General features: G+C 46.2%; 37 protein-coding genes and 1 pseudogene. 26 read left to right on the plus strand and 12 right to left on the minus strand.

Features of this window, described 5'->3' with window-relative positions:
- Positions 1-117: 117 nt before the first annotated feature.
- Positions 118-1,287, plus strand: a pseudogene (locus QZ938_RS18775) (RNA-guided endonuclease InsQ/TnpB family protein); the annotation flags it as partial.
- A gap of 26 nt (positions 1,288-1,313) precedes the next feature.
- Positions 1,314-2,141: an alpha/beta hydrolase gene (locus QZ938_RS18780; protein WP_293352808.1), complete on the plus strand. Its 828-nt coding sequence runs from the start codon at positions 1,314-1,316 to the stop codon at positions 2,139-2,141.
- 69 nt (positions 2,142-2,210) lie between these two features.
- On the opposite strand, the gene QZ938_RS18785 is transcribed toward QZ938_RS18780, so the two are convergent.
- Complete coding sequence (locus QZ938_RS18785; protein ID WP_293352806.1) at positions 2,211-2,735, minus strand: dual specificity protein phosphatase family protein; 525 nt, start codon at positions 2,733-2,735, stop codon at positions 2,211-2,213.
- 389 nt (positions 2,736-3,124) lie between these two features.
- Here QZ938_RS18785 and QZ938_RS18790 point away from each other — a divergent pair, with 389 nt between their 5' ends.
- The 6 genes from QZ938_RS18790 (at position 3,125) to QZ938_RS18815 (ending at position 9,474) form a co-directional block, all read left to right on the plus strand.
- The gene (locus tag QZ938_RS18790) at positions 3,125-4,348 is read left to right on the plus strand and encodes a calcium-binding protein (protein ID WP_293145578.1); all 1,224 of its coding nucleotides are present in this window, start codon (positions 3,125-3,127) and stop codon (positions 4,346-4,348) included.
- A gap of 871 nt (positions 4,349-5,219) precedes the next feature.
- Entirely contained in the window at positions 5,220-5,354 is a 135-nt protein-coding gene (locus QZ938_RS18795; RefSeq protein ID WP_293145581.1) for a hypothetical protein, read from the plus strand.
- 87 nt (positions 5,355-5,441) lie between these two features.
- A complete protein-coding gene (locus QZ938_RS18800) occupies positions 5,442-6,161 on the plus strand; it encodes a calcium-binding protein (protein WP_293352804.1) in 720 nt (239 codons plus the stop codon).
- A gap of 384 nt (positions 6,162-6,545) precedes the next feature.
- On the plus strand, positions 6,546-6,788 hold the full coding sequence (locus QZ938_RS18805) for a helix-turn-helix domain-containing protein (RefSeq protein WP_293145588.1): 243 nt from the start codon (positions 6,546-6,548) through the stop codon (positions 6,786-6,788).
- Positions 6,782-8,110 (plus strand): type II toxin-antitoxin system HipA family toxin, encoded by a 1,329-nt coding sequence (locus tag QZ938_RS18810; protein WP_293145591.1) that lies wholly within the window; start codon positions 6,782-6,784, stop codon positions 8,108-8,110. Before QZ938_RS18805 ends, QZ938_RS18810 begins: the two co-directional genes overlap by 7 nt.
- Before the next feature lie 578 nt (positions 8,111-8,688).
- Positions 8,689-9,474, plus strand: coding sequence for a calcium-binding protein (locus tag QZ938_RS18815; protein ID WP_293352802.1), 786 nt, complete (start codon positions 8,689-8,691; stop codon positions 9,472-9,474).
- Between the two features lie 206 nt (positions 9,475-9,680).
- Here the strand turns inward: QZ938_RS18815 and QZ938_RS18820 are convergent, their stop codons facing one another.
- On the minus strand, positions 9,681-13,274 hold the full coding sequence (locus QZ938_RS18820; RefSeq protein ID WP_293352800.1) for an NACHT domain-containing protein: 3,594 nt from the start codon (positions 13,272-13,274) through the stop codon (positions 9,681-9,683).
- A gap of 471 nt (positions 13,275-13,745) precedes the next feature.
- On the opposite strand from QZ938_RS18820, the gene QZ938_RS18825 reads away from it, so the two are divergent.
- The 4 genes from QZ938_RS18825 (at position 13,746) to QZ938_RS18840 (ending at position 16,362) form a co-directional block, all read left to right on the plus strand.
- Complete coding sequence (locus QZ938_RS18825; protein ID WP_293352798.1) at positions 13,746-14,885, plus strand: helix-turn-helix transcriptional regulator; 1,140 nt, start codon at positions 13,746-13,748, stop codon at positions 14,883-14,885.
- Between the two features lie 133 nt (positions 14,886-15,018).
- Entirely contained in the window at positions 15,019-15,201 is a 183-nt protein-coding gene (locus tag QZ938_RS18830; RefSeq protein WP_293145603.1) for a hypothetical protein, read from the plus strand.
- Complete coding sequence (locus QZ938_RS18835) at positions 15,198-15,986, plus strand: HipA family kinase (protein ID WP_293145606.1); 789 nt, start codon at positions 15,198-15,200, stop codon at positions 15,984-15,986. Before QZ938_RS18830 ends, QZ938_RS18835 begins: the two co-directional genes overlap by 4 nt.
- Positions 15,964-16,362: a DUF3037 domain-containing protein gene (locus QZ938_RS18840; protein WP_293145608.1), complete on the plus strand. Its 399-nt coding sequence runs from the start codon at positions 15,964-15,966 to the stop codon at positions 16,360-16,362. The genes QZ938_RS18835 and QZ938_RS18840 overlap by 23 nt, the downstream gene beginning before the upstream one ends.
- 745 nt (positions 16,363-17,107) lie before the next feature.
- Here the strand turns inward: QZ938_RS18840 and QZ938_RS18845 are convergent.
- Positions 17,108-17,512 (minus strand): DUF4188 domain-containing protein, encoded by a 405-nt coding sequence (locus QZ938_RS18845; RefSeq protein ID WP_293145611.1) that lies wholly within the window; start codon positions 17,510-17,512, stop codon positions 17,108-17,110.
- A gap of 122 nt (positions 17,513-17,634) precedes the next feature.
- Here QZ938_RS18845 and QZ938_RS18850 point away from each other — a divergent pair, with 122 nt between their 5' ends.
- The 3 genes from QZ938_RS18850 (at position 17,635) to QZ938_RS18860 (ending at position 21,699) form a co-directional block, all read left to right on the plus strand.
- Positions 17,635-18,177: a PadR family transcriptional regulator gene (locus tag QZ938_RS18850; protein ID WP_293352796.1), complete on the plus strand. Its 543-nt coding sequence runs from the start codon at positions 17,635-17,637 to the stop codon at positions 18,175-18,177.
- Positions 18,178-18,785: 608 nt separating this feature from the next.
- Positions 18,786-19,736: an ABC transporter ATP-binding protein gene (locus tag QZ938_RS18855; RefSeq protein ID WP_293352794.1), complete on the plus strand. Its 951-nt coding sequence runs from the start codon at positions 18,786-18,788 to the stop codon at positions 19,734-19,736.
- A 289-nt stretch (positions 19,737-20,025) separates the two neighbouring features.
- On the plus strand, positions 20,026-21,699 hold the full coding sequence (locus QZ938_RS18860) for a hypothetical protein (RefSeq protein WP_293352792.1): 1,674 nt from the start codon (positions 20,026-20,028) through the stop codon (positions 21,697-21,699).
- 549 nt (positions 21,700-22,248) lie between these two features.
- On the opposite strand, the gene cruG is transcribed toward QZ938_RS18860, so the two are convergent.
- Complete coding sequence (gene cruG, locus QZ938_RS18865; protein ID WP_293352812.1) at positions 22,249-23,448, minus strand: 2'-O-glycosyltransferase CruG; 1,200 nt, start codon at positions 23,446-23,448, stop codon at positions 22,249-22,251.
- Between the two features lie 86 nt (positions 23,449-23,534).
- On the opposite strand from cruG, the gene QZ938_RS18870 reads away from it, so the two are divergent.
- Positions 23,535-23,687: a hypothetical protein gene (locus tag QZ938_RS18870; protein WP_293145626.1), complete on the plus strand. Its 153-nt coding sequence runs from the start codon at positions 23,535-23,537 to the stop codon at positions 23,685-23,687.
- Between the two features lie 360 nt (positions 23,688-24,047).
- Here QZ938_RS18870 and cruF read toward each other — a convergent pair whose 3' ends face one another.
- The 6 genes from cruF to QZ938_RS18900 all read right to left on the minus strand — a co-directional run bounded on the left by cruF (position 24,048) and on the right by QZ938_RS18900 (position 38,235).
- Entirely contained in the window at positions 24,048-24,986 is a 939-nt protein-coding gene (gene cruF / locus QZ938_RS18875) for a gamma-carotene 1'-hydroxylase CruF (protein ID WP_293145629.1), read from the minus strand.
- 287 nt (positions 24,987-25,273) lie between these two features.
- Positions 25,274-27,889: a CHAT domain-containing protein gene (locus QZ938_RS18880; RefSeq protein ID WP_293352790.1), complete on the minus strand. Its 2,616-nt coding sequence runs from the start codon at positions 27,887-27,889 to the stop codon at positions 25,274-25,276.
- Between the two features lie 405 nt (positions 27,890-28,294).
- On the minus strand, positions 28,295-31,195 hold the full coding sequence (locus tag QZ938_RS18885; protein ID WP_293352788.1) for an S-layer family protein: 2,901 nt from the start codon (positions 31,193-31,195) through the stop codon (positions 28,295-28,297).
- A 280-nt stretch (positions 31,196-31,475) separates the two neighbouring features.
- Positions 31,476-34,418: an S-layer family protein gene (locus QZ938_RS18890; RefSeq protein ID WP_293352786.1), complete on the minus strand. Its 2,943-nt coding sequence runs from the start codon at positions 34,416-34,418 to the stop codon at positions 31,476-31,478.
- A 220-nt stretch (positions 34,419-34,638) separates the two neighbouring features.
- A complete protein-coding gene (locus QZ938_RS18895; RefSeq protein ID WP_293352784.1) occupies positions 34,639-37,566 on the minus strand; it encodes a filamentous hemagglutinin N-terminal domain-containing protein in 2,928 nt (975 codons plus the stop codon).
- 51 nt (positions 37,567-37,617) lie between these two features.
- Entirely contained in the window at positions 37,618-38,235 is a 618-nt protein-coding gene (locus QZ938_RS18900; RefSeq protein ID WP_293352782.1) for a Uma2 family endonuclease, read from the minus strand.
- Positions 38,236-38,644: 409 nt separating this feature from the next.
- Between QZ938_RS18900 and QZ938_RS18905 the strand changes: the two genes are divergently transcribed.
- From QZ938_RS18905 to QZ938_RS18950, 10 genes are all read left to right on the plus strand, one after another.
- Positions 38,645-38,890, plus strand: a complete 246-nt coding sequence (locus QZ938_RS18905; protein WP_293145647.1) for a hypothetical protein — start codon at positions 38,645-38,647, stop codon at positions 38,888-38,890.
- A 24-nt stretch (positions 38,891-38,914) separates the two neighbouring features.
- Complete coding sequence (locus QZ938_RS18910; RefSeq protein ID WP_293352780.1) at positions 38,915-39,130, plus strand: hypothetical protein; 216 nt, start codon at positions 38,915-38,917, stop codon at positions 39,128-39,130.
- A 77-nt stretch (positions 39,131-39,207) separates the two neighbouring features.
- Positions 39,208-39,498: a hypothetical protein gene (locus tag QZ938_RS18915; RefSeq protein ID WP_293352778.1), complete on the plus strand. Its 291-nt coding sequence runs from the start codon at positions 39,208-39,210 to the stop codon at positions 39,496-39,498.
- On the plus strand, positions 39,476-39,841 hold the full coding sequence (locus QZ938_RS18920) for a clan AA aspartic protease (protein ID WP_293145653.1): 366 nt from the start codon (positions 39,476-39,478) through the stop codon (positions 39,839-39,841). The genes QZ938_RS18915 and QZ938_RS18920 overlap by 23 nt, the downstream gene beginning before the upstream one ends.
- Positions 39,842-39,972: 131 nt before the next feature.
- On the plus strand, positions 39,973-40,203 hold the full coding sequence (locus tag QZ938_RS18925; protein WP_293352776.1) for a DUF433 domain-containing protein: 231 nt from the start codon (positions 39,973-39,975) through the stop codon (positions 40,201-40,203).
- Complete coding sequence (locus tag QZ938_RS18930) at positions 40,200-40,532, plus strand: DUF5615 family PIN-like protein (protein WP_293352774.1); 333 nt, start codon at positions 40,200-40,202, stop codon at positions 40,530-40,532. The genes QZ938_RS18925 and QZ938_RS18930 overlap by 4 nt, the downstream gene beginning before the upstream one ends.
- 314 nt (positions 40,533-40,846) lie before the next feature.
- Positions 40,847-41,338 carry a hypothetical protein gene (locus QZ938_RS18935; protein WP_293352772.1) on the plus strand — a complete coding sequence of 164 codons (492 nt, stop codon included), beginning with the start codon at positions 40,847-40,849 and terminating at the stop codon, positions 41,336-41,338.
- 51 nt (positions 41,339-41,389) lie between these two features.
- Positions 41,390-41,608, plus strand: a complete 219-nt coding sequence (locus QZ938_RS18940; RefSeq protein WP_293352770.1) for a hypothetical protein — start codon at positions 41,390-41,392, stop codon at positions 41,606-41,608.
- A complete protein-coding gene (locus QZ938_RS18945; RefSeq protein ID WP_293352768.1) occupies positions 41,605-41,835 on the plus strand; it encodes a hypothetical protein in 231 nt (76 codons plus the stop codon). The genes QZ938_RS18940 and QZ938_RS18945 overlap by 4 nt, the downstream gene beginning before the upstream one ends.
- Positions 41,836-41,849: 14 nt before the next feature.
- Entirely contained in the window at positions 41,850-42,680 is an 831-nt protein-coding gene (locus tag QZ938_RS18950) for an alpha/beta fold hydrolase (RefSeq protein WP_293352766.1), read from the plus strand.
- 228 nt (positions 42,681-42,908) lie between these two features.
- Here QZ938_RS18950 and QZ938_RS18955 read toward each other — a convergent pair whose 3' ends face one another.
- Complete coding sequence (locus tag QZ938_RS18955) at positions 42,909-45,185, minus strand: ShlB/FhaC/HecB family hemolysin secretion/activation protein (protein WP_293352764.1); 2,277 nt, start codon at positions 45,183-45,185, stop codon at positions 42,909-42,911.
- A 125-nt stretch (positions 45,186-45,310) separates the two neighbouring features.
- Entirely contained in the window at positions 45,311-45,466 is a 156-nt protein-coding gene (locus QZ938_RS18960; RefSeq protein WP_293145670.1) for a hypothetical protein, read from the minus strand.
- Positions 45,467-45,710: the final 244 nt, after the last annotated feature.

Below are 45,710 nucleotides of genomic sequence, written 5' to 3' on the forward strand. Positions count from 1 at the left end.
ATTTCTCAACTTGGAGTTATTCCCTCTCTGTCCACTATTATTCGCTCCAAATCTGCTCTTTATCCCTTGGGATTGTCTTGGCAGCCAGATTAACTGCTACCCCTACTTATTGAGCCGATACGTTTTGTTTACGGATGGGGTTATATCAATTACAACGAAATGAATCGTTTGATGAAATCTCATCAAGCATACAAAGAATTGCCAGCCAAGGTAAGTCAACAAATATTAATGATATTAGACAAAAATTGGAAGTCTTTTTTTGAAGCAGTCAAAGCTTACAAAAATAACCCCACAAAATTCAGCGGTCGCCCGAAATTACCGAAGTACAAAGATAAAGTCAAGGGTCGGAATATTCTAGTCTATACGATTCAAGCCATTAGTAGCAAGGAACTCAAGAAAGGAATTATCAAGCTTTCCGGTACTAATATTTTAATTAAAACCCAGGTCAAACCAGAGAAAATTTGTCAAATTAGATTAGTGCCAAAATGTGATTCCTATGTAATTGAGGTAATTTACAATGCCTGTACCCAGCCGGAGTCCACCGTCGAGAACAAAAAAGAATTAGTAGCTAGTATCGATTTAGGATTGAATAACTTAGTAGCGCTAACTTCAAATCAGCCGGGATTTGTCCCATTACTGATTAACGGGCGACCACTGAAATCAATTAATCAATTCTACAACAAACGTAAGGCACAACTACAATCTCAATTAAAGGGAAATCGCTGCTCCTCCTCACGCCTTGGGCGCCTAACTCGTTGCCGCCATCAAAAAGTTGATAACTACTTGCATCACACCAGTCGGCAGATAATCAATCTGCTTGCATCAGAAAAGATAGGGATGCTAGTAATTGGCAAAAACCCACAATGGAAAAACGAGATTAATTTAGGAAAGAAAACTAATCAAAACTTTGTCAGCATTCCTCATTCTCGACTAATTGAAATGTTGAAATACAAAGCTGAATTGGTCGGAATAAAGGTAATAGAGCAAGAAGAATCCTATACTTCCAAATCTAATTTTCTGAATTTAGATCCAATTCCTGTCTACGGAAATATTGGCTCTCAGGATGTCACATTTAGTGGGAAACGAATTAAGAGAGGATTGTATAGAACGTCGTGCAGTAGATTGATTAATGCCGATGTTAACGCATCTTATAATATCTTAAGAAAAGCAATCCCAAATGCTTTTAGCGATGGGATAGGGAGCTGCGTAGCTCAGCCGAGGCGGGTCAATCCGCTCGAAGTGAAAGGGAAAGGGGAGAGACTTGATGCCTCCCACGTCATATCATAGATGACTATACTTTTACCAGCTATTTTATGCAAATTACGACTGTCGCCGGCCCTGCGGGGCGACTCAATCTCACCGACACGGGCGCAGTAAGCAGCGCACAACCACAACCCATCCCCCTCCTGTTAGTACACGGTATGGCATACCACCTCGGAGTCTGGGACGAGACGATCGCACTTTTGCGCGCCAATCTCGGCCCAAACCAGCGCATTCTGGCGATCGACCTCCGGGGCCACGGCGCATCCGATCCGCCCGCAGACGGCGACTACACACCCCATAGCTGCGCCACCGACATCATCGCCATCCTCGACGCCCTGAATATCCCCCAAGTAGCCCTCGTCGGGCACAGCTTCGGTTCCCTCGTCGTCCTCGCCACCGCCGACGCCGCCCCAACCCGCATCACCCGCGTCATCCTAGCCGATCCCCCCGGTGACTTTAACTACCTGCCACCATCCGTATACGAAGAACAGATGGTTCCCTTCCTCGCAGCGCTAGCGGGCGATGACTACCGCGCTGCGGCAGAGGAAAAGTTCTCCCAAGCCCTCGAAGGCGGTACTGCTGCGACGCGGGAAACCACGATCGCACACCTTAGGGCCACGCCGCGCGATCGCCTCATCGGTATGTACAAAGGTATGTTTGCTTACGATGCAGTTGGTGCGATCGATCGCATCCTTGCAACTGGGGGCACTCAAATCTCAGCAGTCCTCGCCCCGGCCAACTCCTGGCCCTTCAGCCTCCACCTACTCCGCCCCCAAATTGCCACCACCGTCATACCAGAAACCAGCCACTGGTTGCAGCTTGATGCGCCGGTTCCCTTTGCCGAAGCAGTGACAAATCAGTTGACAGTTGACAGTTGACAGTTGACAGTTGACAGTCAACTGCATAGGGCGGGCACGGGGGCACCGCCCCTACAGACTGTCAACCTGTCAACGGCAATCATCCAACAAAGCATCAAGTTCAGCAGCGACTTTCCACGGATTTCGACCTTTGAAAACAGCAGCGATCGCAGCTTCATAGGGATTTCTGCCAGTTTTTTTGACAGCCGCGATCGCCTTTTGGTTAGAAAATCCCCGCCCGCTAACCAACCAAGCAGCCAAAACCTGTCCTGTGCGCCCAATCCCGCCACCGCAGTGAACCACCACCCGATCGCCCGATCGACTTGCAGAAGCCAAAAACGGTAAAATGCGATCGACTAAAATCGAGCGATCGGCCAATTCAAAATCTGCGATCGGAGCCCAGCAAACGCGATCGCACCCAAAAACATTTCGATAGGTTCCCAACAAGTCAGAATAGCCGATGAGTTGTGTCTCAGGAAGCAAGCAGCAAACTCGATCGATCTTCTGTCGCCGCATAAAATCAATCCAGCCAGCAACTTCCTCATCGCGGTATCCCGGTTTTGCCGCACCAAACACAACTAATTCATCCTCCGCAGCCGCCGCAAACTTGTACATCAGCCCTCAATTTAAATCATAAAATAACTTAGAGATTTTTAGATATTCTTACTTTACTTCTTAAGTGGCTAGCTTAACTGTCTAACTGTCCTGGACGTTCACCATAAATCAGGACAAAGTTGATATATCAGCGTGCAGCGTTAGATTTCAATAAATCAGGCAATCAACCATGCTATTTAAGTATGGCGATAAGTCCTATTATTCCAATTCACATTGCACTCAAATTCACAGCAAAGTCTTGAGTGCAATGCTCACCTATCGCCGCATCTGGCATCTGCAAATAGCCAATTAGATTTGCAATTTGTAGATAAGCTCTTAACGTATCGCGATACTTTCTATCGCCCGATACAGTTCAGACAAATAGATCGTTATTCTTGGAGAAATTTAACATGGCTAGGATTCGAGGTACTTTTAATGACGATTTGCTAGAAGGCACTCCTGACAACGATACCCTGTCAGGGTTGGCAGGGAACGACACACTCTACGGTAGAGCCGGAGACGATGAGCTTGATGGTGGTTCTGGTGCAGACAAAATGTATGGTGGTAGCGGTAATGACAAGTACATTGTCGATAATATTGCTGACATAGTTGTCGAGAATACTGCCGAAGGTATCGATCTGGTAGAATCCACCGTCAGCTACACTTTAGGAGCAAACGTCGAAGACTTGCATTTGAAGGGAACTGCTGCTATTGATGCGACCGGAAACAACACCCACAATGCTATGGTAGGCAACGATGCCAACAACTCGATGTATGGTTTGGGCGATCGCGATTACTTATTTGGTGCAGGCGGTAACGACTTCCTAGATGGTGGTGATGGCGATGACCAAATCTATGGTGGTACGGGGGACGACATCATATATGGTCGTGCTGGTGCCGACGACATGAATGGTGGTAGCGGTAATGACCTTTATTTGGTTGATAATGTTGCTGATTTAGTTACCGAGAAAGCTGCCGAAGGTACTGATACCGTAGTCACTTCCACTATCAGCTATACTTTGGGTGCAAACGTCGAAAACCTCACCTTGAGTGATGCTGCTGATATCGATGGCACTGGTAACGAATTGAATAATTATATGCTGGGTAACGCCGGCAAGAACTTCATCAAAGGTGAGGGTGGAGACGATCAAATTAATGGTAGAGGTGGCAATGATATCATTCGTGGCGATAATGGGAATGACACGCTTACAGGTGATACCGGCAATGACTTTGTGTTTGGCGACAAGGGTAACGATATCCTGTACGGCAACGATGGTAATGACCAACTTTTAGGTGGCGGTGGCAACGATACCCTCAATGGCGGTAATGGTAACGATATCTTAACTGGAGGTGGGGATATAGATCCTGCCGGCAACAACATTCTCTGGGGTGGTGCAGGTGCCGATGGATTCAGATTCTATTTTGCTCCCACAGGCATTGACACCATCAAAGACTTCCAGGTGAGTGAAGTTGACAAAATTGAAATTCACCGCAGTTTTGGTGCTACCTCCCTCGACCAATTCAGCTATAGCAAGACTACTGGTGATTTATTCTTCGGTCAAGTTAAGTTTGCCACTCTTGAGAATAAGCCAGCAGACTTCTTAGTATCGCGAGATATTGTGCTATTACCATGAGGAGGAATTGAATTGTATCTGAGTTAAACAGACTTGACATTAAGTCTGTTTAACTCAGATATTACATCATCATTATCTAAGGTATGTAGTTGCGCTTCAGCGCTCTTATCGGGTATGTAGTTGCGCTTCAGCGCTCTTATCAGGTATGTAGTTGCGCTTCAGCGCTCTTATCAGGTATGTAGTTGCGCTTCAGCGCTCTTATCAGGTATGTAGTTGCGCTTCAGCGCTCTTATCAGGTATGTAGTTGCGCTTCAGCGCTCTTTGGTATGTAGTTGCGCTTCAGCGCTCTTTGGTATGTAGTTGCGCTTCAGCGCTCTTTGGTATGTAGTTGCGCTTCAGCGCTCTTCGGTATGTAGTTGCGCTTCAGCGCTCTTTGGTATGTAGCCTTTCCATAGATGAAGTATGACTGTAAATCGAGTTTTTAGGCGCATACCTTAGTACATAATAACTCTAACGAGTGAGTTCATCCCAACAGCATCCGCCAATCTTTCGCTCGCAGTATTATATTTAGAAAGAGCGCCCAAGCGCAACAACGTACCTTTTGGAAAACATCAAAATCTGACGCACCATAAAAGTCTATAGTAGCGTGCTAGTTACAATACCGGATGCAAACAAAAGAGTACCCATTGGGTACTCTTTTGTTTGTTTAGATGAAAGCATAACTGACTGAATAGCTGAATCTGACACTTTCATAAAAACCTAAATCCTTTGCAATATCTATCTTTCAAACTTAATGCCTAGATGTTTTTGGGACTTCGGCTTAAGTGGCTAGCTTAACTGTCTAAATGTCCTGGACGTTGGCCGTAAGTCAGGACAAAGTAGATATATCAGCGTGCAGCGTTAGATTTCAACAAATCAGGAAATTAACTAGATGATGTTTAATTATTCCGGGATTTCCGATTGTTCTAATTCGCATTCAACTCAGATTCACAACAATGTGTTTAGTGCGACGCTCACCTATCGCGACAGCTTGTATCTGCCCGATCGCAAAATCGATCGCTTGTGAATCTAATTCGCAATTTGCAGATTGGTTCTGAACTTTGAGAACCAGAGAAAACAAGCAAACAAACTACAAATTTTAGGAGAAATTCCGATGGCAGAGCCAATTATCGGTACATCATTCAACGATACGTATTTGGATGGTACTAGCGGGGCTGATACTATCTATGCCTTAGCGGGTAACGACTCCTCATCCGGCGGGGCGGGCAACGATACGATGTATGGAGGGTCTGGAAATGATACCTTGTGGGGATACTCGGGCAATGACCTCATCTTGGGTCAAGAGGATAATGACTACCTCTATGGCGAGCAAGGCGCGGATACCGTCTGGGGAGGTGCAGGCAATGATTATATCAACGGTAGCAATGGTTTATTCAATCTTACCGATTCTGCCGATCGACTTTACGGAGAAGCCGGCAACGACACCTTAGATGGTTGGACTGGTAACGACACCCTTTACGGTGGATATGACAACGACCTTTTGCTTGGTTCCTTCGGTAATGACTACCTCGACGGTGACTATGGAAACGACAATCTTTATGGCGAACCAGGAAACGACACGCTGTATGGTGGTGGAGGGGCAGATAGGTTTATTTTCAACTTCAGCCCAGCCTATGAAGGTATTGATTTAATCCAAGACTTTCATTACTGGGAAGGTGATAAAGTCGAAGTCTCCATCAGCGGGATGGGAGTGTCTTCAATCAATGATTTCCAATACAACAACAGCACTGGCGCCTTGTCGTTTAAAAACCAACAATTTGCCAAAGTGCCGGGTGGATTCCGTCCCAGTTCGGATATCGTTTTCGTCCCTTAGGAATTGTCGCTCTGATTAGGAGTTGTTTGAAAATTTTGATATTTCTGGCATTTACTTACGGGTAGCTAGCAACTGGGTTTTTTACAATAATGCTTGGCACTTATGCGGCAGATTTTGCAAAAAACCCGGTTTTTTTAGTTCGGTTGCCTGGGGCCGGGGCTAAGTATAATTAGTATGCTAGCAGTCAAGATATTAACGAAATAGCCAAGAAATTTCAGTGACAACTGGCAATGCGATCGCACTTGCAAAAATTAGGATTCGCTCAATAGCCATCGCGGACATCCTATCGCATCAAGGTGCCTCGGTCTATCGAGCGCCCGTTTTTTATGCGCTATAATACATACAACTCGATGTATGCGCTATAGCACATAAAAAAGGAGCAATATGGTAGTCACCTCTGCGAATCAATTAGCCGTTACCGTTCGAGAGTATCGCAAAATCGATCGGCTCAGTCAGGCAGATGTCGCCGATCGCGTGGGATTGCGCCAGGAAACCATTTCCGCCTTTGAGAATCAACCCGATCGCACCAAACTCGACACGCTATTCCGCATTCTGTCCGCCTTGAACTTGGAAATTCACGTGGTGCCTAGAGGAACTAAATCCTCAAGCTGGGATCGAGAATGGTAACATCAAAACCTGTCGATCGCCTCAATGTTCTAATGAATGGCATCTGCGTCGGACAACTGACGAAGTTACCGACAGGCGCAATTGCCTTTCAATACGATCTCCAATGGCTTGCTGCACCAGGAACCCGTCCCCTGTCCCTCTCGCTGCCACTGCGCCAAGACTCGTATCAAGGCGATCGAGTTTACAATTTTTTCGATAACTTACTTCCCGATAGCGATCGCACCCGCGCCAAAATCCAGGCTCGCTTTCAAATTAAGAGCACCCAACCCTTCGATTTGCTAGCTGCGATCGGGATAGACTGTGTAGGCGCGATTCAACTTTGTCCGATGGATGCTATTCCCAAACAGACAGACATTATTCAGGCTAAACCTCTTGCGACGAATGAGATAGCAGCCCTATTAAGCGGAGATAGCGATGCACCATTAGGTATGGTGCGCTCAACCGATGAGTTTCGCATTTCCATCGCAGGTGCCCAAGAAAAAACAGCCCTCCTGTGGTATCGAGATCGGTGGTGCTTGCCTTTTGGAACAACCCCAACCAGCCATATTTTTAAACTACCGATCGGTGTTTTATCCAACAACAATATCGATCTCAGTGAAAGTTGTGAAAATGAATGGCTTTGTTTAGAAATTGCGAAATCATTTGGATTGCCCGCTGCTCGTGCTGAAATTCAATTGTTCAATAACGTGAAAGCCTTAGTAGTCGAAAGATTCGATCGGCGTTGGTCAAAGGACGGACAGCGGCTGCTCCGTTTGCCTCAAGAAGATATGTGTCAGGCCTTAGGGCGATCGCCCAGCTTAAAGTATCAATCTGATGGCGGCCCGGGAATTGTAGAGATTATGCAAATTCTACTCGGTTCAGCGGATGCCAGCGGCGATCGAGAACGCTTTTTACAGACGCAAATTTTGTTTTGGCTGTTAGCTGCAACTGACGGACATGGCAAGAATTTTAGTATTTACCTGGAAGCAGAAAACCGCTACCGCCTCACGCCTTTATACGACATCATTTCTGTTTATCCTCTAATGGAAACGAATGCTGTACGAAAGCAAAAAGCAAAAATGGCGATGGCAGTCAGAGGGAAGAAAAACTATTACTATTGGGATAGCATTCAAGCCAGACATTTCATCTCAACGGCAAAACTTGTCAACTTTTCAGAAACTCAAGCCGAGGAAATTGTGCGAGCAATGTTGGGACAGGTGGAGGAGGTAGTCGCACGAGTGGCCACTGCATTACCGGAGGATTTTCCAACACACATTAGCAATCCTATTTTTGAAGGCATGACTGCTTTAGCTCGATCGCAGTTGCGATCGAAACTTGCTTGATGACTTTGACAACACTTAGGAGCGCGAATTAAATAATTTACACAAGTTTGTGGGATGGGCGTCCCACAAGAACAATAAAGATTGTAAGTTATTTAATTCTCATTCCCCGACAACCAGGGGGATGCGAGGGGATCTCCGGCGCATAAATAGTGTTAAGTGAACCGTATTGGTGCATAGTTTCCAAACGGGATTAGCAGATTTGAGTGCGATCGCTCGCAATGAAATTGTGTTAACAATCTTTGAAAACGCGCCTGGGGCAGGGGCGAAGCATTCGGATGTTTGGTAGCCTTTCTTAAGTGGCTAGCTTAAGTGGCTAACTGTCCTGGACATGATTCATGCAGTTGAGTTATTTTGTTAATGTGCTGATAAGTCGCAGCACTGTTTAAATTTGTAAGAATTTTAATCAAAAGCTTGAGTTTGTTTATAGGCACTGCGACCTATAAATAGTCAGCTTGCAAGTTCCCTTCGACTTTACCTATTTGTTTAACTCCAAAAATTGTAATTATTTTAATTTTAATTGTTGTTAAACAATTCTAGGTTCATTATTTCAATGACAACTTTTTATCAGGTAAGACATCATGGCTTTACAACAAGATCCATCCGAGCCGCGCCGCTTAATTGGTGACAATACATCCGAAAATGTTTTTTTATCGATCGCAGATACCAATAATTTTCCTTTGGGAGTCTGGATGCTCGAAGGTGACGATACAGTTAACATTTCAGCAGCTAACAATTTGGTGTATGGCAATGAAGGAGAAGACGTTCTCAGGGGAAACTCGGGTAACGATTCCTTATTTGGAGGCAGGGGGAAAGACTTACTAGGTGGAGAGGCTGGAAATGACTATCTCAGCGGAGGGCAAGATGCAGATTTGATCTATGGGTTTGGGGGAAACGATATTTTATTGGGCGGTAGAGGCAATGATTTCTTAGTTAGTGGTAATGGGTTTGACACTCTGATCGGGGGTTTGGGACGAGATATTTTATTGGGATTTGATGACAATGTTTCTGGGCCTAAAACCGGCAGCAACTTGTATGTCTTGCAAGCAGAACCCGGAGTTACAGATGTCAATAATGCGGATGTGATTAGCCTTTTCAGAGTTGGTTTCGATCGAATTGGATTAGCAGGGGGTTTGACTGCTGGCGATGTAGTTTTGGAAAACCTGACAAATGTGACAATTATATTGGGGTTTGATGGGCCACAAATTTTAAAAGACCAAGGTCTGACAAGTTTACTAAATCCTGGCCCTATTGTAACGACAGGAACTCTCATCAAAGTTAAAAATTCCGGCAATATATTGGGTTTTGTTGATGGTGTAACTTCTGCCCAGGTTCAAGGCAATATCATCTCGGTTCAAGGATTCTAATTTTCCATAACCACACGGTACTCTTGACCGGATAGAATCACTTTGTTCGGTTGGATCAGTTTCGTCGTAATAATCGGGGCGAAGCATTAGGATGCAAATCTAATTGAGTTTATTTCAAAAATAATCGTCCAAATGCTTCTCCCATACAACTGTCAACTAAGAGAGGGCGGGCACGCACCATCCACCGCCCCTACAACTGTCAATTATCAACTGTTTACGATCGCCCCCAACACCTCCAAAGTGGCTTTCTGAGCTTGTGTAATGCCCGTGACTCCGGTAATATTCATAGCTTCATAGGGCCGATCGGCTCTGAGAGTTTTCAAACATTCACCTGTATTGACATCCCACAGCTTAATCGTCTCATCAGCACTGCTGCTTGCAAGCACAAAGTCGCGATTTTGGGCCTCATTCGAGACAACGGGACGCCACGCAACAGACCAAACTTGACTTGTATGTCCCTCCAGAATCTTCGTGCACTCTCCCGTGGCAGAATCCCAAAGTCGAATTGTGCGATCGTGCGAGCAACTAGCTAGCATTTCACCGTCGGGACTCCACACCACCGCCCTTACCCTATTGCTGTGTCCCTGCCAAATTTTCAGACACTTACCAGTGTTGCTATCCCAGAGTCGGATGCTTCCATTCTGCGAAGCACTAGCAAGGATTTTGCCATCAGGACTCCAAGCTACAGATTCCACCCAGTTTTTATGTCCCTCCAAGATATTTAAGCATTCGCCGCTGCTGGTATCCCATAGTCGAATAGTTCGATCGTGACCACCGCTAGCAAGGATTTTACCATCGGGACTCCAGGCTACACTGCTAATCCAATTGCTGTGTCCCTGCAAGATTTGCACGGATTTCCCCTGTTGAATATCCCACAACCGAATGCTCAAGTCGCCCGCTGCACTCGCGAGAATTTGACTGTTAGGACTCCAAGCGACAGTCCATACCCAGGCTGCATGACCTTGCAGAGTTGTCAAGCATTCGCCGCTGCTGGGATTCCAAAGCCTGATATCGCAGTCATCGGAACCACTGGTGAGGATACTGCCATCGGGACTCCAAGCTAAACTCCAAATCCAATTGCGATGCCCCTGCAACATTTTCAAACACAATCCTGTATCGGGATTCCACAACCGAATCCGACTGTCGGCACTGCTGCTTGCAAGGCTTCGCCCGTCGGGACTCCAGGCTGCGGCAAACATGGAATTGCTGTATCCCTGGAAGGTTTTGAAACTGCGACAATCACTCGATCGCTCGCCGTATACTTCCCACAGTCGCACAGTTTGGTCGTGGGAACCGCTAGCGATGGTTTTGCCGTTGGCACTCCAAGCCACAGTCACAGCCCAAATCGAATTGGTGTGTCCCTCTAAGGTTTGCAAGCATTGACCGATTTCTGTATCCCAGATTGTGATGTTATCGCCTCCACTGGCAGTGGCCAACATTTTGCTATCGGGACTCCAAGCGACTGAGAATACACCAGAATCATATCTTTGCAAGGTTTTGAGACATTGACCGCGATCGGCATCCCAAATCTTCACACAGCCATCTTCGCTACCTGTGGCGAGTAGTTCTCCATCGGGACTCCAAGCCATAGACCAAATTTCACTGTTATGTCCGGATAAGATATTGAGGCACTCACCGCTGTGGATATCCCAGAGTCGAATGGTTCGATCCAAGGAGGCATTGCCGAGGATTTTACCGTCGGGACTCCAAGCAACAGACGAAATCCGATTGCTATGTCCCTGGAAGATGTTGATACATTCTTGGGTACGAGTATCCCAGAGTCGAATTTCGCGATCGTCCCCAGCAGCGAGGAGATGTCCGTTCGGCTGCCATGCTAAGCTTCTGACGGTGGCTTGATGTCCTTCCAAAATTACCAAACAATTGCCAGATTCAATATCCCAAAGCCTGATGCTGCGATCTTCACCTGCACTGGCTAGCATTTGACTGTCTGGGCTCCAAGTAATTCCCCAAATCCAACCAAAATGCTCTCTAAATATCCCTCTGCATTGTCCGTCAGCAACCTGCCAAACTGACACTATATTGTTGCTATCTCCGATCGCCAGTAGTTGACTGTCGGGGCTGAAAGCAACTCTTAAAATACCGCCTAAGGGCTGAGTAAATCTGGCTTTTGACAGGTCAGAATGGGCAAAATTAACTCGATGGAGATTGGCATCTTGAAAATCTGCTTGCCAAATACTGAGATAGGAAAAATCGCTGTCGCTGAGGTCAACTTCCAGGTGGCGCAACAGATTGATTATGTTACCGCCCGCATATCCAGTTTGATTGGGACATTCGGTTTGCAGGCGATATAAGATTTGATGCAATTGATAAACAATGTCTTTTTTCGAGCCTAACTGGTTCAGCAACCGGGCGACTAGCGGCATCACAATTACGCGAATTTGGCTGTCTCGAATATAGTCTTTGTCCTGTGCTTTCATCAGGGCATAGGTTTGCAATAGGGAAGTTGAGGACAAAGGAGTAGAGGATGAGCGATCGGCAATTTCATCACAAATGCGATCGATCAGCGTCTGGGTGACATATTCCATCACCACAGGTTGTAATGTAAACTGACCTGCGTTAGTTTCAATCAACGATCGCCATTTCAAATTTTGCAGGGCTTCCATCAACTGCGTTTGGGATGCGCGAGCATTCAAATCTTCTCGAAGTTCGGCAAAGGAAACCCATTCGCGATCGATCGCCAACCAGCACATTACTTGATGCTCTAAGATTGAAAGACGACTCCATTGTTGTTGAATTAAATCTGCAACATCGCCAAATACAGTAACATTTTGTGCTAGGAAAAGAGCAATATTGCCGCTGAACAAATCTCGAATGGTGGTGGCAACGATTTTTAATGCCAGGGGATTGCATCCATAGCGATCGCACAAATCCTGTTTTTGACTCTCCGATCCAGTTAATTCCGTCGCCTTAATCAATGCTTGGGAGGCTTCTGGAGAACCACCCAAGGACAAGCCCTGTACTGCTAAGTCGCCCGCTTCCGATTGAGCAAATTGATTGCATTTTTCCCGGGTGGTTAACACCAAACAGCTTTGATGGCGAGTTTCGGCCACCGCGCGCAACATTTCTCCGTAAGCTTCATAGCCGGGACGATATTGTCCACTCTGATTCCCAGGTTGTGACAGGCTTTCGGTATTATCGATCACCAGCAGACAACGATGATTCTGTAGACACTGAATCAAGCTGCTAATTTCTGCTTTTGTATCCTGTTGTCCTGAGAGAAATGAGACTAATTCTGCTAAGAAAGTTTCCGGCGGCGGGGCATTGCGGAGACTTCGCCAAATGACGTAGCTAAATTGGTTTTGTAGCTGTTCTGCCAGTTTTACAGATAAAGCCGTTTTCCCGATGCCACCAATCCCAAAAATACACACCAACCGACAATTATCTTGCAGAATCCATTGGGTGAGGGTGGTAAGTTCTGCGGTACGGCCGTAAAAGCGGGAAACATCTATGGCTTCTCCCCAATTTTGGGCGATCGACTTTACGGGTTCTCGTTGTGGGGCTTCGGGTTCTGGCTGGATGTAGTCTTGCTCGGTTATAGTCAGGTTAAAGGCGCGAAATAGCTCTTCTAGGGTTTGGCGATCGACTGCTGCTTTGCCACTTCGCAACCGTCCGAGCGATCGAGCACTGAGCCCTGTCAAATTGCTCAATCGCTCCAATGTGTAAGCAGAACCGCCATTTTCAGCAATGGCTAATTGTTCCTGGGTATTCTGTAGACGCTGCAAACCCCAATCTGAAAGAATCACGCCTCGGCGCTTGCGCTTTTGCGGCAGTTTAGTCATATCTTAAATTTCAACTATTCCAACTTGAACTTAGGACTTGTTGTTACATTCGTAGTGTCATTTAACCGCTATAAGATTCGTTCGTAGTGCGGACTTGAGTCCGCAGATTGAGAGCGGACTGAAGTCCGCACTACAAACCGTTCGTAGTGCGGACTTGAGTCCGCAGATTGAGAGCGGACTGAAGTCCGCACTACAAACCGTTCGTAGTGCGGACTTGAGTCCGCAGATTGAGAGCGGACTGAAGTCCGCACTACAAACCGTTTTTTTCTGGTAATCGACCGGACACGAGATCAACTGTCAACTGTCAACTGTCAACTGTTTTTAAAGCTTGTCATATCTCAAATCCAGATTCAACCCGTCATTTGCCGTAGTCAATTGTTAAGAAACCGATACAAAAGCATCTATTTCTCCTCGCAACTCGTCTTACTCTATATCGAGTCCGAATGATTAGCGACTATTTTATCAGGGACAATGCAACACTTAACTCAGAATGATTTTCAAATTTTTTCAGGATGCTTACAGGAACTATACAAAACTTGTAGCGTTGAGGATTTCTCATCTCATCTGCTGGCGATCGTCTCGAAGGTTATTTCCGCAGTAGATTATACATACACCACCCTCTCCTTCGAGAACAGCAAGACTACCACCCTGGACTATAAACCAGCCCCTGGGTTCGATCGCCTCGATACAGTGAATTTTGAGAAAGTTGCTCACCAGCATTTTTACGAAAACCCTCTAGTCGGTAATTATCTCCGAACTCGTGACGATCGAGCGCATAAGGTTTCAGACTTCTTAAACGAGCAGCAACTGCACCGTCTGGAAGGATTGTATGGAAAGCTGATGCAGCCTAGAGGAATCAAGGATCTGATCGCAGTTTCACTACCTCTTACTTTGGCTGCTAAATCTGCGAGCAAGCTCTACTCTGGACAAGATGATATTATTGCGATTACACTTTTGGGAGACCGGATTTTTACTGAGCGCGATCGCTATTTATTCAATTTACTGCACCCTCATCTGGTACAAGCGCAGCAAAACATGAATCAGTTTGCCCAAATAGAACAGGAGTGGGTAGAACAGCGTCATACTCTGGAAGCATTGGGAATTATTTCTCTCAACGGAGATGGGCAAGTTCAATTCATCAGCGAACGAGCTTTGCATTGGCTGAAACAGTATTTTCAAGACTCACAATTTTCAACAAAATGTTTGCCAGACAATTTGCACCGATGGGTTAAATATCAGTTGTCGCTGGTAAAACCTACTGATGAAATTCCTGCACCTCATTTACCGCTGAAATTAGAACAGGCAGGAAAACAATTAGTTGTGCGCTTTCTGACTGAGCAACCGCTGGAAAAATATCTATTGTTGCTTGAAGAAGAAGAGTTTTTGACTCTATCATCCGTATCCTTGGAATTGCTAGGGTTGACCAAGCGGGAAACAGAAGTATTGTTTGAGGTGACGCAAGGTAAGACTAATCCAGAAATTGCGGCAACACTGAGTCTGAGCAGTGGTACTGTGAGAAAGTATTTAGAACATATCTACTCAAAGCTGGGAGTACAAACTCGTGCGGAGGCTGTAGTAAGTGCTTTGAAACAGCTTGGGAAACTTCGTTAAAGTGGGAATTTACTGATTGTATTCCCAAAAAAGTTGTTCGGATGGATAAGAATTCCGACTTCTTAGTAGAATCGGCTCATTTCCCAAAATCGATTTTTATCTCTCTTTGGTTACTTTAGGTAATTTTAAAATCATGTCAAATCTTGTGAGTCCAGAAGATTCCGATCCGACGGCCCAGACGAATGACGAGTCGATCGCACTTGCGATCGCGATTACCGTTATTCCTCAAAAAAACGGGCGTTGCGTTAAAATCAGTCATGACCAATTATTCAATCTAAAATCCAAAATCCAAAATCCAAAATCCAAAATAGCATGAGTCTCAGCTTGCGAACAGTCACTGCTACCAGATATGTTACTCCCTTGCGCGAGGGCGGTTCGCTACCGGCGATCGTCGAAGCAGACGATGATGGTATGTACGTACTCAAATTTCGCGGTGCGGGCCAGGGAGTAAAATCTTTAATTGCAGAGCTCGTGGCGGGGGAAATTGCTCGCGTTTGCGGGCTACCAATCCCCGAAATTGTGTTTGTGGAACTCGATCGCGAACTCGCACGCACGGAACCAGATCCCGAAATTCAAGATTTAATTCGCGCCAGTGCAGGCCTGAACCTCGCCCTCGACTATCTCCCTGGTTCCATCACTTTTGACCCGATAGCGGACAAATCTAATGCGGATCTCGCCTCGGAAATCGTCTGGTTCGATGCTTTTGTCACCAATATCGATCGCACGCCGCGCAATGCAAATATGCTGATCTGGCACCGCCAGCTTTGGCTGATCGATCACGGGGCAGCCCTCTACTTCCAACATACTTGGAAAGATTATCTCTCCCGCAGTCGCGATCGTTTTCCGGCCATCAAAGACCACGTTTTGCTGCGCTTTGCGAGCAAGTTGGAAGTGGCAGATTTAAAAATGACTCAGATCCTAACGCCAGAAATTATTCGCAGCATCGTTGAATTAATTCCTGATACTTGGCTGGTTGAAAATTCCCCTTTTAGCGATAGCAACCAACATCGGGATGCTTATATTGAGTATTTGCTAAACCGACTAGAATCACCGCACATTTTTTTGGAGGAAGCGATTAGTGCCCGATCGATGTCTGTATGATTATGCGATTATCCGCGTGGTTCCGAAAGTCGAGCGCGAAGAGTTTGTTAACGTCGGTGTTATTGTTTCCTGCGGTGCCAAAAAATTCCTCGAAGCCCGCATCGAAATTGACGAAAGTCGCTTGAGGGCGATCGACTCAACCTTAGATCTGGAACTGATTCGCCACCACCTAGCCGTGATTCCTGTCATTTGTGCGGGCGCTAAGGAGTCTGGCGCGATCGGTCAACTTCCCCACCGAGAGCGCTTTCACTGGCTTGTAGCGCCCCGCAGTACGATCGTTCAGACATCGCGGGTACACACTGGTTTTTGCGAAAATCTCCCAAGTGCGATCGAACATTTGCTCGATCGAATGGTGCGATCGTCAGTTGACAGTTGACAGTTGACAGTTGACAGTTTGAGAGCTACCTCTACCCTTAAAGAATAAAAATTCAATAATTTCAGCATCTTTACGTCCGGTAGCTTTGCAGGCAAGGATTGAAACATCGAAATTGCTTAAGTTATTAAATTGCCATTCCTAAGTCAGAGGATTGGAGTAATGAATCGTCTTTTTAATTTCTCCCTCAAATGGTTCCGGCTTTCAACCAATTATTATTTCTGGTAGATTTTAGATTTACTTATTTTTTAGAGAAAGATGAGAAAACAAGAGGAAAAGCAGATCGAGCTAATTGATTTTAGCCGATAACTGACATCAGATTTTCTGCTACCTCAGCGGGACCATCTCAGTTTTGCATTTGTAGTGCGAGCGTCCCCGCTCGCGTGCTTTATAAAGCACGCGAGCGAGACGCTCGCACTGAAATAAAAAATGCTTTTTACAAAAATGAGATGCTCCCATCTCAGCCTGCTTTGCTGAAAAGTTCAGGATAGGGAAATATCCATTTTCAACTGCACCAACAGCCAAAGTTTAACACTTTAGAACATCGGGAGCATCCCATTTTTGCTTTCAGATCGCGGACGGTTGCATCATAATAATATATTTGGATCGAAGCAGTGCGAGCGTCCCCGCTCGCGTGCTTTATAAAGCACGCGAGATAAAGCACGCGAGCGAGACAGCACTGCGTAAAAAATGCTTTTTACCAAATTGGGATGCTCCCGGAACATCAAGCTATTTGGCACGTTATTGCTCATTTTCCAAAACCAGGATAAAGCATTGCCATCCCTTGCGGTTCGTGGCTGTATTTCCCACTTTGGGAAGGTTTGTATGTCTCATTGTACAAACAGAGGCTATCAGGATTTTTCACCACAAACTGCATCATTCGCCGATGGGCTTCTCCTCGGAAAAACTGTTTCAGATCGGCTTCTGAATGCCAGTAACTCACCATAATCACTTCCTTTGGCCCGCAAATTCCTGCTTTCACTTGCACGCAGCCTTCAGCTTTACGAGTCGAAGTGCCGATCGACACCAGATTTTTCCACATCCAGAAAAACCCGATCGCGCGGCGCGCCACAAAGCCATTGACAAACACCACTGCCTCCGGGCTATCGGGCAAATCGATCTGGTAAATGGAATATCTGTTTGCATTTGCCATTTTCAGACTCCTTGATAATCTTGCTACCTGGAAGTTTTATATTCAATTTTACGAGTATTAATTAAATTGAACACTTATGCTTAGTGTATATTCAACTTATTGAGTATGTCAACCCCCAGCCTATGTCTCTTAGCTATGCCATTCTGTCAGTCTTAGTCAGCGCCCCCAGCAGTGGCTACGATCTTGCCAAGCGCTTCAATCCCTCTGTGGAAGGATCCGTTGGTTTTTTTTGGAGTGCCAGCTTCCAGCAGATTTACCGAGAATTGAACCGCCTGGAAGAAAAGCAGTGGCTGCAAGCCGAATCCGTACAGCAGGAAAATCGACCCGACAAACGTGTCTATACGGTGACGGGATTGGGCAAACAGCAGTTGTGTCAATGGATTGCTGAGTCGGAGGAGATGGCACCGATCAAGGATGAGTTACTCGTCAAACTCTATGCTGGCAATCTGGTTTCTTCTCAGATAATCGTGGCAAAACTCGAAGCGCACCGCCAGCAACACCAGCAGCGATTAATGATTTATCAACAAATTAAAACTCAGGAATTTATAAATCCCCAAAAGTTGTCAAACAGCCTAAAATTTCAGTACATAACGTTACTGCGCGGGATTCACTACGAAACAGGCTGGCTAGCTTGGTGCGACGAGATCCTGTTGTTGCTGCAATAAGTGCAAGATGAAAGCAATAATTTAAGTAAGTCGGCGTAAATAATTCAAGGTTTGTAGTAAGGGCTTTAGCCCTGTTTTGAGGGCTAAAGCCCTCACTACGAGCAAATTGAGCGTATTTTAAAATTACGTAACATACTTTCTCTTATTACTGCCTACTTACTTACTAAAATTAGACTAGATTGCAAAATCGTAAAAAAACCTGAAATTATCTGCGTTTATCTGCGTTTATCTGTCTGACATCTGCGGTTGAAATATCGACTGAAAACTTATGCAATAAATCTCTTGTACAATGTTTATATTTTGCACTTCAATTAGCGAAACTTTTGCTAATTGCGTTAGCGATTTTTGACTGAAATAATAAGCTCTTTTAGTTTTTATATTTGGGACTGACTGGCGTCCCCAGCCAACAAAAATTGGATGATTTTTGAGATTTGATTTAAATACTGAGCGAGCTTATTTTCAAACATAAATCGCATTTTTTTGAAAATTTAATTGTTAATTTTCCGCAATCCCCCTGACAACTGCTGTATCAAAAGGCTAAGCTAGCTACAAGCTTAAACTTCCTTTTCTAGAGACAAACCGCAGCCAATTTCACTCGCCTTTTAACTATGGCAAAAGAATTAGCAATAGACACTCGCGGACTTACCAAACAATTCGATCGCCATATTGCCGTCAATGACATCGATTTGCAAGTCGGCGCCGGGGAAATCTGCGGCCTCATCGGCCCCAACGGTGCCGGCAAAACTACCTTGCTGCGAATGTTGGCCTCCGCTGAAGAACCTACTACAGGGGAAATTTACATCAACGGCAAGCGCTTGTTGCGCGATCGATCCAACCCCACTCTCAAACAGCGCATCGGTTTTCTTCCCGATGACTTTCCGCTTTACGACGATTTGACTGTTTCCGATTATTTAGATTACTTTGCCCGACTCTACAACCTGCGGCAACCCCGGCGCAGAGAGCGCATCTATGCAGTTTTAGAACTCGTGCAATTAACCAACAAGCGCAACAGCTTAATTTCCACTCTGTCGCGGGGAATGAAGCAGCGCCTGAGTTTGGGGCGCACGATCATTCACGAACCGCTGTTGTTGCTGTTAGACGAACCAGTTTCGGGTTTAGATCCGATCGCGCGATCGCAATTTCGCGAAATCATCAAATCCTTGCAACAAGCCGGCATGACTGTAGTCATATCATCCCACGTTCTCAGCGATTTAGCCGAACTTTGCACCTGGGTAGGGATTATGGAATTGGGCTATCTTGTCGAAAGTGCCCCTTTACAAGAACTTTACAAACGCCTCGGGAAACAGCAAATTGTCATGGCAACTTTGGGGAATATAGAAGCACTGACATCGGAACTCAAGAACTTTCCTTGGGTTGAAAGTTGGGAAATAGTGCCGGAAACTAATCAGGTGTGCGCTCATTTTTCAGGAAGCCGCGAAGATGCAGCAAATTTATTGCGCGAGCTCGTCAATGCCAATATTCCCCTCACCGAATTCCACTGCACTCAAGAAGACTTAGAAACTATCTTTCTGAAAATGGGACACAAACAAGCTTCTTAAATAGCCTTGGACGGACGGGCGATCGGAAACCGGTTGTTTTACCAAAATCTACGATCGGAGCCGCGAGACTCACAAAAAATCCGGTTTGTGGGGTCTAAATGCGTCCCAGACTATTAATATCAAGTCCGATCAATTACCATAACAATGAAAGTCCGCAAAAGCGGATTTCAGTCTGCATAATGCGGACTGAAGTCCGCACTACGAACCAATTTTATAACGGTCAATCGACCGGACGCGATCTAAATCTCACAACTTCCAATTTTTCACTTACAACTCAAAACAATTAGCTATGAATCTCAACTTGCTAGACACAATCGGTAACTGGAATTCCCAGTTATTTCGAGAACTTAAAGGCCGCCTAAAAATTGGGCATATTGCGATCGCCAGCTTCCTTTCCCTCGGCAGTCAACTGGTGCTATTTTTGTCGTGGAGCAGCCAGATACCCGTTCCGCCCGCTGCCACCAATTACCAGTACCCGACTCATCACAGATTCTGCACTGGATTTGATGGCAATGCCAAAGGTGATTCAATCAAGTGTATCAAAGATGCGGCAGGAAATTTCATCATTCACTGGCCGTCTTGGTGGCTAGAAATATTCCTGTATTTGAGCATATTTAGTGCGATCGCACTTTTCGCAGCCGGCACTTATATGCTCGTCAGTGACTTAGACAAAGAGGAACGTCGAGGCACACTCAACTTTATTCGCCTCAGCCCCCAATCTGCCACCACAATTTTTCTCGGCAAAATTCTCGGCGTCCCAATTTTACTGTATCTGGCAGCAATTCTTGCTGTACCGCTGCACCTGTACAGCGGATTAGCAGCTCAAATACCCCTGCATCATATTTTAGGTTTCGACATAGCAATGGTAGCTAGCTGTGCTTTATTTTACAGCGGCGCAATGCTATTTGGTTTAACAACCAGTTGGTTGGGAGGGTTTCAGCCTTGGCTGGCTAGTGCTGCGGTTTTGGGTTTTCTTACCACAGCTTTTAATGCACCATCCATCGGTAATGCTGGGGACTTGTTAACATTTTTATCTCCGGCTGCTGTCTTGAAACAGGTAGCTTATCAAGTTAATCAGTCATCCCATTCTAACATTAGCTGGTTGACTGGAGAGATCGATCGTGTGGAATGGTTTCATTTGCAGATTGGCAAAAATTTTGTATCTTCTACTGCCCTATCTTTATTGATTTGTGCAGTAGCAACCTACTGGATATACCAGGGATGGCAGCGTCGCTTTCCCAACCCCACCGCCACTGTTTTGAGCAAGCGACAAAGTTATTTGCTGGTGATTTCCTATCAGTCAATAATTTTAGGATTTGCACTCCAATCAAATAAATACTCCCTTGATGAAATCGTCTGTTTGTCGATTCCAAATTTGATGATTTTCTTAGCTTTGATTGCGGCTTTAACCCCGGAAAGACAAGCCTTGTATGATTGGGCGAGGTATCGCAGACAAATAGTTCCCACTAGCAGTCAGAAGTTGTGGCGCAAATACCCGATTCTCGATTTGATTTGGAGTGAAAAAAGTCCAGCATTAATTGCCATAGCAATCAATCTTCTCAGTTCTACGGTGATTTTAATACCTTGGCTGCTGGTGAATCACACCGCTTTTCCTGCCACGATCGCGTTTATCAATCTTATCCTGATTTACGCGGCTCTCACTCAGCTATTCATGTTCGCAAAAATCCGAAATCAGGCAGTTTGGGCGACTTGTACAGTCGGAGGCGCTATCTTTTTACCACCAATTATTTTGTCTGTGCTTTCCCTCTACCCAGCAAAAGCTCCTTTCATGTGGCTGTCTTTAGTATTTCCCATCTTTGGATCTTCATCCGATCAGTCAATATATACTATTTTGTTCTCGATCCTGGGACAGTGGACTGTGTTGGTGCTGCTGAATCTGCAATTGAGCCGGCAACTCCGTATCGCTGGGGAATCGGCATCTAAAGCTTTGCTGAAGGCTTGAAAAAATAGAAAGGCGGTTGAAACCGCCTGCTATTTTGGAAAGGGCTACTCCCAGAGTCCAAGGAGTGTCAACTTAAGACTGAAATCCTTGAGAAATCTCGTTTGTCTACGAGTCTAGATCCCCCTAAATTCCCCTTAAGAAGGGGGACTTTGAGTATACTAGACTTGAATTTCAAAAATCGGAAAACACCCTGAAATTATCTGCGTTTATCTGTGTTTGTCACTCTGACATCTGCGGTTTAAGGATCGATCGAAGACTTTTGCAAGATGTCTACTCTTGTCCCCCCCTTCTTAAGGGGGAGTAGGGGGCAAGCTAAGGGGGGATCTAGATTTAATAGTCAAACAGCCGTCTCTGATTCACATTAAAAAGGAGTCTCAACTTAAGACTGAAACCCTTGAAAAATCTCGTTTATATCCGAGTCCAGATCCCCCTAAATGTCCGTTAAGAAGCAGGGCGGTTTTATAGTAGTCAGACAAATTAGGTACGTAGTTGCGCTTCAGCGCTCTTTCCTGATATTTATGAAGAGCGCTCAAGCGCAACTACGTACCTTTAACTATACTTGCGGCCGCGCCACTGAGTCGGCTGATTAAACGCAGAAATTAGAATCCGCAAAAACGCTAACGGATCGGCTAAAGGTGACAGCCAAAACAGCCATTTACCCGATGCTTCAGTTCGATCGTATGAAGGAGCGATCGCAAAACACAAAGCCGATCGCACTGCAACCAAAAATACATTCAATCCCCACAGCCCAAACTGTCCAGATACTGCGATCGCAGGCACACAACCGGATAGCAAATACCACAGGACGATCGGCACCGGCAAACCTTGAACCGCCAACAACAGCCACAAATCGCCCCAAATTTGACCGCCAGAAGCAGCATCTTTGAGATCTAGCGATCGACCCCACTCGTTCCAAGTCTCGATCGCCCCCTCATACATCCGCACCTTCAAGACTTTCGCCCCGTCCAAAAATCCCACCTTAAAGCCTTTAGCAGCAGCATAGCGAGCCAGAGTCACATCATCGCAAAAAGAACCTTTTGCCACTTCATAGCCCCCTAAAGCCACCAAAACCTCGCGCTTGCAGAGGAAACACTGACCGTTTGCCATCACCCGTTCCGGGACATCTCCGCCGGTTCCCGTGGGGCCGAAGCGATACACCAAAGTCATTAACAGGGCAGGTTGCAGCCACAACTCGCCCGGATACTTGAGGATGAACTGCGGCGATAGCGAAATCAAATCATAATTTCCAGCAGCAGCAGTTTTGAGCAAACTTGCGATCAAACCCGGATGGGGCTGAGTATCCGCATCGATGCCCAAAATCCACTCGCACTTCTGGGAACTTGCCAAAAAACCCCAATTCAGCGCCCACGGACGCCCCACCCAACCAGGCGGTAACGGATCGTCGTTAATTAAGCGAAACCGGGGGTCTTTTTGCGCCGCAGCCTTGACTAAATCTCCGGTTCCATCTACCGAATAGCTGTCAACAACTACCACCTCTCGGAGCTCGTAACTTTGGTGGCTCAATCCTTCCAAACAAGGTGCAATTCTTTCTGCTTCATTCAAAGTCGGAACCACCGCAGTACAAGCACCCAACAAGTCCAGCGTCGGCGAATCTGGTTCTAGGGGCGGGATGCGCGAGGGGCCTTTAATTAACCGCGACATTAAAAGGGCGGTGGCGGGTAATTGCAACAGCAAAAGTGCGGCAGGGATGATGGTTGTCAGGAGATTTGGAATATTGGGAGAAATCATATCTATTTTAGATTTTAGATTTTCAATTGAAGAATTGGGAATTACGGCTGGTGTCAATTTAAAAAATTTAATCAACTTTTCATATCATGTCCTATCGATTACCACAACAAAAACGGTTCGTAGTGCGGACTTTAGTCCGCAGCATCAGAGCGGACTTAAGTCCGCACTACGAACCTTACTTATTGAGGTTAATCGACGATCGGACACGATATAACCTCAAACATATTAACGGTTCGTAGTGCGGACTTAAGTCCGCAGCATCAGAGCGGACTTAAGTCCGCACTACGAACCTTAACTTATCGCGGTTAATCGACAGGACACGATATAACCTCAAACATATTACAGGAATTTGGCATGAAAATATAATTGCTGAAAAACCCGGTTTCTTATAATAAAAACCGGGTTTTTCAATTAGCTCAAAATTTCCTGTGAATTTTTGCCAAATTAGCAGTGAGCTCGTGTCCGCTCAATTACCATAACAAAAACGGTTCGTAGTGCGGACTTAAGTCCGCAGCCTGAGTGCGGACTTAAGTCCGCACGCGCGATCGAATATTATTGCAGTCAATCGACCGGAAACGATATGATTCCTCATCAGCCGCTTACTTCCGCAAAGCGCCTACGCGCTGAGATGGAATTTCAGCTTTGAGAGCAGATTCCAAAGACGGAATTGCTTCTGTTAAGTCATCTGCTGCGGGTTTAGCGATCCAGCTTAATACGATCGCCGGAACTACACCCAAAAGCACAGCTAGTGATGTTGGGAACCAGAACCGAGAATCCAAGGAAGTGACAGTGATAATTGCTCCGAAAGCAAAGTTTACCAAATAAACTATTAAAGGCAAACTCAATTCCGATCGCTCTAATTTTATCGAAGTTTTTCTCCACAAGAAAGCTGCTACAGACATAAACAGCGCCCCGGTGCCCATCCAGCCCGCCAAATTGCGGTAAGGCATCCCAAAGAAAGCGCCAAGTTCCTCAAATTCCCAAAAAGGTACAGAAGTTTGACTCATCGCCGGATCTAGTACAAAATCCCAAGCTGTCAATAATAAAGCGCCAAGGGCGATCGCGCCTATTTGGCGCACCCAATTCAATTCGCCTTTACCGCCAGCCAGTCCAGCGCGAGCAATTATATATGAAACCAGTCCTAGATAAAACCACGACATGGGAATTGTAAACGGCACCAGCCCTGCAATTTTGTAGCCCAACCCGCTTAAATAGTGGTAATGGCCGAAGGGAAAACCGGTACTCGTTCCCAACAACTCGCTACTCAAAGATAAAAACACAGAAGGCAGCAAAAATGTCAGAGTTGCACCCAGCCCCAACGTCCGATAGGCATAGAGAGCAACCGCTGCTGCGCCAAAAATGATATAAACTACTCCACCCCCAGCCATCCCCCATTGGAACAAAGTTTGTCCGGCGGGCGATAAATTCATCACGAATTCGGGATGGGGTAAAATCAGCAGCAACCCTGCCAATCCAAAGGCCATTGACAAGACGTGGGCAATCAGGCAAAAGCGCTCAGCTATCAAAAGTTGCTTCATGGGACTCCTCGAAAAAATATTAGATGCAGAAAGCACTCGTTACAGTTTACAATTTTTTACAATAAACCAACACCAATAGGGCACTGGCATTTTTCCAAGATTTGCGCCCAAGCCCGAGAAACCCTGTTGCTGATTGACTGTCTGGTTGCAACAAGCCCAGACAAGATTGCAAAAATAGCTGGGAAACGCCCCAAAATAGGTACGTTGTTGGGCTTTAGCCCTCTTTCACAGATCTAAGGAAAGAGGGCTAAAGCCCAACAACGTACCTTGGACGGCCAACTGTCAACTTATTGCCAATTCCCTACTAGCACGAAAGGCGCCCAGAAATAGGGATTTTGATACTCTTCGTTTTGCAGCAGGGTTAATTGAGCGTTGCGGAGGGCTTCAGCTTTGCTGGCTTTAGAACCACCAAGCTGGCGGTAAAACTCAGTCATAAAAATAGCGGTAGATTCGTCGTTTACTTGCCAAAGGGTGGCGACTGTGCTGCGGGCACCCGATCGAATTGCGGCGCCAGCTAAACCCAATGCGGCCCGGTTATCGCCGGAAGCAGTTTCGCAAGCACTCAACACCAAAAGCTCGATCGGCTGTTGTTTCTCCCCACTGCGCGATCGCAAAAGTCGATCGAACTCCTTAACATTCACCCGATCGTCCCAAGTCACAATAAAAGTATCCGCCGCATTCGAGCTAAACTGACCGTGAGTTGCCAAATGGACGATCGGGTAAGACAAAGCTTTAATGCGATCGTGCAACTGCGCGCTGACAAAATCTTGATTCAGCAGCGCACTCGCCGGCATCTGGGCTGAAATTTGTTCGAGTTCCTGTTTCACCCCTGGTAAAGCCGAGAACCCTTGACGCGATTCCGACAAGCCACCAGTTAGCACTTTTAACTTTACTTGGCTGAGCGGTTTCGGTGCCAGCAATTGCAGTCCCGGCGCCAAAGCAATACTGTATTTTTCTACCAAAAACTTTTCGCCATCGTGCAGCACCGCCATCGGCAGATTTCGCAAGTAACCATCGAGCACAAATACCAGCGTTTTAATCCCGCTGGCAGTCAAATCGGCCTCTGCGGGGCGGATTAACCAGTCGTAAACCTGTTGAACAGGTGGGAACCTGTCGCGCACAAAAGCAGAAGGCCTGATGGTATTTTTGGCTAGTCTGAAGGCTGTTTCTAATTCGGCTTGAGACTTCTTAGTCCTGTAGCGGCGCAGAGGCTTGCCGGGAATTGACAAAATTACCTCCAAACGATCGCTCAAAATAATTGGGTAAATCACCGCCGCCGTCGGATCGATTTCCTCGATCGACTTTGGTTTAGCATCAGCACAAGCATCCCGAAAAAAGTTATCCAATTCCGCCAACTGCAAAGATTCCACAATTTGGCGAGCCTGTTTTAACTTATCTTGAGTGGGCGATTCATCTTGCAACAGCAGCCCGACTAATTCCCGATAAACTGGTTCGGCACTTTCGCGAAACGAAAATTGCACTTCGGGATTCACTGTTACCAAATCGCCGCGCAGAGAAGACAATACATTTACAGCTTGAGTATATTGAACGATCGCCCCTTCTGTATTCCCCTGAGCTTGCCGAATCCGTCCGAGTTGCCACAATAATTGATAGGCAATATCGGGAGATTGAAACGCCGGTGCTAAACTCAAAGCTTCAAGAGTCAAAGTTTCAGCCATAGAATGCTGTTGTTTGAGTTCGTAAACCTTGCCCCTAGCTCCTAGAATATAAGCTTGTATTCGTTTGTCTCCCAAACGGTTTGCCGATTCCCCAGCCAAGGAAAGCATTCGATCGATATCGCTCAAACCTGGAGTACCGATTGGTAATTTATCCAATTTCATCAAGGTCTGCGCTAAATTAATTTGAGCGTAAAGCCCAGCACGATTGGAGGGGAATTGAGCGACTTGAGGCTCAAAAGAACGCCACAAAATCTTTGCTTCCGAGGCATTTTGGCTATCTGCAAACAGACTCAATTGATTCAACCTCGCCTGCATCCCGATAGTTGATTTCCCCGGCATCGCCTCTGCGGCTCTAGCATAATATTCTAAGGCGGAGCGTTCCAAATCAGTCCGCTTTTCGATATTCAAACCCGGTTTATTGCTTTTAGCCCGGGCTGTGTTTCCCAAATTCAAATAAATTGCAGCCTCTTCTTGTCGGACACCTATGTTTCGGGCTGCTTCCATTCCCGCTGACAGCAAATCCTCGGAGCGTTCCAGTTGTCCCAAAACCCGCAGCACCCTGGCTAAAGCATTAATTGCCCGAATATTTTCTAAGGAAACAGATATATTTTTCAAACTTACTAAGCCTGCGGGCAAAACTTCACAGGTTTTGTTTTCCAGGTTCAAAGAACCTAACAATATTTTGCAAGCTCTGGGGTAAAGTCCGAGAGTTTCCCAAGCTCGACTTTGATTGATTTGAACTTGCAAAAGTTGATTTTTGCTATCAATTTGCTCAAAAAATTTAGCAGCTTGCGTCCAAATGTCGATCGCATCTTGAGTCTGCCCCCGTTCGAGTTTAATCTGTCCTTGAATGTTGAGAGTTTCCGCCCAAATCCGCTGCTGTTCGGGAGTTTTGGGTTGCGCCCGCACCACCGACAAACTCGAATTCACAGCTTGTTCTGCTTGTTCCCAAAGCGCTAATTGCCCGTAGGTGGCAGCTAAATTGCTCAAAGCCGCAGCGCGATCGAGATTTTGACCTTTTGCCTCAAATTGCGTCGCCGCTTGCTGTAACAGCGGCACAGCTTCGGAAAAACGTTCCGAAGCGTACAGAGTTCGAGCTTGTCGGACAAGCTGCACCGCTGGTGGTGACTGCATCTGAGCAACTGCGGGAGGAATCGCCACCGCTAGCAGACAGGATATCAGAAATAAGAGAATTGCTTGTCGGAGCGATCGGGTAAATTTCATATTCAAGAACTTTTAGGAAGACGGGGAAAGAGTGGGAGAGGGGGAGAGTGCCCGATGGGTATCGTGGGAGAAGATTTGGCGAGTGGGGAATAAGGCATTACAATAAACAATTTAAATTCTGTATACTTTACGCTAAATCACCAATTACCAATCACCAATTACCAGTAAAAATTAGTTGAAAGCCGAAACCCCCGGATAAATTAAGATCGGACGATTTATTGCTCCAATTCTCTTCCTTTAACGTAGAGGTTACTGTCAACTGTCAACTGTCAACTGTCAACTGTCAACTGTCAACTGTCAACTGTCAACTGTCAACTGTCAACTAAGAGGGCAGGCCCGCACCATCCACTGCCCCTACAACTGTCAACTGTCAACTGTCAATCACCCGCCGTAAAAAACATCTTGTCAGCGCGACGGACAAAGAGAATTCGATCGAGGATTGCGAGACTCAGCAGCATTACCTGGATTGTATCCAACCAGCGTCACCTCCCCTTTCTCATTCACCACCCAACCGCGCGCCGGAACTACTTCCCGAGCTTTTTTTTCGCTTTCTTCCTTCGGACTTCTATCCGTTACATCCGTTACATCCCGTATATTGGTCGTTGCCGAACTTCCTTCTGCTTCCACCCACGGAAACGGCGTTTGTGCGCTGCTGAGGGGATCGTTAGGGCTAGGTGCCACTCCACCGCGACCCGTAACAGTAAACTCGTTCTGGGCCCCTTGGATACAGGGATTAGCAGCAATTAACGCAGCCGGATTCACCACATTTTGTGGCAGTTCCACCAATCCTTGAGCGGGATTCACCCCAGCAGCGCTAAATGTTACCGCCCCTTGCAAAGCTGGCCCGCTACTTTGGGAAATCGCAGCGATGTCGCTGCTTGTAAGCAGAGAAGTAGGACTTACTTGTAAAGCTGCAAATTGCGCGTCACTGAGATTCAACCTGCTTCTGACTTGTTCGCGCCCCACTGCTGCAAAGCCCAAGACATTGGGGACATTGACATTCACGCGGCCACCTTGGGCCGATCGCGCATTCGCAGTAATATCGCTATTTTCCTTGGGTAAAGCAGCCAGAATATTACTGTTAATATTGATATTTCCACCATCAGAAATACCAGCATCGGTAGTAATTAGGCTACCACCTCGCAACTGAATGTCTCCTGATTGCAGGTTAATATTTGCTCCCGTACCTGATACTGTCGTGCCATCAATTATGCTTTTATTATCCAGGGCAATTGAGTTAGCTATAACGTTAATATTGCCAGCCCTACCTGTTCCTGAAGATTGAACATTAACCACTGCACTATCCCGAAGAATCAATTGATTAGCATTCAAATTCAACGAGCCTGCATTTCCGGTAGCATTGGAATTAATAGCATTAAACGCCCTACCAGCCGAGGCTTCAATTCCACTCCTCAACCGACTGTTACTCCCAATACCTTGCACTTTTAAGCGATCGGCATTAATTGTAATATCTCCTGCATTTGCTATACCCAAAGAAGCCGCAGAAATAACGCCGCCATTCTGCACAGTTAGTTTAGGTGTTGAGAGGCGGATATCTCCACCCCTACCAGAACTTGCAGTTTGAGTAACAAAAGAACTTGCTACATAGCCCGCATTCCCCAAAAATCTTGACTCGCCACTCACTTCTATAGACTCGGAGGCTCTCACTGTTAAATTTCCTCCAGTCCCCCCACTTGTAGAAAACATGACTTCGCCAAAAATCGCACCAGTCGTTAAACTAATTGTGGCTCCATTAGAAACACTCAACCGCTTAGTGTCGATGGTAATATCCCCACCTTTTCCATTCCCATCAAAAGTATTCGTGCCGAGCCGAGTTTGCCCTAAACCTACAGGGAGACTACCCGACAATTCCACAGATTCACTGGCTTTAATCGCAATATTCCCCGATGCTCCATCACTAAGGCTGAAGCTGGCAAAGGCACCGCCATCGCGCAGCATTAACCGTTGGGCTTCAACAGTGATGTTTCCGCCTTGACCGGTGCTTTCGTTCGTTGTTCCGTTATAGAGCGTTGAACTGACGAGTTCGACGGTATTGGCGCGGATAGTCAGATTTCCGCCATTCCCAGCACCAAAGGTGGGAGCACCGGCAACTACCCCATTGCTCATCAACAGCCGTCCGGCTTCAATGTTAATGTCCCCGGCGGCTCCACTGCCAATAGTGCTAGTAAACAAAACAATTTGCGAAATAAAGGGGTTCCCTGTTCCAGATGTCTGAAAATTTTCTGTAAGCTGCTGATAGCCCTCAATTCCTAGACCGATCATTTCTACCAAGTCAGTAGCGCGAATATTAACATTGCTCCCTTTCCCCTCTCCCAGTGTAGAGGCGAAAATTTGCGAGCCCCGATCTAATCGTAAGTTTTGGGCATTGATGTCAATGCCTCTGCCATCTATATTTCCTAGTGTTAAGCCATAAATTCCTGAACTACTGAGAGTGACATTTCCACCCCTGATGTCAATTCTTCCACCTCCTAATCCGCTGGTATTTATCAATGCACTGTTCATGTCAATATTGCCGAAGTTCTGAATATTGCTATAGTTTAAATTCAGACCTAAAGCTGTTGGTTCAAATTGCACTAAACCTGGATTTTTGACGCTTCCCAGAAGAATTTGTCCGCTACTGGCGGTAGCGATTCCCCCGTCGAATTGGATATTTCCGCCTACTAGCGCTAAGGTTTGACCGGGGTCTACTGCTAAACCAATATTCTTAAAAATTGGTACGGGTAAGGGAATGTCAGGCGGTGATGGGTTAGGAGCAATTGACTGATTGACAATTGTGCCAGGATTATCTCGAAATCTCAAACCCACAGGAATATTAATCGCTAATAATGGCACGGCATTAGAATTAGCTGCACTAAATTCAAAGCCGTTCTCAAAGATAACCCCGCTACCAGTTGAACCAATAAATGAAGCGCGTAAGTCTAACCTCGCATTGGGGCCAAAGACAATTCCTTTGGGATTAAGTAAAAATAAATTGGCATTGCCTTGCACTCCCAACACCCCTAAAATATTGGAAGGATTACTCCCAGTAACACGGGTGAAAATATTGGCAATCCCATTAGGATTATCAAAATAGGTAGCGCGTCCTTCACCTACATTAAATTCTCGGAAACTGTGAAAGAGATTAGAGCCGCGAGTTGCACCGCCAGTGATTCTATCTGAGGGTAAATTGTTGATAGTGTCGGGAACAGTGCGCGAACTTTCTGCGCCCAAGCTGCTGTCGGGGACGATTTGGGCGATCGCACTTTCAGCAAACAGACACAGGTAAAAAAATGCAAATAATATCAAGTTCCGTCGATTGACCGCAACAAGAAGCAAGGTTCGTAGTGTGGACTTTAGTCCGCAGAATAAGAGCGGACTAAAGTCCGCACTACGAACAGTTTTTGTTATCGTAATTGACCGATCGCACTCTAAAAGGTAAATCACTCTTGAACTATAGTATTTGTCTCGGTCTTTGAGTTCATTAATTTGGCAAATCTGCCATAAGTAGAGATATTGGAAAATCATAATCAACCTATTGTTAGCTAACATTCGGTCATAAAATTTCTAGCATTTGCCCTGTTTGTAGTTATCGAGGCTGACAAACAGAATCAGGACGCCTCGTGCGCTGTGGAAATTGACCCGCAGCTTCCACAGCCACCAGCGTAACTTCCCCTTTCTCATTCATCACCCAGCCTTGAGCAGGAACAACTTCTCGATCGGGAATTTCCCCTTCTTCCTTCTTTCTTCTTTCTTCCTCTGCCCTTCTTCCTTCTTCCGTCTGACTTCTTCCTTCTATTTCTATCCACGGAAACGGTGTTTCTGTGCTAGTGAGAGAATCATTGGGGCTGGGCGGCACTCCCCCCCGACCAGTAACAGTAAACTCGTTATCGGCTCCTTCAACGCAGGGATTAGCAGCAATTAATGCAGCCGGATTCACCACATTTTGCGGCAATTCTACCAAACCTTGAGCGGGATTCACCCCAGAAGAACTAAAAGTAACAGTACCTTGCAAAGCCGGGCCTGCACTTTGAGAAATCGCGGCGATGTCGCTACTCTCAAGCAGAGATGTTGGACTGACTTGCAAAGCTGCAAATTGGGTGTCAGTGAGATTCAACCTGCTTCTGACTTGTTCGCGGCCGACTGCTGCAAAGCCCAAGACATTCGGGACATTAACATTGACGCGGCCGCCGCCTGCGGTGCGGGCGTTGGCGGTGATGTCGCTATTTTCTTGGGGGAGGGCGAGCAAAGTATTGCTATTAATATTGATATTGCCACCTTCAGAAGTACCCGCATCGGTGGTAATTCGACTCCCGCGGCGCAATTGGATGTCTCGTGCTTGCAGGTTAATATTTGCTCCGACACCGGATACACTTCTGCCATCAATGCTGCCTTTGTTGTCAAGGCCGATCGCATTTGCGACAATATTGATATTACCAGCGCGCCCGGTTCCCAAAGCTTGCACCGTCACATTGCCTTCATTCCGGACAATCAATCGATCGACATTTAGGTTCACCGAACCTGCATTTGCCGTAGCATTGGGATTATCACCCGTCGCCTTGCCAACGGAAGCATCAATAGAACTGTTAAAACGAGGATTACCTAAACTACCATTTACTTCGATGCGATCGGCATTAATCGTAATATCCCCCACGTTTCCTTTACCCGAAGAATTAGAAGAAATGAAGCCCCCATCCCGCAGAATCAGGTTTCGCGTGTCAATGCGGATATCCCCGGCCCGGCTAGAACTAATTGTTCCAGAGGAAAAAGCACTAGCAACTTGATTCCCATTGCTCAAAACTTCAGAAATACCTGCAATTTCTACTGATTCGCTAGCCCTAACAGTTAAGTTTCCTCCTGGGCCCCCATTCGTAGAGAAGATAACCCCGCCAACCGAAACACCGCTGCCCAAGGTGAATGCCGAGCCCCCAGAAAGACTCAGCCGTTTTGTATCGACAGTGATATCTCCCGCCTTTCCGGTAGAGCCGATGGTAAGCGTGCTGATGCCGCTTGCGACAGCAGTTTGAGAAATGGTGTTCGACAATTGTACCGATTCAGCAGCTTTAATTGTGATATTTCCCGATCGGGCAGCATTGTAGCTAGTGCTAGCGAGAATAGCACCATCCCGCAGGATCAATCTTTCGACATCAACGGTGATATTTCCTGCCGCACCGGTACTCCCTTTAGTTGTTGCGTTGTTGCTCCCAGAACCCTGCATCTCAAAAGTATTAGCACGGATGCTTAAATTTCCACCATTTCCGGCACCAAAAGCTATGCTGCCAAATATTGCCCCATCCCGCATCAGCAGGCGTCCAGTATCGATTTTAATGTCTCCGGCTGCTCCAGGGCCAGCAGTAGCATTAAGCAACACAAAGTTCGGAGCTAATGGGTCGATTAGTCCCGATACCAGATATTTAACTACACTCTGTTGAAAGCCCTCAATTCCCTGCCCGCCGATTTCTATTGCATCAGCAGCGCGCAAATTGATATTACCTCCAGCACCATCTCCTAAAGTGAAAGTAGACAATTGCGTGCCGTTTTGCACTTGCAAATTTTGGGAGTTTATATCAACACCTTTACCATCAATATTCCCGAAGGTGATCGCATATATTCGTGCAGCATTGATGCCGATATTTCCACCTTTGAGTTCTACTCTACCGCCACCTATTCCACTCGTGTTAATCAGCGTACTATTGGATATTTGAATATTGCCAAAGTTTTGAATGTTGCCATAATTTAAACTTAAACTCCCCTGCTGTGAACTCGATGTCAGTGCCAAATCTACTAAACCGGGACTAGCTACGCTACCGAGTGCAATTTGTCCGCCACTAGCAGTTAAATTGCCGCCTGGGATTTGGATGTCGCCACCAATCAAGGCTAAAGTTTGACCCTTGTCTACTGCTAAGCCAACTCTCTCTGTAATCGGAATCTGTACCCCAGATGTGGCTGGGAGATTGACTGTTCCTGTAGCCGTGGATTGATTGACAATTGTACCGGGATTGTCTCTAAATCTCAGACCAACTGGAATATTAACTGTTAACAGCGGGGATGTTTGCCCTGTGGTGCTGCTGAATTCAAAGCCGTTATTAAATACAATACTGTCAGCCGTTGAAGCGACAAATGAACCGCGCAAATCTAACCGAGCGTTGGGGCCGAAAATAAGTCCTCTGGGATTGATTAAAAATAAGTTGGCATTACCTTGGACTCCGAGGGTTCCTAAAATATTTGAGGGTTGCCCGCCCGTGACGCGGGTGAAGATGTTAGAAATATTGCTGGGATTTGCAAAATAAGCTCCCTCTCCAATTTTTATATTGAATTCTCGGAAACTGTGAAATAGATTAGAGCCGCGAGTGGCGCCGCCAGTGATTCGATTTGAGGGTAAGTTGTTGATTGTATCTGGTACCAGGCGAGAACTTTCGGCACCTAAAGTGCTGTCGGGGACGATTTGGGCGATCGCACTTTCTGCAAACAGACACAGGTAAAAGAATGCAAATAATATCAGGTTCCGTCGATTGACGGCAACAAGAAGCAAGGTTCGTAGTGCGGACTTTAGTCCGCTCTTATTCTGCGGACACCAGGACGCACTACGAACCGTTTTAATGTAAATCAGTCTTGAACTATAGTATTTGTCTCGGTCTTGGAGTTCATTAATTTGGCAAATCTGCCATAAGTAGAGATATTGGAAAATCATAATCAACCTATTGTTAGCTAACATTCGGTCATAAAATTTCTAGCATTTGCCCTATTTGTAGTTATCGAGGCTGACAAACAGAATCAGGACGCCTCGTGCGCTGTGGAAATTGACCCGCAGCTTCCACAGCCACCAGCGTAACTTCCCCTTTCTCATTCATCACCCAGCCTTGAGCAGGAACAACTTCTCGATCGGGAATTTCCCCTTCTTCCTTCTTTCTTCTTTCTTCCTCTGCCCTTCTTCCTTCTTCCGTCTGACTTCTTCCTTCTATTTCTATCCACGGAAACGGTGTTTCTGTGCTAGTGAGAGAATCATTGGGGCTGGGCGGCACTCCCCCCCGACCAGTAACAGTAAACTCGTTATCGGCTCCTTCAACGCAGGGATTAGCAGCAATTAATGCAGCCGGATTCACCACATTTTGCGGCAATTCTACCAAACCTTGAGCGGGATTCACCCCAGAAGAACTAAAAGTAACAGTACCTTGCAAAGCCGGGCCTGCACTTTGAGAAATCGCGGCGATGTCGCTACTTTTAAGCAGAGATGTTGGACTGACTTGCAAAGCTGCAAATTGCGCGTCACTGAGATTCAACCTGCTTCTGACTTGTTCGCGGCCCGCTGCTGTAAAGCCAAAAACACTGGGAACATTGACATTGACGCGGCCGCCACCTGCGGTGCGGGCGTTGGCGGTGATGTCGCTATTTTCTTGGGGTAGGGCGACTAGAATCTGGCTGTTGAGATTGATGTTACCGCCGTCGGAATTACCTGCATCGGTAGTAATCCGGCTGCCGCGCCGCAAGGAGATGCTTTGTGCTTGCAGGTTAATATTTGCACCCGTACCGGATACAGTTGTGCCGTCAATGCTGCTTTTGGTGTCAAGGGAAATTGCATCTGCGACAACATTGATATTACCAGCCCGTCCGGTTCCCCTAGCCTGCACCGTGACTGTAGCGCCATCCCGAACTATCAATTGACGGGTATTAAGATTCAGCTCGCCAGCATTCGCCGTCGGGTTGGGACTATTAATCGGGAACCGGCTGCCGACAGAAGCATCAATTGAACTGACAGATAAACCGTTATTGCTGATGCCACTAACTTCAATGCGATCGGCATTAATAGTAACATCACCTCCATGTCCAGCACCAAAAGATCTCGTAGAAATTAGCCCCCCATCCCGCACCACCAACCTCGGCGTATCGACGCGGATATTCCCGCCCCGACTTGAACTCAAAGTTGCAGAACTCAGCGCACTATCAGTGCGATTCCCGCTAGTCAAAACAGGAGAAATTCCTGTAATTTCCACTGACTCGCTGGCCCTAACTGTTAAGTTTCCCGCCGGCCCGCCGTTCCTAGAAAACAGAAAGCCCACTAATATACCTGTTCCTAATGTAAAAGCAGAACCGTCCTCAAGGCGCAAGCGCTTGGTATCAACCGTAATATCCCCTGCTCTGCCGCTAGAACCGATACTGAGAGTGCTGATTCCAGTTGATATAGCAGTTCTGCTACTGGAGTTGGAAAGTTCTACCGATTCAGCAGCTTTTACAGTGATATTTCCCGACGGCCCGTTACTGTAACTCGTGCTGCCGAGAAGGGAACCATCGCGCATAATTAACCGCCCAACATCAAGGTTGATGCTTCCTCCGGCACCGCTACTATCTTTAGCTGTGGCGTTGTTGACTCCAGAACTCGCAATTTCAAAAGTGTTGGCGCGGATATTCAGATTGCCGCCATTTCCAGCACCTAAAGTAATGCCGCTACCTACTACCCCATCGCGCATGAGCAGCCGTCCGGTATCGATGTTGACGCTTCCCCCATTTCCAGCGCCAGCAGTACCGTTAAAAAACATAAACTTAGGGTCGTAGGGGTCAACTGTTCCTGATATGAGATATTTAATTACAATTTGTTGAAAGCCATCAATTCCCTGCCCGCTCATTTCTACCGAATCAGCAGCGCGCAAATTAATATTACCTCCAGCACCATCTCCTAAAGTAAAAGTAGACAATTGCGTGGCATTTCTTACTTGGATTTTTTGGGCATCTATATCAATACCTTGGCTGTCAATATTTCCGAAGGTGAGCGCATATATTCGTGCAGCATTGATGCCGATATTTCCACCTTTGAGTTCTACTCTACCGCCACCTGTTCCACTCGTGTTAATCAGCGTACCATTGGATATTTGAATATTGCCAAAGTTTTGAATATTGCCATAATTTAAAGTAAGATTACCAGGCCCGGATACACCAGGGGTTAGTGCCAAATCTACTAAACCAGGACTGGCTACGCTACCGAGCAAAATTTGTCCGCCACTAGCAGTTAAATTGCCACCTGGGATTTGGATTTCGCCACCAATCAGTGCTAAAGTTTGACCCTTGTCTACTGCTAAGCCCACTCTGTCTGTAATCGGAATCGGTACGGGAGATGTGGCTGGGAGATTGACTGTTCCTGTAGCCGTGGATTGATTGACAATTGTACCGGGATTGTCTCTAAATCTCAGACCAACTGGAATATTAACTGTTAACAGCGGGGATGTTTGCCCTGTGGTGCTGCTGAATTCAAAGCCGTTATTAAATACAATACTGTCAGCCGTTGAAGCGACAAATGAACCGCGCAAATCTAACCTTGCATTGGGGCCGAAGACAATTCCTTTCGGGTTGATTAAAAATAAGTTGGCATTGCCTTGGACTCCGAGGGTTCCTAAAATATTTGAGGGTTGCCCGCCCGTGACGCGGGTGAAGATGTTAGAAATATTGCTAGGATTTTCAAAATAAGCTCCCTCTCCACTTTTGATGTTGAAGGAGCGGAAACTGTGAAAGAGATTAGAGCCGCGAGTTGCGCCTCCTGAAATGCGATCGCCCGGCAAGTTATTGATAGTATCGGGCACTGCGCGCGAACTTTCCGAACCCAAGGTATTATCGGGGACGATTTGGGCGATCGCACTTGCGGGAGATAGCAACAGGAAGACAAACAGTAGGGAGTAATGCAAGCGAGACATAAAAAACTCTTTTTAGGATAAAGTCGATCGGTGTAAGCTCATCTCGTTTCTCTAAAGGCTTTGCATTTGGCTGCTAAGCACAATTTGCTCTACAGTAATTTCTAGTTCGGGAAAAGTTTTAGAGATAATGCGCTCACTACCTGTAAAACTTTGAACGGAATAGCGGTCATTTTCCAAAGAGTAAACAAAAACTGTGGGGATTTTGGGATTACCCAAATAAGCCCTAGAAGCGAGGGCTAAATAATCCACAATCCAATACTCACAAATGCCTAGCCGTTGATACTCATCTAACTTATCAACATAGTCGTCTTCCCAGTTAGTTGAAGTAACTTCTACTGCTAATTGGATAGATTCGATCAGGGCTCCGTAGCCGCGGACATTGGTATTCCATACTGATGCCTTGACTACGCCGACATCAGGATTTCTTCCTTGCTCTTGTCCAGAAGCTGTTACAGTTCTGAAAACTATATCTTTGTCAACGATATAGTCAAGTTCCAAGCGCTCGCTTTCTCTGTCGAAAGACTTAACAAGATATCGTGCCACATTTTTACAACCTCTGGTTGCTTCCACCTTGACAATCTCTCCATTTACAAGTTCGTAGATGCCCGATCCGTCTGGGTACTTTTCGAGAAACTCTACAAATGTTAGTTTAGTTTTTGTCTGAACCATAAGACAAGCCCTCTTGTGTTAACTAGGTTAGGATTTATATCGTTTCCGGTTCCATTATAATTATATATTTGGATCGTATCAGTGCGATCGCGATCCAAGTAGCGATCGAGACCGCCACTTAATAAAATTTGACCGCCAGCGCTAAAGATGTGAGAAATTTATCGAAGGTTTTGAATGTAATATCGTTGACCGTTGCATCGTCAGGTGATTTAACCACAGAGAACACAGAGAACACAGAGGGAGATAAGAGAGATGAATACAGGACGATGCTACCGGATTTGATCTAACTCAGAGGAGGAAGAGTCATGAGTTTGAATGAGTTACCGGGATCGGATCTAATTCTACCTGGTCATGGAGAACGCAATCGTTCATACTAGATGGTAGACACCTTCAATCTTAGGAGCCGTCTATGTTGCTACAAGAAGTCAAGGAGCACGTCTTCAAACTGCCACCGAGCGATCGCCTTGCGTTAGTCAGTGCCATCATTGAGTCCTTACAAGATCGGCCTGTTGCCAGGGGCGATCGTTCTGGTGCGATTCAGCGGATGCGAGGCTTGCTAAAGACAGACCAACCCGCACCGACAGATGAGGAAGTGGCTGCAATGTTGGAAGCGCGACGCCGATTGTTTGGACATGACTCGCTATCCTTTAGATAGGAAGGATTAATTAGGAAAACTCAAATGGCAATTAACACTTCTTTAGAGGAACGGCTTGCAGCAGTGGAAACAGCGATCGCCCAGTTGCAGAAGCAAATTGTGGCTTCTCAACCAACGAATTGGTTGCAACAAATTATCGGGTCTTTCAAAGATGAACCTGCCTTTGAGGAGCTACTTGCCTATGGACGAGGGATTCGCCAAGGGGATGAGTTTTTCCTCAAAGCCGAAGATAAGCTATGAAATATTTACTGGATACAGATAATCTGATTTACAGGGTAGAATTAAGAGGAAACAGAGTATAGACTAGGAGTCAACCTATGCAAGCGATCCTGTTAAGCAGCGAAGAAGTTGCGAAACGTGCCAATCTACTGTACGAAACCAAAATTCGTCAAAAGGTTGAGACAGAGGGAAATATAGGCAAAATGGTTATCATCGACATTGAGACAGGTGACTATGAGGTTGATGAAATGGGTATTCAAGCTGCGCTCAATCTCTATGCAAAGCACCCGTATGCAAGACTCTTTGGGATTCGTATCGGCTACAATGTAGCGGCTTCTTTAGGTGGTGTCATGGAGCGTGTGAGCAGTGATTTCCGGTATAGTAACTGATAGAAATGCGATCGTCACCTTGACATTTCTCCTGGTGAACGGCGCAACTTTCCCGATCGAGTTTGTTGTAGATACAGGTTTTACCGATCACCTTTGTCTACCGCCAGAAGCAGTAAATTTACTGAGGCTGCCGTTTTTGTACAATCTGTCTGCGAACTTGGCAGATAATAGTTCCGTCTCTCTGGCAGTTCATCAAGCGACAATCTTTTGGGATGGAGTGGAGCGAGATGTTCGTGTATTGGCTACAGGGCGACGACCTCTGATTGGAACTGCCTTGTTGAATGAACAAGAACTGGTGATTCAGTTCACAGAGGGTGGTTTGGTGACGATCGATGAGTTATAAATGCCATTCCAATATCTTAATCCTGATGTGCCCAGAAGCAGAGTTAAGAGCTTGATTAAACGTTTTGAAGGTAACTCAGACTTGAACAAGGTTTTGCAAAGGTCGAGAACATAATGACGATAATTCCAACTATGAACTACCGGAACCATATCACGATCGAGCCCAATAAACGCGGTGGTAAGCCTTGTGTACGCGGCTTGCGAATTACGGTTTATGAAGTGCTTGAGTACCTGGCTTCCGAGATGACCGAAACAGAAATTCTAGACGATTTTCCCGATCTGACGCGAGAAGATTTAAAAGCCTGTATTGCTTATGCTGCTGACCGTGAGCGTCGGTTTATGACCGCGACCTTATCCGCATGAAATTACTTTTTGATGAAAACTTGTCGCCCAACTTGCCGAATCGTTTGAGCGATCTTTTTCCAAATTCGCTTCATGTCCGAGATGTGGGCATGAAAGCAACGATCGACCCAATAGTTTGGGATTATGCAAAAGATAATAATTTGATGATTGTCTCGAAAGACGCGGATATGCACGACCTGAGTTTGGTATTTGGGAATCCACCGAAAGTTATTTGGCTTCGCCTTGGAAACTGTTCGACATTGCAAGTTGAAAATTTGCTACGTCGGGATTTTAAAGCAATCGAATTATTTTATGAAGACGAGAATTTATCGCTGCTTGCTTTATCATAGTGCACCGAGCGCCCCATTGTTCGATCGACTCTAAATGCTCTCTAATCTAAAATCTAATAAAGATAGCTTTTTTCAGTGCTGCGGCTTAAGTGCTTGAGTCGAATCGTGCGGCGAACTCGATCTAGGAAAGGAGATTCTGATGGGGAGTAAGAAGGGGTTGACATACATCCTTGAGCTGGCGTATTATTCGACTATATCCAGTATTGTACCGCAACTGCGATACAATTATAAGTTAGCTGGCTTCAGTTGCGAGTGACGGCATGTTAAACATCACTTGCTGGTTATGAGTTAAGTGACGTTGATGAGGAGTTGTAGTGAGTTCAGATGAATTGGAACAAGTAATTTCAAGAAGCAATGAATCATCTTTAGATACTGCTCGTTATCTGCATGAACATGCTTATCAAAGAATTGTGTGGTACCGCTCCGAGTTGTGGAAAATCTCGACTTTGTTATGGACTGCGTTTGCAGGTTTTTTGCTAGCAGCTTGGCAGGCAGCGTCAGTGATCAAGAGTAGACACGGTTTAGTCGCTGTTGCAGTCTTCTCGCTTGGAAGCTTAACAATCTGGCTTTATGAGCGATATTTAAGAACAATTTTTCCAGCAATCGAGTATTGTAATCAGCTTACTCAGAAACGTGAAATTGAACTCTGTAGGATAGCAAAGCTAGACACCTCTGAGGGATTTAGAACCCAAGACTGTGATTATGGTGTTTGGCGAGCTACAAAACCACCGCTACAGTTTCTGTTTACTTTCATTTCGATGCTTGTATTAGGGATGGTATCTTTGGGTATTGCAATCAGTGGTTAAAAGGTGCTCGGTAGGTAATAATCGAGAAAAATACATCTCTAGTAAACAGTTATGACTGAATTACTCCAACAAGCGATCGCCCGATTAAAAACCTTACCTCCTAACGATCAAAATGCGATCGCAACCCTGATTCTGGAAGAACTCGAAGATGATCGGCGGTGGGATGAGGCATTTGCGCGCTCCCCGGATTTGCTGGCTAAACTTGCAGCCGCGGCAATGGCTGAATATCATGCGGGCAAAACTCAGGAATTAGATCCAGAAACATTGTGAAGTCTCGTACAACCGTTCAATTTCGTCAAATGTTTGCTGAACTACCAGAACAGATTCAGGATCAGACTCGCAAGGCATATCGGCAATTCAAGCAAGATCCCACATATCCCAGTTTGCGGTTCAAGAAAGTTCATCCCAAACTGCCAATTTACTCTGCACGAATCAATCGAGACAGTGTTTTGGAGATAGTTGATGGAGAGATCGAAGCTCAGTCATCTTCACGTTAAGGTGGAATTGCTGCATGAAGATACCAGATAGATACATTAAGGTGGATTCCATCAACACTCGTTACTGGAGTACAGGAACTCAAGGAAGTCCTGTCATTTTGCTCCACGGTGGCGGCAGTTCCATCGAAATTTGGGAACAGAATATTCAAGCCCTAGCCCACCACCATCGTGTGTTTGCCTTCGATATGGTCGGTACAGGTTTATCAGACAAGCCAGCAGGCACTTATTCATTGGACTACCAACTTCAGTTTCTAAAAGCTTTCCTGGATAGACTCGAAATCCAAACAGCAAGTTTGATTGGCAATTCAATGGGCGGAAGTATTGCACTCAAGTTTGCCCTGGAATTACCAGAGCGAGTGAGCAACCTCGGATTAATATCGAGTTTTGGATTGGGGCAAGAAATCGATATTGCTGACCGTCTACTGGCGGCGTTTCCAGCGATCGCGAAACGGATTCCGCCCAGTCGAACGGGTGTCAGAATGGTACTGAACAGTTGCGTTTACGATCCCAAATCAGTTCCAGAGTCCTTGATTGAACTGAATTACCAGCGGTTTAATCTCCCTGGTCAAAAGGAAGCCCTAATTTCTCTATTAGTTGCTAATTTGGATTTTTGGGGAGTGCGTCGAGAGGTTTTTAGTCCGCTTGTTCAGCACCTCGATCGCATCAAAATTCCAACCTTAATCATTTGGGGAAAACAAGACTCAATCATACCCGTTGCTCATGCCTATGTTGCTTCCCAAAAAATTGTCAATTCACAGTTGTATGTTTTTGAGCGGTGTGGGCATTGGGCGCAGGTTGAGTATCCAGAAAAATTTAATCGTTTAGTTTTGGAGTTTTTAGCATAGTTCTCAATGTAGAGTCAGCCACCTAACACGGCGTTGGAGCCGATCGGCGAAAAGTTATCGGTCTCCGTTTCAGTGTGCTCTGCTTCGGGCTCAACCTCCTAATACAGCATCCTGTCGTGATATCCCGCAGTTTAATCGTGCGATCGAGACCGCCACTTGATAGAATTTGACTGTCAGCGCTAAAGATGAAAGTGTTTGGTTTCGATCGCACTCAACCCAATCTACAATTCAAAAAGCAAAATAATTAATCCGAAAATAGAGGCCTTTTTCTTGGAAAGTTCGATCGCCCCCTCCGACATTAATCAACGGAATACCATAATCTAAACGCGCATTAAATCGATCGCCCATTTGCCACACCAATCCAACACCTGCACCCAAAAGTTTGTCAGACTCAGCATTCGCTTTTTCTCCTGAATTGTTCCAGCCTACCCCAAAATCCACAAACGGAGCGACTTGTAACAATCCCTTGACTTTCGGCACGCGCCACACCGGGATTCGCACCTCCGCAGATGCGATCGCACCGCTATCAGTTAACAGCAAATCTTGCCGGTATCCGCGCACGCTTTGCACGCCGCCGATCCCGATTTGTTCGAGGGAAAGCAGCGGGCGATCGGCGAATTGAATGTCGGAACGCACTATTAGCAAGGTTTCTGGTGCTAGCAGCCGCACGTACTGCGCTTGTCCGCGCCACGCCAGGAAGCGACTGTCAGGGCCGCTATCGTTCGCAGTCGCACCCAAAAAATTGGTACCGATGGAAAATTGCGATCGCGCTGCGAGCACTTGTCGGGTATTCCGCTGCACGTATTCTTGAAAAAACCGCACCGCTGAAACCCGCGTTTCACCGCGCTCGTTTGCTCCCGCCGACAGTGCAAATCTTTCTCCCAACAGGAATGTATCGCTTTCTTGCCGCGAAAAAGTTACTCCCACAGCCAAAGTGCGATCGGGCTTTTCGACGATCGGCTGGCGGTAAGTTAACTCGTAAGTCCGCGATTTCCCCTCAATTTCGGCAGTATCAAACGGTTCCTCAATGACGTTAGTGCTCGCAGCACTCGCAGCAAACCGAATCGTGCCGTTGCGCGCGTTGACGGGGACTGTGTAGCTACCGTTGAATTCGTTGCTGCCATCGGTGTTAGCGTAGGATAGCTCTAATCCGTCGCCCAAACCGAGCAAATTGGCTTGATTGATGCGGATACCGCGCCGAAAACTGCCCACGCTGGGCGATCGGTTGTTGTCTAGAAAAACTTCGCCGCTGAAGCTGTCTGCTTCTTTAATCCGCACTTCCAAACGGCTGTTTTCCGGGCGACTTCCAGCTTGCAATTCTGCCGAAATATTGGCAATTAAGGGGTCGAGTTGCAGCATTTGCAAGGCTTCCAGCAGGCGATCGCGATTCAATGGCCGCCTGGTGACACGTTCCAAGCGCGATCGCACGTAATTGGCATTTAAACGCCTGTTTCCACTAATCTGAATTTCATCCAATCCGCCTTCGACAATCCGAATTTTCACCACACCTCCTTCTCTGGGAAATGTTTGGTTGGCGGGAATTACAGCGCCGGAATTGATGTATCCTGCTGCTACGTATTTTTTAGTCACTGCCCCTTCTGCTGCGATCAGTTCGGCAAAGGTGATGTCGCGCCCCGCAAACTGTTGCGTAACTTCTGCGAGTTCGCGATCGCTAAAAGCTGTGTTTCCCTCAAATTCAAAGCGCAAAACCCGAATTGTACCCGGAATCCCCGGCCTCACGTCGCTGGGAACGGGTGCCAGCGGGGCTGGTTGGAGGGGAGGCGCTGGCGGTGGCTGCGGTGCTCTTGGTGCAGGCAATTCCGGCTCTCTCGGTTGAATTGGGTTGGGCAGTTGGCTGATATCAATTCCGGTTGCACTGTCAGGTGATGTTGACTGTTGACTGTTGACTGTTGGCTGTTGACTGTTGATTGTTGACGGTTGACGGTTGACGGTTGGCTGTTGGCTGTTGGCTGTTGACTGTTGGCTGTTGACTGTTGACTGTTGACGGTTGACTGTTGACTGTTTAAATAATTCCGATGCAACCGGAAACGATATGATATTGCGATCGTAGAGTGCTGTCTCGCTTTCCGATGTCACGGGATTTGAGATCGGTTGCGAATCTCGATCGGCATCCAAACCCGTTTTTTTGACCCTAATATTTTCTTTTAGCTTTTGATCTCGGTGAGAAAGCTGAGTTTCTCCAGCATTGGTGTCTAATGTGCGATCGACAGAATTGGCTTCTGGCTGTAAATCGGGAGTTTCCGCAGGTAGAATTAATGGCAAAGCCGATCGATCGGACTCAGTGGCCGGCAAGTCTTCGCGGGTGTCAAAATTCGTGTCGTTGGTTCGTAAAGGTCGATCGGCTCCGCTGCTGACTGTTGCCAAATCCTCAACATTTGAAGTCAAAATTTCAACGTTGCTCGCGGATGTTTTCCCCGGTTTTCCCAACCAAACTAAGCCAAAGATTCCAGCAATTAAAAATAATTTTTGCGATCTACAGTTCATATGATATAATTATTATTTCGCTAGATTGGGTGAAAATATTTTAAGGAACCAGCGCACCCTAAACTAACAATTAATCTTAACCGAAAAAAAGGCAACACCGGGCGCTGCCAAGAATTTCCCAACGGCTAAAAACCAAAAGGTCGATCGACCTTTTGGTTCATCCGCCAAAACTTACGCAGCAACCGGATGCAGATCCGCAAAAATATCGTGTAAGTCGATCGCAGATTCTCAAAAAAAATCAGTTTGGGCGATCGTAAAACCTGCGATTTCCAAGCCCTCACACAAGCATAATAGCCTTAGAACGCACCAGTAGCAAGAAACCAGGTTTTTTCACAGTAATCAAAAGATTGTAGCCTGCACAACCAAAAAATCGAGTTTTTCATAGATCGTGCGTCAAGGTTCGTAGTGAGGACTTTAGTCCGCAAGAAGAAGGACTGAAGTCCTCACTACAAACCTTTGTGCCAACTCGTTCGTAGTGAGGACTTTAGTCCGCAAGAAGAAGGACTGAAGTCCTCACTACAAACC

Source organism: Microcoleus sp. CAWBG27 (assembly GCF_020883145.1).
In the GTDB taxonomy this organism is placed as follows: Bacteria; Cyanobacteriota; Cyanobacteriia; order Cyanobacteriales; family Microcoleaceae; genus Microcoleus.

Coding starts and splice junctions, on each gene's coding strand:
- QZ938_RS18780 (WP_293352808.1), top strand. CDS start 1,314: ATGCAAATTACGACTGTCGCCGGCCCTGCGGGGCGACTCAATCTCACC.
- QZ938_RS18785 (WP_293352806.1), bottom strand. CDS start 2,735: ATGTACAAGTTTGCGGCGGCTGCGGAGGATGAATTAGTTGTGTTTGGT.
- QZ938_RS18790 (WP_293145578.1), top strand. CDS start 3,125: ATGGCTAGGATTCGAGGTACTTTTAATGACGATTTGCTAGAAGGCACT.
- QZ938_RS18795 (WP_293145581.1), top strand. CDS start 5,220: ATGATGTTTAATTATTCCGGGATTTCCGATTGTTCTAATTCGCATTCA.
- QZ938_RS18800 (WP_293352804.1), top strand. CDS start 5,442: ATGGCAGAGCCAATTATCGGTACATCATTCAACGATACGTATTTGGAT.
- QZ938_RS18805 (WP_293145588.1), top strand. CDS start 6,546: ATGGTAGTCACCTCTGCGAATCAATTAGCCGTTACCGTTCGAGAGTAT.
- QZ938_RS18810 (WP_293145591.1), top strand. CDS start 6,782: ATGGTAACATCAAAACCTGTCGATCGCCTCAATGTTCTAATGAATGGC.
- QZ938_RS18815 (WP_293352802.1), top strand. CDS start 8,689: ATGGCTTTACAACAAGATCCATCCGAGCCGCGCCGCTTAATTGGTGAC.
- QZ938_RS18820 (WP_293352800.1), bottom strand. CDS start 13,274: ATGACTAAACTGCCGCAAAAGCGCAAGCGCCGAGGCGTGATTCTTTCA.
- QZ938_RS18825 (WP_293352798.1), top strand. CDS start 13,746: ATGCAACACTTAACTCAGAATGATTTTCAAATTTTTTCAGGATGCTTA.
- QZ938_RS18830 (WP_293145603.1), top strand. CDS start 15,019: ATGTCAAATCTTGTGAGTCCAGAAGATTCCGATCCGACGGCCCAGACG.
- QZ938_RS18835 (WP_293145606.1), top strand. CDS start 15,198: ATGAGTCTCAGCTTGCGAACAGTCACTGCTACCAGATATGTTACTCCC.
- QZ938_RS18845 (WP_293145611.1), bottom strand. CDS start 17,512: ATGGCAAATGCAAACAGATATTCCATTTACCAGATCGATTTGCCCGAT.
- QZ938_RS18850 (WP_293352796.1), top strand. CDS start 17,635: ATGTCTCTTAGCTATGCCATTCTGTCAGTCTTAGTCAGCGCCCCCAGC.
- QZ938_RS18855 (WP_293352794.1), top strand. CDS start 18,786: ATGGCAAAAGAATTAGCAATAGACACTCGCGGACTTACCAAACAATTC.
- QZ938_RS18860 (WP_293352792.1), top strand. CDS start 20,026: ATGAATCTCAACTTGCTAGACACAATCGGTAACTGGAATTCCCAGTTA.
- cruG (WP_293352812.1), bottom strand. CDS start 23,448: ATGATTTCTCCCAATATTCCAAATCTCCTGACAACCATCATCCCTGCC.
- QZ938_RS18870 (WP_293145626.1), top strand. CDS start 23,535: ATGTCCTATCGATTACCACAACAAAAACGGTTCGTAGTGCGGACTTTA.
- cruF (WP_293145629.1), bottom strand. CDS start 24,986: ATGAAGCAACTTTTGATAGCTGAGCGCTTTTGCCTGATTGCCCACGTC.
- QZ938_RS18880 (WP_293352790.1), bottom strand. CDS start 27,889: ATGAAATTTACCCGATCGCTCCGACAAGCAATTCTCTTATTTCTGATA.
- QZ938_RS18895 (WP_293352784.1), bottom strand. CDS start 37,566: ATGTCTCGCTTGCATTACTCCCTACTGTTTGTCTTCCTGTTGCTATCT.
- QZ938_RS18900 (WP_293352782.1), bottom strand. CDS start 38,235: ATGGTTCAGACAAAAACTAAACTAACATTTGTAGAGTTTCTCGAAAAG.
- QZ938_RS18905 (WP_293145647.1), top strand. CDS start 38,645: ATGTTGCTACAAGAAGTCAAGGAGCACGTCTTCAAACTGCCACCGAGC.
- QZ938_RS18910 (WP_293352780.1), top strand. CDS start 38,915: ATGGCAATTAACACTTCTTTAGAGGAACGGCTTGCAGCAGTGGAAACA.
- QZ938_RS18915 (WP_293352778.1), top strand. CDS start 39,208: ATGCAAGCGATCCTGTTAAGCAGCGAAGAAGTTGCGAAACGTGCCAAT.
- QZ938_RS18925 (WP_293352776.1), top strand. CDS start 39,973: ATGAACTACCGGAACCATATCACGATCGAGCCCAATAAACGCGGTGGT.
- QZ938_RS18930 (WP_293352774.1), top strand. CDS start 40,200: ATGAAATTACTTTTTGATGAAAACTTGTCGCCCAACTTGCCGAATCGT.
- QZ938_RS18940 (WP_293352770.1), top strand. CDS start 41,390: ATGACTGAATTACTCCAACAAGCGATCGCCCGATTAAAAACCTTACCT.
- QZ938_RS18950 (WP_293352766.1), top strand. CDS start 41,850: ATGAAGATACCAGATAGATACATTAAGGTGGATTCCATCAACACTCGT.
- QZ938_RS18955 (WP_293352764.1), bottom strand. CDS start 45,185: ATGAACTGTAGATCGCAAAAATTATTTTTAATTGCTGGAATCTTTGGC.